Here is a 57671-nt window from a genome sequence, read left to right as displayed (position 1 = left end):
GCCGGTAGATATCCGCCAGCCACTTACCCTCGTTGGCGGAAGGCACGAAGGCCGCGATGGCCTCAGCCTGCTCGGCCACGAAGACGTCTCGCACCTCGCTCCCCACTTCGAATGCCTGTGGGCCTATGGCCGGGCCCAGCCAGGCGAGGATCTCGGCCGGTTCACAACCCATGGCTTGAATACTGACCTCCAGCACGCCGCCCTGCAGGCCGCGCCAACCGGCATGGGCGGCGGCCACCCGAGTCCCGGCGCGATCGCAAAACAGCACCGGCAGGCAGTCGGCCGTCATCACGATACAGGCCAGTCCTGCCTCGTGGGCACAAGCGGCATCGGCCTCCGGCGCCGCGTCATATTCGTTGCTGACGGGATGGACGGCGATGCCGTGCACCTGGTTGAGCCAGTTGAGCCGACCCGGAACTCCGGCGGCTTGTTGCAACAGAGCGCGGTTGGCCTCGACCCTGCTCACCTCATCGCCCACATGGGCGCCCAGGTTCAGGCCACGAAACACTCCCTCGCTGACGCCCCCGTCCCGGGTGGTCGACAGCGCCCGCACACGGGCCGGTGCGGGCCAGTCGGGTTCGATCCAGTTCATCTGCGACTCCTTCATATCCAAGAAAACGGGGCGCCTCATCAGAGGGCGCCCCGTTTGGCATGCTAGATGGGCGTTGCCAGAGCAGGCCTCATCAACCCCAGACCAGATCGTCCGGGTTGGCGAGGGTATCCGCGCGCAGCACTTCCATCAGATCCAGCATGTCTTGCGGGGTGGATGAGTGCCACTCCATGACTTCGCCGGTGATGGGGTGAGCCAGCTTCAACATGGTCGCGTGCAATGCCTGACGGTGGAAGTTGCGCAGCACCTCGGTCAGCTCCGGGGTCGCGTTGCGCAGCAGGCGCAGACGACCACCGTAGGCGGGATCCCCCACCAACGGGTGCTTGATGTGGGCCATGTGCACCCGGATCTGGTGGGTACGACCGGTCTCCAGACGCAGACGCAGACGGGTGTGGCCACGGAACTTCTCGTGCACCCGGTAGTGGGTCACGGAAGGACGGCCATTGGGTATGACAGCCATGTGGGTACGCTGGGTCGGATGACGGCCGATGGGGGCATCAACCGTACCGCCGGCGGTCATGTGACCGATGGCGATGGCCTCGTACTCACGGGTGATCTGGCGAGCCTGCAGCGCCTCCACCAGATGGGTCTGGGCCGGTACTGTCTTGGCGACCACCATCAGACCGGTGGTGTCTTTATCCAGACGGTGCACGATCCCGGCACGGGGCACCTCGGCGATGCCGGGGTAGCGGTGCAGCAGGGCGTTGAGGATGGTACCATCCGGCGTGCCGGCGCCCGGGTGAACCACCAGGCCGGCCGGCTTGTCGATCACCAGAATGTGTTCATCTTCATACACTATGTTGAGCGCGAGATCCTGAGCATCCCAACGGGTGTCATCCTCCAGCTCGACATCGATGTGTACCTGTTGTCCAGCCAGCACTTTTTCGCGCGGGGTATTGGCAACCTGACCGTCCAGGGTCACTCTGTCCTGTAAAATCCACTCCTTGATGCGGGTTCTGGAGTAGTCTGGAAACAATTCGGCCAGGGCCTGGTCGAGCCGTTGCCCGAATTGGTGATCCTGAAATTCGCCTGTCAGTTCAATATGCTGGCTCATGTATGGTCTCTTGAGCGGGGGTATCAATTCGAAATAATCCGGGTATTCTAGCTTTTCTTTTAGCCAAGCATAACGGATACTTTGCCAATTTCGTGGAAATGGACCGGATGTTGTTGATGGGAAAGAAGTCTCACCTGCTGATGTCGCTCGCCTTGATCGCTACCCTGATCACTGGTTGTTCCAGCACCAAACCCAAGGTTCCCGACGAACCGCCGGAAGTTCTGTACCAACAAGCCCGTCTCAAACTGGATACAGGTAACTACCTGAACGCCATCGAGTTGCTGGAAGCGCTGGACTCGCGTTACCCCTTCGGTGCCTACTCGAGTCAGGTGCAACTCGATCTGATCTACGCCTACTACAAACAGGATGATACCGCTCAGGCCATCGCCAATATCGACCGGTTCATTCGCCTCAATCCGGCCCACAAGAACATCGACTACGTGTTCTATATGCGTGGCCTGACCAACATGGCGGCAGATTACAACTTCTTCCAGGACTTCCTGGGGATCAACCGGGACGACAAGGACCCTTCCTACGCTCGTCAGGCGTTCCAGGACTTCAAGACCCTGTTGCAGAACTATCCCAACAGCGTCTATGCCGCCGACGCCCGTGCCCGCATGATAGGTCTGAAGACCCGTCTCGCCCGCTACGATCTGAGCGTGGCCGAGTACTACGTCAAGCGTGATGCACTGATCGCCGCCGCCAACCGCGCCAAGCTGGTGGTCGAGACCTATCCCGACACGCCCGAGACCGAGAAGGCACTGGAGATCATGGTCAACGCCTACGATACCCTGAAGATGCCGACCCTGGCCCGCCACGCCCGCGAAGTGCTGGCCAAGAACTACCCGGACAATCGCCTCGGCCGCAGCTGAGTGCAGGCATTCGTTGAATGAAAAACCGGAGCCAATGGCTCCGGTTTTTTTATGGGCGTGATCCCGTCAACTTCCTGCATGTTCGCCCCGTTTCACGGCGCGGTGCACCATCTTGGCTGGACTCCCGTATCCGCCGAGAGGGGGTATAGCCCGCAGCGTCGATAGCCACATCGCGGCGAGATCAGACCAGGCCGGGGCACGCCGGGTGCCCCGGCCAGCGAACTTATTTTGCCACGTTGCCCGCCACGTTCAGCACGTCCCAGGTGCGAGAGAAGGGCGGCGCATAGGCGAAGTCCAGCATGCCGAGCTGCTCGGTGGTCACTCCCATGGTGATGGCGACCGCCAGCGCGTCGATGCGGTGCACCGCTCCCTTGCGCCCCAGGATCTGGCCACCGAGCAGCCGCTTGCTGGCTGCCTCGTACACCAGCTTGACGTGAATGTCGGACTGGCCGGGGCAGTAATTGGTGTGGCACTTGTCCTTGATCACCACGGTGCGATAGTCGATGCCCATCGCCTTGGCTTCCTGCTCGGAGAGGCCGGTGCGACCCGCCTCCAGCCCCAGCACCTTGAGCGCCGCCGAGCCCAGGGTGCCCGGAAACGCCTGCTCGGCGCCGGCCAGGTTTTCTCCCACCATGCGGCCCAGCTTGTTGGCGATGGTGGCGAGCGGCACATAGACCTGCTGTTGCTTCACACTGTGCCAGACGCTGGCGCAATCCCCCGCCGACCAGACGTTAGGCAACGAAGTGCGACCCTGACGGTCCACCTCGATGGCGCCGTTGGCCAGCCGCGCTATGCCGGTGTCGGCCAGGAACTCGGTGTTGGGTTTGACCCCGGTGCAGACCACCACTATGTCGGCCTCGTACTCCCCCCGATCGGTGCGCACACCGGTTACCCGTCCCTCCCCCAGCAAGGCCTCGACCCGCTCGCCGAGGTGCAGGCTGACCCCCTGTTCGCGCAGCTCAGTCTCGATGTGCTGGGTGATCTCTGCGTCAAACGCATCGGGGATGACCCGCGAACCCAACTCGATGAGACGCACCTCCTTGCCCTGATGGACCAGCGCCTCCACCACCTCCAGCCCGATGAAGCCGGAGCCGATCACCACCGCCTTCTGCTTGCCGCCATCCTGCACCGCCGCCTTGAGCGCCAGTCCATCGGCCATGCGCCGCAGGCCGAACACCCCTTCCTGCTGCAGGCCGGCAATGGGGGGCATGGTTTCGCGGGCGCCGGTGGCGATCATCAGCCGATCGTAGTGATCGGTGAAACTGTCGCCGTCGTGCTCCACCCGCAAGGTCTGGGCCTTGGCATCCAGGCTCAGCACCCTATGGCCGGTCTTGACCTCAATCCCCTTGGCGGCGAACTGCTCGACGCTGAACTCGGCCATGAAGCCCGGCTCCTGGAAGTCGTCACCGACGAAATAGGGCAGACCGCAGGCACCGAAGGAGATCACCTCCGAGGCCTCATACACCACTATGTCGGCGTCTTTGGCCAGACGCCGGGCCTTGGCGGCCGCACTCATGCCGGCGGCTTCGCCACCGATGATCACAATACGCATTGCTTGACTCCTGTAACGACAGGGGAGGCAGCGCCTCCCCTTTACTATCTCAATGACCCGAGGATGAGGTTCCACGAGCGGGATCAGACCACGGCTTCCTCACCGTCCAGACTGACCTCGGCATCGCCGTTGAACACCGTCATGTCGGTCTGGCCCATCAACCGGCTGGTGACGGTGCCGGCGGTGATGGAGCCGGAGACGTTGAGGGCGGTACGGCCCATGTCGATGAGGGGCTCGATGGAGATCAGCAGCCCCGCCAGCGCCACCGGGAAGTCCAGTGCCGACAGCACGATCAGCGCCGCGAAGGTGGCACCGCCGCCCACACCGGCCACCCCGAAGGAGCTGACGGTGATGAGGGCAATCAGCGTCATGATGAAGCCGGGATCCATGGGATTGACCCCCACGGTCGGCGCTATCATCACCGCCAGCATGGCCGGGTAGATACCGGCACAGCCGTTCTGGCCGATGGTGGCACCGAAGGAGGCGGCGAAGTTGGCGATGCCATCGGGAATGCCGAGCGCCTTGGTCTGGGTCTGCACGTTCATCGGGATCGAGCCCGCGCTGGTGCGCGAGGTGAAGGCAAACGCCAGCACCGGCATGATCTTCTTCAGGAAACGCCAGGGGTTGAGGCCCACCAGGCTCACCAGCAGCAGGTGCACGCCGAACATGATGGCGATGGCCCCGTAAGACGCCATGACGAAGCTGAGCAGGTTGAGGATGTCGGCATAGTTGGAGCCGGATACCACCTTGGCCATCAACGCCAGCACGCCGTAGGGGGTGAGGCGCAGCACCAGGGTCACCATCCGCATCACGATGACGTGGGCGACGTCCATGAAGTGCCCGAAGCTGGCAAAGATTTCGGGCTTCTTGCGGGCGATGCCGGTGGCCGACAAACCGATGAAGATGGAGAAGATCACCACGGCGATGGTGGAGGTCTTGCGCGCGCCCGTCATGTCGAGGAAGGGGTTGGCCGGGATGAACTCCAGCACCATCTTGGCGAAGGACATGCTCTCGACACTGTGCAGGCTGTGATTCAGATCCGCACCACGGGCGATTTCGGCGGCGCCGACGGTGAGCCCCTCGGCGGTCAGGCCGAACAGGTTGGACATCAGAATGCCTGCCCCGGCCGCGATCATGGTGGTGAAGATCAGCACCCCTATGGTCATGGCGCTGATCTTGCCGAGCGCCGTGCCGCCATTGAGCTTGAGGATGGCCCCGATGATGGAGACCATGATCAGCGGAATGATGATCATCTGCAGCAGCTTCACATAGCCGCTGCCGACGATGTCCAGATAGTCGTTGGTCTTGACCAGCACCTCGGCGCCGGCGCCGTAGATCAGCTGCAGGGCGGCCCCGAACAGGATGCCCAGCCCCAGCCCCGAGAAGACCCGGCGGGTGAAGCTGACGTGTTTTTGCTGCAGCCGGTAGAGAAACAGCAACAACATGGCCAGGATGGCCAGATTACCGATAACGCTCAGTGTCATGACGATATTCCCCAAAAAAACCGGGACGGGCCCGCGATAATGGGACGAGTGCCGGGTATGCACACTCTTCCCTGAAAGGTGCCGCTCTGTGGCGGTCTGCCCCCCGGTTCAGCCGGGACGACAAAAAACAGGGGTGGCCGGTGCCACCCCTCATATCACTCGGCCTTGCCCTGTTGCTTGGCCCGCATGATGTTGATGATCTCGATGTCGGTGTCCAGCATCCCCCGTTTGGAGAGACGGCCCAGGTTGGCGATGGTCTGATCCACGTCGTCGGAGACGATGCCTTCGCTCTGGGGTACGTGCAGGTTGTTGATGGCCATCAGCGACGACTTGACCGCCGCCGAGGTGGAGGTGGACACCTTCATGGAGCAGGCGCTGCCTGCCCCGTCGCAAATGATACCGGACACGTCGCCAATCATGTTGTTGATGCAGTGACTGATCTGCTCGAACTGGCCCCCGAGCAGCCAGGTGATGGCGGCACCCGAGCCCATGGCGGCGGTGCTGGCGGCGCACAGGGCCGACAGCTTGTTCTGGTACATCTTGATGTAGATGGCCACCAGGTGGCTCATCACCAGCGCCCGCACCAGCTGCTCGTCGCTCGCCTTGAGGAAGCGTGCAGCAGCAACCACCGGCATGGTGGCGGCGATGCCCTGATTGCCGGAGCCGGAGTTGGACATGGCGGGCAGCATGGCACCGTCCATCCGCGCATCGGACGCGGCGGAGGAGAGGCGCATGGCGAGCGTCATCAGATCGTCGGACAGCAGCTTGCGCTCCACCTGCTCGGTCAGGATCTTGCCGATGCGCAGGCCATACCCCTGCAGCCCCTCATCCGCCAGCGCCTGGTTCATGCTGGCCGCCTCTTGAATGAAGGCGATCTCCGCGAGCGGCACCTCCAGCGCGAAGGCCACTATCTCCCGCAGGCTCATGGCGGGCTTGTCGGACTTGGCTGGCTGGATCTGCACGCCGGGGGCGCTGGCCTGCTCCATCAGCACCTCGCCATCCTTCTCCAGCAGCACGATGCGGGTATGGTCGGTGCAGATCACCACCCGGGCACTGTGGCCATCGGCCTCCGCCAGCACCTCGGCGTAGAGCACGTCCGGCACGTCCTTCACATCCACCTTGATGATCGGCAGCAGCGCCTTGGCGGCCTCCACCTGGGCCTGGCTGAGGTGCTTGAGCACCTCCAGCCCACCCTCGGGATTGCCCCCGGTGATGCCGACGGCGGCCGCCACCGGCAGGCCGATCATGCCGGTGCCGGGCACGCCCACGCCCATGCCGTTCTTGAACAGGTTGCCACTGACCCAGACGCTCAGGCGGGTCGGCTCCTGGCCCAGCAGCTTGCGGCAGTTGGCCGCCGCCAGCGCGACCGACATCGGCTCGGTGCAGCCAAGGGCCGGCACCACTTCACGCTTGAGCAGGGTTATGAAATCGGTCCATTGTGCTTTCATCTGTGGGTTCTCGTGTTCACTATGCCGCGGCAGACAGCTGCCAGTATCGGGTCGCATTTGACGGTGAGCCGGGACGCCCCTGCCACGCGTTTAACTTTAGTTGATCATAAGAGCTAATTAATCAAATAAAATTGAACGCGTTCACCTTTTGTCGTCATTATGCCTTCCAGCAGGGGCAACGTCACCGGATTGCGATCCCGATCACGGTCAGACGCCCGCCAGCGGCCTCGCTGACGGGGATCTATGCCTTTGCCATCAATGCGTTGGCTCGGATCCTGAAAAATGGGCAATAAAAAAGGAGGCCGCAGCCTCCTCTTGTCACATCCCCTGCCGCTTACAGCGCCTTGAGGATCGCCTCGACGCTGGCCTTGGCATCGCCAAACAGCATCTGGGTGTTCTCCTTGAAGAACAGCGGGTTCTGGACACCGGCATAGCCAGTGTTCATGGAGCGTTTGAAGCCGATGACGTTCTGCGCCTTCCACACTTCCAGCACCGGCATGCCGGCGATGGGGCTGCCCGGATCTTCCATGGCGGCCGGGTTGACGGTGTCGTTCGCACCGATCACCAGCACCACGTCGGTATCGCTGAAGTCCTCGTTGATCTCGTCCATTTCCAGAACTATGTCATAGGGAACCTTGGCTTCCGCCAGCAGCACGTTCATGTGACCGGGCAGACGACCCGCCACCGGGTGGATACCGAAGCGCACCTTGACGCCGCGCTCGCGCAGCTTGTGGGTGATCTCGGCGACCGGGTACTGCGCCTGCGCCACCGCCATGCCGTAGCCCGGGGTGATGATGACGGAGTGAGCATTTTTCAGCATGTCGGCCACGTCTTCGGCGTTGGTCTCGCGGTACTCACCCATCTCTTGATCGGCGGTCGAGGCCACGCCATCGGAGCCGAAGCCCCCGGCGATCACCGAGATGAAGGAGCGGTTCATCGCCTTGCACATGATGTAGGACAGGATGGCACCGGAGGAACCCACCAGGGCACCGACCACGATCAGCAGGTCGTTGGAGAGCATGAAGCCCGCCGCCGCCGCCGCCCAACCGGAGTAGGAGTTCAGCATGGAGACCACCACCGGCATGTCTGCGCCGCCGATGGAGGCGACCAGGTGCCAGCCGAACGCGAAGGCGATCAGGGTCATCAGCAGCAGTGCGAAGGTGGAACCACCGGCGTTGACGAAGTGGATCATCAGCGCAAGGGAGACCACCACCGCCAGCAGGTTCAGCTTGTGACGATGGGGCAGTTGCAGCGGCTTGGACGAGATCAGGCCACGCAGCTTGCCAAATGCCACTATGGAGCCGGTGAAGGTCACGGCACCGATGAAGACACCGAGGAACACCTCGACCAGGTGGATGTTCAGCATGGCACCGGAGAGGTGCTCAACCTGAACGACGCTGGCTGCCTGCTCGAACGCCGCCCGGGCCGCGGCCAGGGTCGCATCCAGGTTGGAGCCCACGGAGACCACCACTTCGGCCGGGGCGGACGGGTGCAAGTCGATGAAGCTGTTGAAGCCCACCAGCACCGCCGCCATGCCCACGAAGCTGTGCAGCACGGCCACCAGCTCGGGCATCTCGGTCATCTCGACCTTGAGTGCCAGCCGCACGCCGATGGCGCCGCCGATGACCATGGCCAGGATGATCCAGTGCACACCACTGGTTTCCGGATTGAACACGGTCGCGAGCAGGGCGATGGCCATCCCCGCGATACCGAACAGGTTGCCATGTTTGGCCGTTTCTTGCTTCGACAGTCCCGCGAGACTGAGGATGAAGAGCACGGCGGCAACGATATAGGATGCTGTTACCAGTCCTTGAGACACGTTAAACCCCCCTTAATCCTTACGGAACATCTTCAGCATGCGCTGAGTGACGGTGAAGCCACCGAAGATGTTGATACTGGCAATCAGCACGGCGATAAAGGCCAATACGGTGACCAGGGTCGACCCTTGCCCAATCTGCAGCAGGGCACCGACCACGATAATGCCGGAGATGGCATTGGTGACCGACATCAGCGGCGTGTGCAGGGAGTGGGAGACGTTCCACACCACGTAGTAACCGACCACACAAGACAGAATGAAGACGGTGAAGTGGGACAGGAACTCGGCAGGCGCTACCGCGGCCACCCAACCGAAGGCCGCGATGCCGAGGGCACCCCAGACGAACTTCTTGTTGGAGGGCTTGGCTTCTTCCTTCTTCGCTGCCGGTTTGGCGGCGGCCGGCTTCTGCGGCGCGGCGGAGACGGCGATAGGGGGCGGCGGGAAGGTCACGTCACCGGCCTGGATCACCGTCATGTTGCGCTGGACCACGTCCTCGAAGTCGATGGCGACCTGGCCGTCCTTCTCCTTGCACATCAGCTTCATCAGGTTGACCAGGTTGGTGCCGTAGAGCTGGGAGGATTGGGCGGGCAGGCGGCCAGGCAAGTCGGTGTAACCGATCACCTTGACGCCGTTGGGGGTCACGAACAGCTCGGTCGGCACCGTGTATTCACAGTTGCCGCCGGTCGCCGCCGCCAAGTCCACGATCACCGAACCCGGCTTCATGCTGTCCACCATCTCTTTGGTGATGAGCTTGGGAGCGGGACGGCCCGGGATCAGGGCGGTGGTGATGATGATGTCCACTTCCTTGGCCTGCTGGGCAAACAGCGCCATCTCGGCCGCGATGAACTCGTCGGACATGACCTTGGCATAACCATCGCTGGAGGCGCCATCTTCGCCGCCGAAGTCCAGCTTGAGGAATTCACCCCCCATGGACTCGATCTGCTCGGCCACTTCCAGACGGGTGTCGAAGGCACGCACTATGGCACCGAGGGAACCCGCGGTACCGATGGCGGCAAGCCCGGCCACACCGGCACCGATCACCAATACCTTGGCTGGCGGCACCTTGCCGGCGGCGGTGATCTGACCGGTGAAGAAGCGACCGAACTGGTGGGCGGCTTCGACCACGGCGCGATAGCCACCGATGTTCGCCATGGAGGAGAGGGCGTCGAGAGACTGGGCACGGGAGATCCGCGGCACCATGTCCATCGCCATCACATTGATGTTGCGCTCGGACAGTTTCTTGACCAGCTCGGGATTCTGGGCGGGCCAGATGAAGCTCACCAGAGTTGCACCATCCTTAATTTGTGCGATCTCGGCATCGGTCGGTGCGTTGACCTTGAAGATAAGGTCGGCTTGCCAGACGCTCGGCACCACGCTGGCACCGGCGGCCTCGAAGGCGGCGTCATCGAAGCTGGCCAGATGACCGGCACCGGCCTCGATGGCGACCTCGAAGCCGAGCTTTTTCAGCTGCTCGACGGTGGCCGGGGTCGCTGCGACCCGGGTCTCACCGGCGAGACTCTCTCTCGGTATTCCAATCTGCATGACTATTCCCTGATGGTTAATAAACAATCATTACCCAGTCTCTCATGTCTGACGAGACAAGGCATGACCAAAGTGCAGGTCACGGGCCCTTTGTTATGAAAATCAGCAGGCTTTACCTCAACCTCCTGTCATGGCCAGGCCCCCGCTTTTCAGGCGCGAAGGTGATTAGTATCAAATTTTGGAGTTTTATTACAACCACGCCCCCCGCACCACGAGTACAGAAATCAGCCCATCTTGGCCCATGGTCAAAAAAAACAAACTAAATTAGCGACTTATACCAGCAAAATACGCTGAAAAAAGTGATCCAACCAGTCAAAAAAAATGTTTTGCCGGCCCTCTATCTTAGCGTTTTTTGTTCTTACGAAATCTGCCGTTGGCACATCGGATGAGCTGAAGCGGGGAAAAGTAACTGTTTTGTAACGAATGGGGGGCCGCGTCCCCACCGTACGGCGGGTCGGGCCCCCTTATTCACGCCCGACTGGCGCCGGGCGTCGTGTCTCGCGCCTTACCAGGCCGCCTCATAAATATGCTTGCTCTGCACCAGGTCGATGTCGCCGTGCTCGCCGAGGGCGGTCATGCCGTGCTCCGCCAGCTTGGCCAGCAGGGTGTCGACCTGGGCATCGGCCATGCCGTAGTCCCGCAGCCGGGTCTTGATCCCCATCCGCTCGAAGAAGTCGCGGGTGGCGGCGATGGCGCCGTCGATGCGCTCTTCCTCAGTGCCGCTGCGCAGATCCCACACCCGCTCGGCGTATTGCAGCAGCTTGGCATGCTTCTGCTCGCGCTTGGCTTGCAGCAGGGCCGGCAACACCACCGCCAGGGTCTGGGCATGGTCGAGGCCGTGCAGGGCGGTGAGTTCATGACCCAGCATGTGGGTCGCCCAGTCCTGCGGCACGCCGGCCCCGATCAGACCGTTCAGCGCCAGGGTGGCACTCCACATGATGTTGGCGCGCACGTCGTAGTTCTCCGGCTCCACCAGCGCCTTGGGGCCCTCTTCGGCCAGGGTCAGCAACAGCCCCTCGGCGAAGCGATCCTGCACCTTGGCATTGACCGGGTAGGTGAGGTACTGCTCCAGGGTATGGATGAAGGCATCCACCACCCCGTTCGCCACCTGACGGGCCGGCAGGGTGTAGGTCAGCACCGGATCCAGCACGGCGAAGCGCGGCATCACGAAGGGGGAGAAGAAGTGCTGCTTGTCACCACTGCTCTTGCGGGTGATGACGGCGCCCATGTTCATCTCGGAGCCGGTGGCCGGCAGGGTCAGCACGGCGCCAAGCGGGATGGCGGAGGCCACCTCACCACCGACGGTCTCGAGGATGTGCCAAGGGTCTTTGGCCAGATCGTAGTGGGCGGCGGCGGCGATGAACTTGGTGCCATCCAGCACCGAGCCACCACCGACGGCGAGCAGGAAGTCGATCTGCTCGGCGCGGGCCAGCTCGACGGCTCCCATCAGGGTCTCGTAGGTGGGGTTCGGTTCGATGCCGCCGAATTCGAACAGGCTCATACCTGCCAGTTCGCTGCGGATCTGGGCCAACAGGCCGCTGCGTACCACGCTGCCACCGCCGTAGGTGATCAGGATGCGGGCGTCGTGGGGAAGCTGTTCACGCAGCTGGGCCACCTGGCCCTTGCCGAACAGCACCTTGGTCGGGGTGTGCAGAGTGAAATTGTGCATCGCTATTACCTTCATGATGACGGGGCGGCTTGGCCGCAAAATGTTGATTGCATTTTTCTACAGACAACCTCTACCATCAAGGCAACATTCTGCACATTGCTTGCCTATTTCTACAAAACGGTAAATTTCACCCGGAGCGCACATGACCAACCGCTACGCCGAACTCGCCGCCAGACTGACCCGCCACGTGCGCGAGCCCGGCATCACCGCCTCCCCGGTGGAGCAGGTGAGTCTGATCTACACCACCGAGTATCACGGCCGCACCCCGGTACTCTACCAGCCGCGGATGATAGTGATATTGCAGGGCCACAAGGTGGGCTATCTGGCGGATCAGGTGTTTCGCTACGATCCCAGCCACTACCTGCTGATGACGCTGCCGCTGCCGTGCGAGTGCGAGTGTTTCGCCTCCCCCGAGCAGCCGCTCATCGGTTTCACCCTCGAGATCAACGTCGCCACCCTGCAGGAGCTGCTGCTGGAGCTGGGGGACAGCCTGCCCGCCCCGCCGCCCCAGAAGAGCGGGGTGCACTCGGTGCCGCTCTCCGAGCAGATGTTCTGCGCCGCCGAACGGCTCATCGATCTGATGGACAAGCCCCAGCACGCCAGGGTGCTGGGGCCGCAGACGGTGCGGGAGATGCTGTTCTACGCCCTGCACGAGGGCGGTGGACCGGCGCTGCAGGCGCTGGCCAACCGCCACAACCACATGGGCCAGATTGCCCGGGTGCTGCGGCTCATCGAGCAGCGCTATGCCGACACCCTGACCATGGAGGAGCTGGCGCGGGAGGTGAACATGAGCGTCTCCGCCTTCCACCACCACTTCAAGGCGGTCACCGCCACCTCGCCGCTGCAATACATCAAGTCGTTCCGGCTGCACAAGGCACGGATGATGATGCTGCACGACGGCATCAAGGCCGGCACGGCGGCGGCGCGGGTCGGCTACGAGAGCGGCTCCCAGTTCAGCCGGGAGTACAAGCGCTTCTTCGGCAGCACCCCCACGGATCAGGCCTCCCGCTTTCGGGACGGTCAGCTCAGCATCATGGAAGGCTAGCCCTCATGCGTTCACTGCTCTGCCTGCTCACCGCCTGGCTGCTGACGGCCTGCACCGGCCTCGCCGACGGCATCCGCCCCGTCACCGGCTTCCAGCTCGACCGCTACCTTGGCACCTGGTACGAAATCGCGCGCCTCGACCACAGCTTCGAACGGGGGCTGGAGCAGGTGAGCGCCACCTACAGCCCCCGTGGCGATGGTGGTGTCAGGGTGCTCAACCGCGGCCTTCAGCGCGATGGCAGCTGGCGCGAGGCCGAAGGCAGGGCCTACTTCGTGGGCAACCCGGACGAGGCGCGGCTCAAAGTGAGCTTCTTCGGCCCCTTCTATGGCGGCTACAACGTCATTGACCTCGACCCCGACTACCAGCTCTCCCTGGTGACCAGCTACAACCGCGACTACCTCTGGATCCTCTCCCGCTCCCCCAATCCGCCCAAGGCCAAGGTGGATACCCTGGTGGCCAGGGCCAAGGTGCTGGGATTTGCCACCGACAAGCTCATCTGGGTCGATCAGGAACGGGGAGCGGATCTTCCGGGCGGCGCTCCCCTGCACGGGAGCACGCCATGACCCTCTTCCTGGACTGACCGTCGGTCGGTTCCCCTGTTCGTGCAATATCGGCCGTTTTATCGTCTGCCTGCCGAGCCCGAGGCGGCCGAGGCCTTCCTGCGCGCACGCGGCAGCAGTCGGCGCTGTTTAGTAGCCAAGAACGGACGCCACGGCTCTCGCCGGGATCTCGAGCTCGGCAGCGACAGCCAGCCGCGCTGAGGCCATTTCGTCCCGTCAGCGCGCCTGATGTCGGTCAATATTCATGCGATGCATGGATTTCCCATATCTATTCGCACCATTGATAAAGGCGGCCTGAGCCGCCTTTATCATCGTCGTGGCCCGCCGTCAGAGCCGGAAGCGGCCGATCTCCTGCTCCAGTCGCTCGGTCAGCATCTTGAGGGTGGCGGCCTGACTCGCCTCCTCCCTCGCCTGTTCCGCCAGCGCCTGGGAGACGTAGCGGATGTTCTCGGTGTTGCGGCTGATCTCGCCGGTGACCGAGGTCTGCTCCTCCGCCGCCGCCGCAATCTGGGTCGCCATGTCGCTGATGGCACCGATGGCCTCGTTGATCTGGCCGAGGCTCAGGTTCGCCGCCTGGGCATCCTCCACGCTGGTGCCCGCCAGCTGGCGGCTGCTCTCCATGCCGTTGACGGCGCGTCTGGTGGTCTGCTGCAGGGTCTCGATCATCTGCTGGATCTCGGCGGTGGAGTCGTGGGTGCGGCGCGACAGCACCCGCACCTCGTCCGCCACCACCGCGAAGCCACGGCCCTGCTCCCCGGCCCGGGCCGCCTCGATGGCGGCGTTGAGCGCCAGCAGGTTGGTCTGCTCGGCGATGCCGCTGATGGTCGCCAGGATGCCGCTGATCTTCTGGGCATGGGTGTCCAGCTCGTGGATGGTCTGGCTGGCATCGGCCACCTCCTCCGCAAGGCCGGTGATGCTGCGCTGGCTCTGGCCGACCTGGGACTGGCCGGCGACGGCGAGCTTGACCGCCTCCCCCGAGGTGGTGGCGGCGAACTCGGCGTTGCCGGCGATCTCCTGGGTGGCGGAGGCCATCTCGGTCACCGCGGTCGCCACCATGACGATCTCGTCCTGTTGCTGGCGCACCCGCTGACTGCGCGCCTCGGCGCCGCTCGCCTGCTCCCTGGACTGGGCCGCCAGCTCGGCGGTGACGTCCCGCAGGCGGCTGACGATGCCGTGCAGCCTGGCCACGAACTGGTTGAAACTCTGGGCCAGCTGGCCCACCTCGTCCCGGCTGCGGGTGGCGATCTGCACCGTGAGATCCCCCTCGCCGTGGGCGATATTGGCCAGCGCCTTCGACACTCGGCCGAGATCGGCGAACAGGTAGTTGAAGGTGGCGATGAGCAGGGCGCTGAACACCAGCATCAACACCAGGGTCAGCCCCACCAGCTGCCACAGCAGGGTGGCGAAGGGCGCTTCCAGCACGTCCTTGTACATCACCATGGCGAGCAGCCAGTCGGTGCCGGGCACTCCCTGCACCGACAGCAGCACGTCACGTCCACCGATGGTGGCGGCGTGCAGCTCCCCATCCCGGCTCCAGCCGTCCAGACTCGCGCCAGAGAGGCCGAGATCCAGCTCGGCCAGCTGCTTGAGGGCCAGCTCCTTCTGCGGGTGGCCGACGATGAGACCGGATCTGTCCAGCAGCATGGCGTAGCCCTCCCCCTGCACCTTCATGGCCAGCACCTCGTCGATGAGGGCATCCAGGGAGAGATCCGCACCGGCGGTGCCGATCACCTGGCTCTGGTGCAGCACCGGCTCGGCCAGGGTCACCACCAGCTGCTGCATGGTCACGCTGACGTAGGGGGCGGTGACGATGAGCCCGCCCGCCTTGAGAGCATCTTGATACCAGGGACGCTGGCGCGGATCGTAGTTGGCGGTGTTGAGGGAGGGATCGTGGCGGGTCATCTCCCCCTGCGCCGAGCCGAAGTAGGTGAGGCCGAAGCCGCCGGAGGTGCGGGTCTGCAGCAGATGGGGCACCAGGGTCGCCTCCGGGTTGTCGGCGATCACGGCGGCCAGGGCATCGACCGCGTGCTTGCGGTCCGCCATCCAGTTGCCGATGGCCAGCGCATGGGCATGGCCATAGTTGGCAGCCTCGCTCTGGATGGCCGCCAGGGTACGGGACTTGAGGGTGTGGAAGGCAACCACACCGAGCAGGGCCGCCATCAACAGCACCGCCCCCAGGCTGGTCGCCAGCAGCTTGCCGCGCAACGAGAGTGTCATGACTACAGATCCTTGTGGTGACTGGAGGCCAAGAGAGTCCCCATACTGAACAAGGCTATCGGCGCCATCGCCCCCTGACTTTAGTTAATCCGATTAATTTCGCGCGTCCTGACAACAGGACGTGCTGCCAGTCACGAAAACGACAGAAACCTCGACTGCCGCCGCCCTCGCATACCGCCTTGGCCGGCCACATTCGTGATAGGTTGGACGGCCATCGTCCTCAAGGAGACTCCCATGCCCCGAAATATCGAGATCAAGGCCAGGATCGCGCACCTCGATGCCCTGCTCCCCAAGGTGGCCGCCATCGCCGATGGGGATCCCGTCGAGATAGCGCAGGATGACACCTTCTTTCGCTGCGACGCCGGTCGCCTCAAGCTGCGCACTCTCTCCCCCAGTGCTGGCGAGCTTATCTTCTACCGCCGCGCCGATCAGCAGGGTCCCAAGGAGAGCTTCTACCACCTGACCCCGACGAGCGAGCCGGACCGATTGCGGGAGACCCTCAGCCTGGCCTGTGGCCAGACCGGCAGGGTGCAGAAGACGCGAACCCTGTTGCTGGTCGGCAGGACCCGGATCCACCTCGATAGAGTGGAGGGGCTGGGTCACTTCCTCGAACTGGAGGTGGTGCTGGAGGATGACGAGCCGCTCGAGGCGGGCATACGGGAGGCTCACGACATCATGGCGCGTCTCGGGGTGGACCCCTCCCGACTGATCGAAGGCGCCTACCTGGATCTGCTGCTCCGGCAGCGGGCCTGAATGCAAGGAGGCCGCCCAGAGGCGGCCTCAGTCTATGGCTGGCGGGCTCCTACTTCACCCGGGCCAGGGCGGTGTTGAGCCGCCGAAGTGGAACATGCCGAGCTGATCCCCCTTCTTCACCCTGTCCCCCGCCTTCACCGTGATGTCGCAGCTAGACACCTCCGCCATGGCACGGCGCAGCCCATGTGATCCAGCACAGGGCGGCGGATGGCTCGATTGCCAGAAACGACTGTGTGAAACGACCTGACAGCGACCAGCGCAGCGGGAGCACGACAACGCCTTGATGGGTAAGGGATAGCGAGCAAGGGTTGGCGGAGTTATTGGCCGGGGAGACCGTTCGGGAAGCAAAAACCGGAGAGCGGAAATGCGAAAGGCCAGCTCAATGAGCTGGCCTTTCTGAAAATGGCAGGGGCGGCAGGACTCGAACCCGCAACCATCGGTTTTGGAGACCGCTGTTCTACCAATTGGAACTACGCCCCTGCAACAAACGAGGCGAATTATACAAAGCCGGGATCAAAGGTAAAGGCTTTTTTCGCACTTTCGATGCGATTGCACAAATTACGAGCAGATCCTGCCAATTCATGCAGCCGCCCGGGGTAACTTGCTGTATTTACAGCCTTGCCCGGGTAGGAAAGTCTCAGGAATAGGGGTAGGGTGGATCCAGGCAAGAGGAGGCTGCTCATGCTCAATTATCGCTTACTTCAACAACTTGCACCGCTCAACTTCAGGGATGAGAGCAAAACTGAGTCCCTGCCAGACTATCTCGATCGGGTCGCTCCTCTGGTGCCCTCCATTCCCCCCAGCGTGCTTGCCCAGTGGATGTACCGCCATTGGCGCGGTTTTGAGTCCAACTGGAGCTTTATCGATCTCGCCAGCCACCGCTTCGAGGCCGAAAGCTGGAGCACCGAGCAGGTCGTGAGCCAGATTGGCTCCCGCCACATGGAGGTGATCGAACGCTGGGGCGAGATGCTGCGCCACAATCGCTACGTGCGCCGCTCCTGGCTCGGCGAGAAGATGCTGAGCCTGGGCACCTGGTCCGAGCCCATCATAGTGCTCGAACCCGGACCCGATGGTTGCTACCCGGACGGCCAACCCCTGCCCTGCCCCTTTTGCCTGCTGGAAGGACACCACCGACTCGGCTATCTGCGCAGCATGGCGCAAGACGGGCTACCGCTGCAGGATCGGCACCAGCTGTGGGTTTGCCGACCCATTCGCGACAGGCAAACGTTTTTTTGCCGAAAAAGTACCTCTGAAATAAATTTTTGACAATTCCAAAAGCGACTCTATAATCTGTCCGGTTTTGAAAAAGGTCGGGACAGGACGATGCAGTTTTTGATGGAAAAAACAGCCTTGCAGACGGGTGGAGCGCACCAGAGCGGCCCCGTTGTTTCCGGTTTCCGACCCACAGATCCCCAGTTATTTTTAAAAAGAGCCCCTGTTTCAGGGGCTTTTTTTTGTGCCCTAAAAACCCGTATCAACGCCAAAGGGAATGCAGACGATGACCAATCCACTCTATAACAAACACGTCATCTCCATCTCGGATCTGACCCGGTCCGACATGGAACTGGTGGTCGCCACCGCTCAGCGGCTGAAGGCCGAACCCGACACTCGCCTGCTGAAAGACAAGCTGGTTGCCAGCTGCTTCTTCGAGGCCTCCACCCGTACCCGCCTCTCGTTCGAGACCGCGGTGCAGCGCCTTGGCGGCAACATCATCGGCTTCGCCGACGGCGGCAACACCAGCGCCAAGAAGGGCGAGACCCTGGCCGACTCCATCAAGATCATCGGCTCCTACACCGACGCCGTGGTGATGCGCCACCCGAAGGAGGGCGCCGCCCGCCTCGCCTCCGAGTTCTCCCGGGTGCCGGTCATCAACGGTGGCGACGGATCCAACCAGCATCCGACCCAGACCCTGCTCGACCTCTTCTCCATCTATGAGACCCAAGGACACCTCGATGGCCTCAACGTCGCCTTCGTCGGCGACCTCAAGTACGGCCGCACCGTCCATTCCCTGGCCCAGGCCCTGAGCCTGTTCAACTGCCGCTTCTTCTTCATCTCCCCCGAGGCGCTGGCGATGCCGGACTACCTGTGCGAGGAGCTGGAGGAGAAAGGCATCCAGTTCAGCGTGCACGAGACCATGGAAGAGGTGATGCCGGAGCTCGACATCCTCTACATGACCCGGGTCCAGAAGGAGCGCTTCGACGAGACCGAATACAAACACATGGCCGCCAAGTTCGTGCTGGAGCTGAGCACCCTGGAAGGGGCCAAGCCGACCATGAAGATCCTGCACCCCCTGCCCCGCGTCGACGAGATCGAGGTGGCGGTCGACAAGACCCCGCACGCCTACTACTTCCAGCAGGCGGAGAACGGAGTCTATGCGCGCCAGGCACTGCTGGCACTGGTACTGAACGAAACCGTATAAGGGAAAGGGGAACATCATGTCCGACAAGAACCAACTGCAAGTCGAAGCCATCCGTCACGGCTCCGTCATCGACCACGTCCCCGCCGGCCAGGGCATCAAGATCCTCAAGCTGTTCCAGCTGATCGAGACCCAGGAACGCATCACCGTCGGCTTCAACCTGAAATCCGGCGCGCTGGGCAAGAAGGATCTCATCAAGATCGAGAACACCCGCCTCACCGAGCAGCAGGCGAACCAGCTCGCGCTGTTCGCCCCCAAGGCCACCGTCAACATCATCGAAGACTTCGTGGTGGTGAAGAAACATCAACTGGCACTGCCGGAGTTCATCGCCGGGGTATTCCACTGCCCGAACTCCAACTGCATCTCCCACAACGAGCCGGTGGACAGCTACTTCCGGGTGCGCGAGGTGAAGGGTACGGTACGCATGAAGTGCAAATATTGTGAGAAGTCCTTCACCCAGGACATCGTCAGCGAACGTTATTGATAGTCGATTGGGCCCTATCGGGCCCAATTTTGACCCCTGTCACATCACTTATTTCTCCTTTGGTTATAATTTGCCATCTCATAACGGCTATACATCGCTCATCACCTGCCTCACGCCTCACCATTAGAATTTTTTACTGCAAAACACCTGATTGGCAGAGTTAATAGCGATAGCCATTGGTTATCATCAAAGGATATTTCCGTGGTCAAGACCCTCAGTCGCCCCGTTGAACAAGAGTCCGACCTGGCCCAGCTCGATGCCTGCCGCCAGATCATCGGCCAGCACTGTTACAGCACCCAGGAAGAGATCCGCCGCGAGCTGGCGGTGCGGGGTTTTGCCGACATCAGCCAATCCACCATCTCCCGCCTGCTGCGCCGTCTCGGCGTGGCCAAGGCCCAGAATGCCAACGGCAAGAAGGTCTACACGTTAGTAGACGACCAGTTGGAACCCTCCGGCAGCACCCGCTCGGTGCACGACATGGTGCGCGGCGTGGTGCACAACCAGCAGATGGTGCTGGTGCACACCACCCCGGGCGCCGCCACCGTGGTGGCCCGTCTGCTGGATCGCAATGCCGATCCCGAGATCCTGGGGGCCGTGGCCGGCAACGACGTGGTGCTGATCGCCCCGCGCCACATCAGCCGTACCCGTCAGGCCCACGCCGCCGTGGTGCGCACCCTGGCGCAGGCGCGCTGAGCCTTCTCCCGCAATGAAAAAGGCGACCCCGGGGTCGCCTTTTTGTTGTCCTGCATTTCGTTGTCGCTCTTCACCCATCCTCCTCGTCTTTCGGCGGCTCAACGCTCTCAGGGTTATCCAATAAAAACGGGAGCCTGTGGCTCCCGTTTTATGACAAGGGTCGGTGCTTAGGACAGCAGGGCGCCCAGGCTCAGGCAGACCACGATCAGCACGGTCAGCAGACCCAGCAGCGGGGCGACCCACTTCAGCCAGCGTACATAGGGCACCTTGGCAATGGCCAGGCCCCCCATGACCACGGCGGAGGTCGGGGTCACCAGGTTCACCAGGCCGGAGGCGGACTGGTAGGCGGTGACCACCAGCTCGCGACCCACGTTGGCGAAGTCGGCGAGCGGCGCCATGATCGGCATGGTCAGCACCGCCAGACCGGAGGAGGACGGCACCAGGAAGGAGAGCACCACTTCCAGCACGAACATCACGTTGATGAACACCACGGTGGAGAGGCCGGTCACAATGCCTTCCGCGCTGTTCAAGATGGTGTGGGTGATCATGCCGTTGTCCATCACCACCACGATACCGCGGGCGATACCGATGATCAGGGCCACACCGAGCAGGTCACGGGCACCGTCGATGAAGTTGGAGGTCAGCTCCTCCTCACTCATGCGGGAGATGACGCCGACGATGATGGCGGCGGCCAGGAAGACACCGGAGATCTGCGCCATCCACCAGCCGAGTACGGCCACCCCGTAGATCATCACGGCGAAAGCGGCGACGAAGATACCCAGCACGATCTTGCGGGTCAGGGTGAACTCCAGCATCTCGTCACTCTTGTTGCCGAGGAAATGGGCACGGTTCTCATCCCACTTGTCGGCCACCAGGGACTTGCTGGGGTCGTTGCGCACCATCTTGGCGTAGCGCATCACATAGGCGACGCACAGCAGCCAGCCGGCCACCAGCATGGCGACCCGCAACCAGATACCGTCGGTGAAGGAGATGCCGGCGGCGTTGGCCGCAATAACGGTGGCAAACGGGTTGATGGTGGAGCCCAGGGTACCGATACCGGCGCCGAGCAGCACGGTGGCAGCAGCGACCACGGGGTCGAAGCGGGCGGCCATCATCACCGGCACCAGCAGGGTGTAGAACGGCAGCGACTCTTCCGCCATGCCGTAGATGGTGCCCCCTGCGGCGAACAGCGCCATCAGGATCGGGATCATCCACTCCTCGCGGCCACGCAGACGATCGGTGACACGCTCGATACCGGCATCGATGGCACCGGTCTTGGTCACTATGCCAAGGAAGCCGCCGATGATCAGGATGAAGAGGGAGACGTCGATGGCGCCCGCCTCATAGGTATCGTGGTTGTAGAGGCCATCGATGGGTGCCAGCAGCACGTCGACTATGCCCTGGGGATTGGCCTCTACCAGCTTGTAGGTGCCTGCCACCGGCACTTCCTTGCCGAGGGCTTCATTCATTACCATGTCGTATTTGCCGGCCGGCACTACCCAGCTCAGGGCAGCCACCAGGGCGATCAGCACAAACAATATCGTGTAGGCTGACGGGAATTTGAATTTGGTCATGGTCCAGCTTCCTTCTGCGGTATCCATGCAATCTGCGGGTCGTAGGGTTCGAGGTATTATGCCGCTGTCACATGGTCGAAAAGCCGGGGGTCACCCCCCGGCACCACTACTGCGACTTAGTCGCCCAGCGTAGCAACCATCACTGCCTTGATGGTGTGCATCCGGTTTTCGGCCTCGTCGAACACGATGCTGTGCTCGGATTCGAACACGTCCTCGGTCACTTCCAGACCCTTCATGCCATATTTCTCGGCCACTTCCTTGCCCATGGTGGTTTCATCGTTGTGGAACGCCGGCAGGCAGTGCATGAACTTCACATCCGGGTTCTTGGTGGCGTTGATGACGGCCATGTTGACCTGATAAGGGGTCATCAGTTTCACCCGTTGATCCCAGGCTTCTTTCGCTTCACCCATGGAGACCCAGACGTCGGTGTAGAGGAAGTCGGTCCCCAGCACACCCTCTTTCACATCTTCGGTCAGGGTGATGCGGGCGCCGGTCTCTTCGGCGATCTGGCGGCACTGGGCGACCAGTGCTTCTTCTGGCCAGAAGGCCTTGGGAGCGACCAGACGAATGTCCATGCCCATCTTGGCGGCACCGACCATCAGGGAGTTACCCATGTTGTTGCGGGCGTCACCCAGGTAGGCGAACTTGATTTGATCCAGACGCTTGCCCTTGCCGTGCTCCAGCATGGTCATGAAGTCGGCCAGGATCTGGGTCGGGTGGAATTCGTTGGTCAGGCCGTTCCAGACCGGGACACCGGCGTGGGCACCCAGCTCTTCGACGATCTCCTGGCCGTAGCCACGGTATTCGATGCCGTCATACATGCGGCCCAGCACACGGGCGGTGTCCTTCATGGACTCCTTGTGACCGATCTGGGAACCGCTTGGGCCGAGGTAGGAGACTTGCGCGCCCTGGTCGAAGGCCGCGACTTCAAAGGCACAACGGGTGCGGGTGGAGGTCTTCTCGAAGATCAGCGCGATGTTCTTGCCGCTCAGGTGCTTGCGCTCGTAACCACCGTATTTGGCCTTCTTCAGGTCGATGGCAAGGTCAATCATGAATTGGATTTCGCGCGGGGTGAAGTCCAGCAGTTTCAGGAAGTTACGGTTACGCAGATTAAAAGCCATGATGAGTTCTCTCTATATTTGTTCAGACCAATTTGGGCAGTGTTATTGACTACGCATACACATTACAAAGTTGTTCGGTTACTCAGACATTCACGGTATTAGTGGCGACGATATTGGTGCCAGCTTCGCCCTTGAGGATGGCCAGGCCATCTTCCAGGGAACCGATCCCGACCATGCCGCCGGTTGCCTTGACGAATTCACAGGACGCTTCGACTTTCGGTCCCATGGAGCCGGCATCGAACTTGACCCCTGCCAGCTCGTCCGGGCTGGTGACCCGCAGCGGGTGCTGGGTCGGCTTGCCCCAATCCAGGTAGACGGCATCGGCGTCGGTCAGGATCAGCAGGGCGTCAGCCTTGATCTGCTTGGCCAGGTAGGCGGCAGACATGTCCTTGTCGATGACGGCTTCGATGCCGGTCAGGCGCATGCCATCCCAGGTCACCGGAATGCCACCACCACCGGTACAGATGATGAGATGGCCCTGGGCGATCAGGGTCTCGATGGCGTCGCCTTCAACGATGCGCTGGGGCAGCGGGGACGGCACTACACGGCGGAAGAACTTGCCGTCGGCCTTGACCGACCACTGCTTCTCGGCAGCCAGAGCGCGGGCTTCGGCTTCTTCGTAGACGGGACCGATGAACTTGGTCGGGTTGGCGAAGGCGGGATCCTTGGGATCGACCTGTACCTGGGTCAGCAGCGCGGTGACGTTGCGGCTCGGCATCAGGTTTTTGAGCTCCTGGATCAGCATGTAGCCGATCATGCCCTGGGACTCGGCGCCCAGCACATCCAGCGGATAGGGAGCGACCTTGGTGTAGGCGCTGTTTTGCAGGGCCAGCAGGCCGACTTGCGGGCCGTTGCCGTGCACCAGCACCACGTTGTACTCCTGAGCGATCTGGGCGATGGTCGTGGCGGCGGTAGCGATGTTCTTGCGCTGGATGTCAGCCTCAAGCGGCTCGCCGCGACGGAGCAGGGCGTTGCCACCCAGGGCGACGACGACAGTTGGTTTTTTCATGAGTGTTACTCTCGAATCTTGGGGTAAGTGGCGCCAGCCTCTGCCGGCGCCACGCCGTCTGGTTAGATGCCGTCACGTTCCATCGGGCAGCTCATGCAGCGGGCGCCGCCGCGACCACGTCCCAGTTCTTCACCTGGGATGGGCAGCACAGTGATGCCGGCCTTGTCGTACTTCTCGTTGGTGTAGGTGTTGCGCTCGTAACCCACGACCACACCCGGACGCACGGTCAGCACGTTGTTGGCGTCGTTCCACTGCTCGCGCTCGGCCTCGAAGCTGTCACCGCCGGTGGTGATGAGCTTGAGCTGATCCACCCCCAGCGCCTTCTCGATGGCGGTCACGAAGTAACCCTCTTCCTTGATGTTCATGCCGGTGGCACCGCCCGGGGTCAGACTCCAGCAGTTCACGTCCTTGCGGATGACTTCCGGATAGACGGAGAAGGTGTCTATGTCCATGTGGGTCATGACGGTGTCGAGGTGCATGCAGCTGCGGTGTTTCGGCAGTTGCATGGCGATGACCTGCTTGGCCTGGCCGTGTTTGAACAGGCTGCGAGCCAGGTGCTCGACCCCTTGCGGCGTGGTGCGCTCGGACATGCCGATGAGCACGGAGCCACGGCCGATGACCAGCACGTCACCGCCTTCGATGGTGGAGTTGTCGTAGTCACGATCCTCGTCACCGAAGTACTTGATGAAGTCCTGACCGGCAAACTGCGGGTGCCAGCGGTAGATGGCCTTCACATGGTTGGTCTCGCGGCGACGGGCAGCCTTGGCCATGGGGTTGATGGAGACGCCACCATAGACCCAGCAGGAGGTGTCACGGGTGAAGAGGTGGTTGGGCAGCGGCTCGATGATGAAATCGGTCGGGGCGTGCATGCCGACGACCATGTTGACGCCGCTGAAGGGCATCTCGGAGTAGGTCAGGCCGCCGGAGAGGATACGGGCCAGCTCGCGGTGTGGCATGTCGGCCAGGAAGCAGCGCACGTCGTTGGCAAGAGAAGTGCCGAGGCGATAATCGGAGACCTGATGTTGCAGCAGCCAGGCTTTGGCTTCCGGCACATCCAGGGTTTCGGCCAGCAGATTGGTCAGCAAGAAGACTTCGACATTCTGATCGCGCAGCACTTGAGCGAATTTGTCATGCTCCTGGCCGGCACGTTCAACCGACAGGACATCATCAAACAGCAGATCCTGACAGTTGGAAGGCGTCAGACGCTTCAGACTGAGGTTGGGGCGGTGCAACATGACACGGCGCAATTGGCCAACTTCAGAACCTACATAAAATTTGCTCATGATTATATTCCGTCTTGCAGTGGTCCCTGCGAGTGATTGAATAGATTCCTTCTATTCATGCTCGTGGCGAAGGCGGGATATTCTTTATGTAGGGTACTCGGCTTGTGTTCTATCCTGCCCTTGCCTTTCGAGACAGAGGTTAGGCCTGCAAATCACCTAAAACTTAGACATTGATCACATTCAATCGGAACTGAATAAAACCAGGTGTTAATTTTTGATGGAGTTTACATAAATGACATTTCCTCATTAAACACCACAGCATGAACATTCATAAAATCACCTGTTTATTTCAATTAGAGACCGATTTCATTCATTTAGGATATCTACAAAGGGATAATCAAAATAATGAATTATCAATAAAATCATAAAGATATAAAAACAATCTGGTTGAATTGAATTTTATATGCAGATGTATGAATTTATCTCCGATAGAGTCTCCTGAACTCATCACATAAATAGTCATAATCATCACCCGAGCTGAATAATCTATCTTTTGTCCCAGATCATGGCATCCCGGCCAGGCCGCATCACAAGGCCCTCGGCCGACACAGCTCATCTCATGTCGCTTATATGGATATGCATTCTGAACGCATCCTGTCGGTGCTTTTTTCAGCAAGGCCACCCCATACGGTTTTTAAACTTTTTTCATTAGTTGAATTTATTTGGCCACCTTGCAGCGACCGACCGCTCGGCTTAACTCAAAAAGTGATCCATGTCACACCGAGTCCTGTCACCAAGGAGATAACCATGAAGCTCAAATCGCTGCTGCTGCTGCTCGCCGCCCTGGTCCTGCCCATGAGCCCGACGCTGGTGCGCGCTGATGGAGCCCCCGCCATGCCGCTGGTGGTGTGCCATGTTGGCCAGGCCCCCCAGATGCTGGTGCCCGAATACGTGTGCCAGTGGCAGGGCGGCAGTCAGCACTACTGATAATGAAGCTCAAGGGGAGGCTGCCTCCTCTTGGCTTGTATCCCTTTCTCGTTATCCAGCAATCTGCCCAGTATCAAGACGTTCAATCCGCTCCATCCGATGAGCAGGCAATAAATGGCAGGCTGCAATGACTCAGTGCTCACCACTCTCCCCGATGACTCAGCCAGTCGATACTCTCCCCGACGATGGCGGCATTTCGCTGAGCCCTTCCTACCGTACGGGATTGATCCTTCCTTATACGACATTGGCACTGATGATCGCTGACACGCTCCACCCGGCACCCTTGATGTAGCGAACGACACCGGCCCTGGTGACTTTTCTGAACCTCAGTTAAACGGAGCGTAAGACATTCGCCATTGCCGCTGTAAGCCAATCACCCTTAAATATCTCGCTATAGTCGGAAGTCAGGATCGAAAAACCTGCACACAAAAGTAATTAACATTTGATTTATAACAATAAAATGCCAATATCATTTCTCGAGAAACGAGTTGCATAAAAACGTTTTTCAAGGTGCCGTTGTCGTCCCCTCCGAAATCCTTATAGTTACTCCTGCACGGACGCAATGAAGTCGGTCAGGAAGACTGGCTGCCAGGGTTGGGCAAATGGACTCACCACAGGATGTGGTAAAGGACACCTCCCAGGACGGAGAAAGTGCGACGGGAATGGATGACTCGTCAGGCCAAGATGGCTAAAGGACACCCCAAAGGATTGGGAAGGGGAAACCTAAAGGAAGAGGTATAGTCAGGGATTGCAGGGAGCAACTTCGTTCAAGGACATGAGCGATAAGACTATCGGGGGCGACGCAAGTCGCCCCCATCTTTTTGGCCGCGTTTCATCGCAGCCACTACGCCAGACACGACACCAGCCGCCATTACTCCAGCCGGAAGTGCCCCACTATCTCCCTTAGCCGCTCATAGGTGCGCTGCATCGAGGTTGAGCTGTCCGCCGTCCGCTCCCCATTGCTCTTGAGCTGGGTGATCACCTCGGCGATGGCGCTCATATTGCGGTTGATCTCCTCGGCGACAGCGCTCTGTTCCTCGGCTGCCGTGGCGATATGGCTGATGAGATCGTTTATCTCCACCACCTCGCCCGCCATCAGATCCAGCGACGCATTCACCTTGTTGGTATTCTCCGCCGCGTCCTGACAGCTCTGCCGGGTATTGCCCATGGCCACCACCACGGTCTGGGTACCCCGCTGCAGCCTGGTCAACATGGTCTGGATCTCGGCGGTGCTCTGCTGGGTACGTCCCGCCAGGGAGCGCACCTCATCGGCCACCACGGCGAAGCCACGGCCCTGCTCACCGGCCCGGGCGGCCTCGATCGCCGCGTTCAGCGCCAGCAGATTGGTCTGCTCGGCGATGCTGCCGATGACCCCGAGGATGGAGCCTATCTGCTGCACGTCCTGCTGCATGGCCGCGATGGAGTTCGCCGTGGTCTCCACCTCCGCCACCAGCGCGGTCACGCTGGCCATGGCCTGATCGACCACCTGGCGCGACTGGTTGGCGAGCTGCTGGCTCTGACCGGCCAGCTCGGCCGTGCTGGCCGCGCTCTCCGACACCGAGACGGCGGTGCGGCTCATCTCGTTGATGGCGGTGACGACCTGCTCCGTCTCACGCACATGCTCGGCCAGCAGCCCCTGAGCGGAGCCCGTTTGCCTGGCCAGGCCCGAGATCCCCTCATTGAGCTGGCCGCTGGCCTCCCTCACCTCCCCCATCATCTCCTGCAGACGCTCGATGAAGCGGTTGATGCCGGCCGAAATCTGGCCGAGATCGTCCTTGCTGGTCACCGTCAGACGGCGGGTCAGATCACCGCTACCCTGTGACAGCTCCTGCACCAGATCCCGCAAGGAGAGAATGGGGCGATAGGCGAGGTTGAGCGCCACCATGGAGATCAGCAGCACCAGCGCCGCCACCCCGAGCAGGGCCAGGGTGATCTTGCCGTTGAGTGCCTGGGTCATGGCCTGGATATGGTCGAGATCCACGTAACCGGTCAGGGTCCACTGGTTGCCCCGGATATCCAGCTGGTTGGGGCGCGTCTCGCTCTCCCCCTGCGGCTTGCTGCTGTAGAGCAGATTGCCCTGGCTGTCGCTCAGGGAGAAATAGCGACCCTCGCCGCTGACTCTCTCAAGCAGTTGCTTGAATTCGCTCATGTCGAGGTAATAGAGATAGGCCGAATCGGCCCCTCGCGGCACCAGGATGGAGATGACGGGTTTGCCGTCCTGCTGCTCCAGCGAGCCGACGGTGATCTGGTTGTTGGCGGCCGGGATCAGCTTGCGCAGAGTCTCGACCCTGGCCGGATCGTCGATGACGCCGTTCACGTCGAACGCCATGTCGCCGATCAGCTTGACGATGTTGTGGAAGCCGGTTTCCTGCAGCGCCTTCTTGACGCTGGTCACCCCGAGGTTGAGGTTGGCCGCCAGCAGCACCTTCTGATTGATGTCCCCCGCCAGCTTCTCTTTGACCAGGGTGATCTGCTCGTTGATGTTCTGGGTAGCCTGGGTGCGGATGTAACCGCTGATGAAGTGATTCACGCTGAGCCAGGCGGTGCCGATGGTGACCAGGATGGCGAGCAGCAAGAGGACGTTGATCTTGACTTTGAATGGCATTGATTGGGTCCTTCCAAATAGAGAGGGCCGGAATGTTTCCGGCCCTCTCTGGTAACGCTTACTTCTTCTTGGCGTACTTCATGGAGTCCAGTGCGACCGCCAGTATGATGATGCCGCCCTTGATGATGAACTGCCAGTAGGGGCTGACCCCGATGTAGGTCAGGCCGTAGTTGATCAGGGTGAAGATCAGCACACCGGTGATGACACCGGCCACCGTGCCCACACCACCGGCGAAGGAGACGCCGCCGACCACGCAGGCCGCGATGGCATCGAGCTCATACATGAAGCCGAGGTTGTTGGTGGCGCTGCCGACCCGACCCGCTTCCAGCATGCCGCCGAAGGCGTAGAAGACACCGGCCAGGGCATAGATGATCACCAGATTGACGGCCACGTTGACGCCGGACACCTTGGCCGCCTCGGGGTTGCCACCGATGGCGAAGATGTTCTTGCCGAAGCGGGTCTTGTTCCACAGTACCCAGACGAACACGCTGGCGATGGCCGCATAGAAGGTCAGATACGATAGTTTAAATCCGCCTATCCGGATGAACCCCTGCGCGAAGCTGGAGAAACGAGGATCGAAACCGGCCACCGGAGAGGCACCCACGGAGTCGAAATAGAGCGAGTTGATGCCGTAGACGATGATCATGGTGCCCAGGGTCGTGATGAAGGGCGTCACGTTCAGGTAGGCCACGATCAGGCCGTTGACCAGGCCGATCAGGGCCCCCACGGCGCAGACCAGCAGGATCACCACCGGAATGGGCACTTCACCCAGGGTCGGGAACACCTTGTTGACGTTGGTCAGTGCCTGCAGCATGGTGGCGGCGATCAGCGCAGCCAGGCCGACCTGACGACCGGCCGACAGATCCGTCCCCTGGGTGATGATGATACCCGCCACCCCCAGCGCGATGATGACCCGTACCGAGGACTGGGTCAGGATGTTGCTGAAGTTGGTGAGGCTCAGGAAGGAAGGCTCCTTGATCACGATGATCATGAGCAACACCAGCAACACCACGTAGATGCCGTTCTCTTTGAGCGCCTGCATCAGATTGAAATTTTTAGCCGACTCCATAAATATCTTCCTGTCTTATAGGTACAGAGATGCCAGGCGCAGGATCTCGCTCTGGTCAGTTTCTTTGGTGTTGACGATCCCCGCGACCCGGCCATTGCTCATGACCATGATGCGATCCGTGATCCCGAGCAGCTCAGGCATCTCGGAGGAGATGATGATGATGCCCTTGTCCTTCTTGGCCAGCTCCAGAATGAGCTGATAGATCTCGAACTTGGCGCCCACGTCGATGCCGCGGGTCGGTTCGTCCAGCATCAGGATCTCCGGCTGGGTCAGCAGCCAGCGGCCGATGATGACCTTCTGCTGGTTGCCACCGGACAGGGATCCGATCTGGGTCTGCTGGGTCGGGGTCTTGACCCGCATGGAGTCGATGACCCACTGGGTATCGCTCTTCATCTTGTTGTTGCTGAGCAGCCCCATGGGGCTCTTGTAGCTGTCCATGTTGGCGATCAGGGAGTTGAAGGCGATGTCGAGACGGGAGTAGATGCCGGTGGAGCGGCGCTCCTCGGTCACCAGCGCGAAGCCGTTCTGGATCGCCTCATGGGCGTTGTGATTCGCCACCACCTTGCCGTGCAGCTTGATGACGCCCTCGTTGTGATCGCGGATGCCAAACAGGGTCTCGACGATATCGGTACGTTTGGCCCCCACCAGCCCGGCGATGCCGAGGATCTCCCCCTTGTGCAGGTCGAAGGTCACGTCCTTGATGGACGGCTGGTTCTTGGCCGTCAGGTGTTCAACCTCGAGGATGACCTCTTTCGGCTGGTTGGTTTTCTCCGGGAAGCGCTGGGTCAACTCACGGCCGACCATCATGCCGATGATCTGATCCATGGTCATGCCCTTGAGTGGCTGGGTCGCCACCCATTGCCCGTCCCGCAATATGGTGATCTCGTCGCACAGCTGGAAGATCTCTTCCATCTTGTGGGAGATGTAGACGATGCCGCAGCCCTTTTCCTTGAGCTTGTTGATGATCTTGAAGAGGTGATTGACCTCTTTCTCGGTCAGTGACGAGGTAGGCTCGTCCATGATGACGATCTTGGCGTCATAGGAGAATGCCTTGGCGATCTCGATCATCTGCATCTGGGAGACGGAGAGGGTCGCGACCTTGACTCTGGGATCGATGTCGATGTCCAGTTCGTCGAAAATGTGTTTGGTGTCGTGGTACATCTTGCCGTGGTCGACGAACAGCCCCTTGGTGGGGTAGCGGCCGAGCCACATGTTGTCCATCACGGTGCGCTGCAATACCAGGTTCAACTCCTGGTGCACCATGGAAACGCCATTCTCCAGGGCCTCTTTGGAGGAGGTGAAGTTGATCTCCTCGCCCTTGAAGAAGATCTTGCCCTCGTCCTTCTCATAGATGCCGAACAAGCATTTGAGCAGCGTGGATTTCCCCGCGCCATTCTCGCCCATCAACGCATGCACAGAATGAGGACGGACCCGTAAATTGACATTATCGAGTGCCTTGACGCCGGGAAAGCTCTTACTGACGTCAATCATCTCCAACAGCCATTCTGATTGTTGCCGTGTTGTCATATCAGCCATCACATCTGGTTGAAACAGAGGGCAAGGGGTCACCCTTGCCCAGGAGGAGGGAATTATTCGAATTGAGACAGGTTGTCTTTATCTACACCCACGTAGGCAACGCGGACGACCTTGTTATCGATCTTCCAGTTGGTGCCTTCACCGGCCGGCTTGCCTTCAGCCAGGTTCTTGGTCAGCTCGAAGGTGGCCTTGGCCTGGTTGGCCGCATCGTTCAGCACTGTACCCGCCATGGCACCGCTCTTGACCATGGCCAGCGCTTCCGGCAGGGCATCGACGCCGAACACCGGGATGGCACTCTTGCCCTGGGCTTTCAGGGATTCAACAGCGCCCATTGCCATGCCGTCGTTGTTGGCGATGACCACTTCGATCTTGTTGGCGTTCGGGCCGGAGATCCAGGCGTCCATCTTGTCCTTCGCCATGGCGGTATCCCACATACCGGTATCCATGTGCAGTTGCTGGGTCTTCAGGCCGCCGTCGTTCAGAGTCTTGATGACATAGGTGGTACGGGCTTCGGCATCCGGGTGGCCAGGCTCGCCCTTCAGCAGCACGAACTGGATGACGCCATCCTTGTTCAGATCCCACTCCGGGTGTGCTTTCCAGTGCTTGGCAATCAGCTGACCCTGGATAATGCCTGACTCTTTGGAGTCGGTACCCACGTAGTAAGCCTTGTCATAGCTGGCCAGATCGGCGGCGCTCGGTTCCTTGTTGTAGAACACCACCGGGATCTCGTCGGCGCGAGCCTTCTCGATCACGACAGGGGCCGCCGCCGGATCAACCAGGTTGATGGCCAGCGCCTTCACGCCCTTGGCCAGCAACACGTCGATCTGGTCGTTCTGCTTGGACTGGTCATTCTGGGAGTCATTCATCAGCAGCTCGACCCCGGGGTTGGCCACCGCTTCCTTCTCGATGGCCTTGCGCACTACGGCCATGAAGTTGTCGTCATATTTGTAGACGGTGACGCCAATACGGGTGTCGGCTTGGGCTTGGGCTCCCGCCATCAGTCCCATCAGCAGGGTGGCGACTGTCGTGAGTTTTTTCATTGTTATGCTCCGATCTCTGATATCTGTTTTTGTAGGGAATAATGCTGTACACCGTTTGAACTGGCGCCAGCCTAATGTAATCAGTTTGTTGTCCGATGATCTGTGATCCTGACGACAAAATGAAAACGTTTACACTCTGTTACATAGAGACAAAAACGTTATAAATTAAATAGTTAATCAATATTGGAGTCTAACGGGCCTTTTTCAGGTTCAGGGCCGAGTCAGGTTCAGCGTAGAACACAGTTCCAATGGTAGCTCCCCGGTCGCAACCAATATTCGGATCGCACGCTCTGGCTCCAGGAATCATCGCCCCCCACGCCCATGTGGAAGCCATCGAGGCAGAGGTGCAATCCCCCTGCCGCCACCAGATCGGTCTGATGACGCGCCAGGGCCAATTGCGGCTGGCTGTAGCGGCTGACGCTGAAGTGGAACCGGCCCTCGACGGCGATCTCGCCAAGCTGCAGCTGACGGGTGTCGCAGCGCAGCCCGTTGTCGGTCGGGAACACGTAGGCGGTGTGCAGCGCATCGAGCGGCAACTGCCAGCGATCGATGTCGGCGGCGAGCAGGCGATCCGGGTAGTTCTCGTGGGGACCGCGCCCCAGCCAGCTAACCTCATCCACCTCCTCCGTCAGCCAGAGTCTGGCGCCGATGCGGGGCAGGGAGGGCATGTCGGCGGCGACCTCCACCTGAATATCGAGCGACATGGCGCCATCGCTCCCGAAGCGGTGGTGCCAGCACGTCAGCAACTTCAGCTCTTCGCCGACGAAGTAGCCGTGACGAACCAGGATCACCCCTTGGTCAGGGCTCACTTCCAGTCCGAGGCAGCGGTGGCTCAGATCGTTCAGCCCGGCCTCCTGCCAGCGAGCGATCCAGGCGTTGGGATCGGCGTGATCCGCTTCGCTGGTGCCGATGTCGTTGTCGAGCGGCGCCCGATAGAAGTGATCGGCGAGGGCCTCTCTCAACTGCTCGCGGCCCTGCTTGCGCCAACGGCTGATCCGGCCGCTGGCCTTGTCCAACTGCCACTCACTGCCTGCGGCGGCAATCAGCCAATGATCCGACTGCTCACTCAAGGTGCCGCAGTCAAAGACCACAGGTAATGTCATAGGTGTTGGCAGAATAAACTGCTGGCGTGCCACCTCGTGACCCGCCTCGGCCCAGGGGGTGGCCGCCGGTTGCACCACGGCGAGATCCAGCCAGGCCTGGGAGCCCGCACTGAAGCTCGGCAGCCGCTCGAGCAGAGTCAGCGTCACACTGCCCTGGGGCGCCAGCGCGAGCGGGCACTCACCCTCCTGCAGGGTCACGCCGTCCTGGCACAGCCGCCAGTGCAACGACTCGTTGTCCGTGGCACGGAACAGATACTCGCTGCGGATATCGACCCGCAGCGGCGTCCCGCTCAGCAAGGCCAGCACGAAGGGTTGCTGGGCCCGCTTGGCCTCGAACAAAGAAGGGTGAGGCGTCCTGTCCGGGAAGACCAGGCCGTTGCAGCAGAACTGGCGATCGTTGGGGGTGTCGCCGAAGTCGCCGCCGTAGGCCCAATAATGGCGCCCGTCATCCGTCAACTTGTCGAGCCCCTGATCCACCCAATCCCAGACGAAGCCCCCCTGCAGCCGGGGATGATCGCGAAATGCCTGCCAGTAGTGGGCGTAGCCCCCCAGGCTGTTGCCCATGGCGTGGGCGTATTCGCACAGGATCAGTGGCCGGGTCTCGTCCGGCAGGCCTATCCACTTGGCCAACGCCCACTTGGGCACCGCCGGGAAGGGTTGATCCTGATGGGTGCGAGCGTACATGGGGCAGATGATGTCGGTGGCCGGGGTATCGGCGCCGCCACCCTCGTACTGGACCGGGCGGCTCGGATCGGCCCGCTTGACCCACTGGTACATGGCATCGTGCGCCGCGCCATAGCCGGACTCGTTGCCGAGAGACCAGATGATGATGCTGGGATGGTTGAAGTCTCGCGCCACCATGCGGGTGACCCGCTCCAGGAAGGCGCCACTCCAGGCGGGATCCCGTGCCAACCGCCCCATGGGGCTCATGCCGTGGGTCTCCAGATTCGCTTCGTCCACCACGTAGAGGCCGAGCCGGTCACAGAGGCGATAAAACTCGGGATGATTGGGGTAGTGAGAGCAGCGCACGGCATTGAAGTTGTGCCGTTTCATCAGCAGCAGATCCTGCTCCATGGCGGCGGGGGTCATCACGTGGCCAAGGGCGGGATCATGCTCATGGCGATTGGCGCCGCGGATCAGCAGGGGCTGGCCGTTGACCCGCAGCAGGCCGCCGCGGATCTCCACCGCCCGAAAGCCCACGTCATAGGCCTCGCTCTCGATGGGATCGCCCTGCTCGTCCAGCAAGGTCAGGGTCAGCCGGTAGAGATAGGGGGTCTCGGCGCTCCACTTGTGCGGTGCGGGCACCTCCAGCCACAGCTCTCCCCTGTCCCCGTAGGCGCCCTTCTCGTCGATGGCCGCCGTGCCGAGCGGCTGACGCAGGCTGGCGACCGGCTGCTCACCGAAATAGAGTCTCGCCTCCACCGCCAAGCCGGAGCCCTCGTTGACCTGCAGCTCCACCTTGAGGCGGGCATCCCGATAGCAGGCATCCAGCACCGGCGTCAGCCGGATATCCTGCAACTGGCGCGCCGGTTTATGGAGCAGGCTGACGGAGCGGAAGATGCCGCTCATGCGCCACATGTCCTGATCCTCCAGGTAGGAGCCATCGGACCAGCGCAGCACCAGCGCCGCCAGCCGGTTCGTACCGGCTTGCAGGAAGGGGGTCAGATCGAATTCGGCGGGTAGCCGGCTGTCCTGGGAGTAACCGACCCAGCGGCCGTTGCAGAACAGGTAGAAAGCGCTGTCCACCCCGTCGAAGACGATGCGGGTCTGGCCGCTGGCCAACCAGTCGGCGGGCAGCTCGATCTCGCGGGAGTAACAGCCGGTGGGATTGAGTGCCGGCACCCTGGGGGGATCCACAGGGAAGGGGTACTTGATGTTGGTGTAGATGGGGCGATCGACCCCCTGCAGCTGCCAGTTGCCCGGTACCCGGACGGCCCTGGCCCCTGCAAGATCCTGTTCGAGCCAGCCATCGGGCACCAGCTCGGGAGCCTCGAAGAAGGAGAACTGCCAATCGCCGTCGAGCAACATCCGTGACGGAGAGGCGAGCCCGGCCCGTGCAGCAGCTTCACTGCGCCAGCTGGACAGGGGGGTATGGGCGGCCAACCGATTGACGGACGTGATCGCCTGGGTCTGCCAGTCCTGACGGGCCAAGATCTCCCTGAGCATCCTCTTCTCTCCCTGCATGAATATTAAAAACCTATGCAGTGTAGGAGAGTTTCACACCGGAAACGGCGATCCCGCTCACACAGGTGTAAACGATTACACTCTAATTGTTAAGTAAAACGGGGTAAAAACAATTAAAGATGAGTAAAAATCGATAACCGTGACCATAAAAAGCCCGATGGTGACGATCAAGTGAAAATAGCGGCAACATTCGGGGGCAGATCGGTGCGATCCCGTGGCGACTCATCGAAACATGGGTAGGCAGCCGCACCTTGGCAGCATCTTCCGCTCGATCGTTATCACAGGGGGCAGCAGAGAGGTCGCGATCCGGGCTGGATCTGTACGGCCGAGTGGCGATTGAGCAGGAGCCCTGGCGGGCAGCCGCACCTTGGCAGCATCTTCCGCTCGATCGTTATCACAGGGGGCAGCAGAGAGGTCGCGATCCGGGCTGGATCTGTGCGGCCGAGCGGCGATTGAGCAGGAGCCTGGCGGGCAGCCGCACCTCAGCAGCATCTTCCGCTCAATCGCTATCGCAGGGGTAACAAAAAATCTGCGCTCAGGGTCTGACTGGCGCCACCGAGTGGCGATTGATCAGGGTCGGTGTATAGACGCGGCTTTGCACCGCCTCGCTCTCCCCTGCGGCGAGTTGCAGCGCCAGCTTGGCCGCCTGGGCCGCCATCAGCTCGATGGGATAGCGCATGGTGGACAGCTTGGGCCTGAGGTATCTGGCGTAGATGATGTCATCGAAGCCGACCACCGAGACCTCTTCCGGCACCTTGAGGCCGTTGTCCGCCAGCACCGAGATGGCGCCGGCCGCCATGGCATCGTTGTAGGCCACCACCGCCGTGATGGGCAACCCCTTGGCCAGCAGGTTGAGCATGGCGCGCTCTCCCCCCTCTTCATTGGGCATGCCGCTCTCGACCAGCTCGGGATCCGCGCTCAGGCCCGCCTCGAACAGCGCATCCTGATAGCCCTGGTGGCGCAGCAAGGCATCCTCGATGGCGTGATCCGAGCTGACGAAGGCGATGTGGCGATGGCCCAGCTCCAGCAGATGGCGGGTGGCGGTGGCCGCCCCCTGCCGGTTGTTGAGGGAGATGCAGCGCCCCTTCAGGGCTGGAATATCGCGGTTGATCAGCACCATGCCCGGGGCCCGCAGGGCGTAATCGATCAACTCCTCATCACTCAGCGCCTTGCTGTGCACCACCAGCGCCTCACAGCGCTTGCCGATCAGCAGGTCGATGGCTTCCCGCTCTTGTTGCGCCCTGTGAAAACCGTTACCCATCAACAGATGCAACCCCTGCTCCACCGCCACCGCGGACACCCCTTTGACCAGGGCACCGAAGAAGGGATCGGCCACGTCGCCGACCACCACCCCCATGGTGTCGCAGGTCTGGCTGACCAGTGCCCTGGCGTTCGCATTGGGGGTATAGCCCAGCTCGGCCATGGCTTTTTGCACGACCTCGCGGGAGGCGGCGCTGGCCTTGGGTGAGTTGTTCATCACCCGTGAAACCGTTGCCACCGATACATTGGCCAAACGGGCGACATCCTTGATGGTGCTCATGCTGTTTTCACTTCTTTCACGGTTCGAGACGGAGCCATTATACCGGGCAATGCCAGTGATGACAGGGGAAATGCCGCTACTGTCTAATCTTCATCCAGCCAAGAACAGTGTAATCGTTTACACGAATATGTTACGCTGCTCACAGTTTAAGGTGGAACGCCTCGGCTAGACTCCTGTTCAGGCTTTCCTTGTGTGGGGAACGAGTGTGGAGAAGAGGATGAAAGTACTGGTCACCGGCGGTTGCGGCTACATCGGCAGCCATACCTGCCTTGCCCTGCAGGCTGCAGGCATGGAACCCGTGGTAGTGGACAATCTGTGCAACAGCAAGCGCGGCGTGCTGGCCAGAATCGCGGCCATTAGCGGACAAGAACCCTTTTTCTATCAAGGGGATATTCGTGACGAAGTCCTGCTGGATCGCATCTTCACCGAGCAGGAGATCACTGCGGTGATCCACTTCGCCGCCCTCAAGGCGGTCGGTGAATCGACCCGCATCCCGCTCGACTACTACCAGAACAACCTCGGCGGTAGCCTCACTCTGTTGCAGGCAATGAAACGCGCCGGGGTCCACAACCTGGTGTTCAGCTCGTCGGCCACCGTCTACGGGGATCCGGCCAGCGTCCCCATCCGCGAAGATTTCCCCCGCAGCGCCACCAACCCTTACGGCCAGTCCAAGCTGATCATCGAGCAGATCCTCGAGGATCTGCAGGCCGCCGAGCCCCACTGGAGCATGACGCTGCTGCGCTACTTCAACCCGGTCGGCGCCCATGAATCCGGCACCCTGGGGGAGGATCCCCAAGGCATTCCGAACAATCTCATGCCATTTTTGACCCAGGTTGCCATCGGTCGCCGTGACTGCCTCTCCGTCTTTGGAAACGATTACAACACCCCGGATGGCACCGGCGTGCGCGACTACATCCATGTGATGGATCTCGCCGAGGGCCACGTCAAGGCGCTGCAACATTGCACCCACAAGGGCGGCGTGCATGCCTACAATCTGGGCACCGGCCAGGGCCAGAGCGTGCTGCAGATGGTGGCGGCATTCGAGGCGGCCAGCGGTCGTCCCCTGCCCTACCGCATCGAGCCCCGGCGCCCCGGCGACATCGCCGAATGCTGGGCCGATCCGGCCAAGGCGGAGCGCGAACTGGGCTGGCATGCCAGCCGGGATCTCGCCGCCATGTGCGCCGACAGCTGGCGCTGGCAGTCCACCAACCCCCAGGGGTACGAGGCCTGATGTGCCTTGGCCTGCTGGCACTGGCAGTCAGGATTCAATCCGCAGGGACCGAGGCCTGATGTGCCTCTGCCTGCTGGCGCTGGCAGCCAGGATTCAATACCGCAGAGACCGGGGCGCGATGCCCGCTTTGCTCCCTTCTCCCCTCGCGGAAGAAGGGCTGGGGATGAGGGACATAGCTCCCCGCATCCTGCCCGCAACCCATTTCATTCAGTTTGAGGAGTGACGATGTTCAACCCGGTTGATCACCCCCACCGCCGTTTCAATCCGCTGACCGGCCAATATGTGCTGGTCTCCCCCCACAGGGCCAAGCGCCCCTGGCAGGGGCAGGTCGAGAAGGTCAGTCAGGCGCCGAGCCAGTCCCATGATCCAGACTGCTTCCTCTGCGCGGGCAATCACCGGGTCACCGGTGATCAGAACCCCGACTATCAGCACACCTTCGTGTTCACCAACGACTTCGCCGCCCTGATGCAGGACACCCCGGCCGCCGGTGACGAGCAGGATCCCCTGCTCAAACTGGAAGCCGCCCGTGGCACCAGTCGGGTCATCTGCTTCTCGCCGGATCACGGCAAGACACTCCCTGAACTGGAACTGCCCGCCATCGAGGCGGTGATCACCACCTGGATGAGCCAGGTGGCCGAACTGTCCCAGCAGTGGGAATGGGTGCAAGTCTTTGAAAACAAGGGCGCCGTCATGGGTTGCTCCAACCCGCACCCCCACGGCCAGCTGTGGGGCAGCGACTTCCTGCCCAACGAGATCGCCCGTGAAGAGGAGCACCAGCGCAGTTGGCTGGCCGAACAGGGTCGCCCGCTGCTGCTCGACTACGTGGAGCGGGAGCTGAAGGACAGATCCCGCATCGTGGTGGAGACCGAGCACTGGCTGGCGGTGGTACCGTTCTGGGCCGCCTGGCCGTTCGAGACCCTGCTGCTGCCCAAGCGCCATGTGCCCTCCCTGCTTGGCCTCACCCCCGAGCTGCAACAGGATCTGGCGCGGGCGCTCAAGGAGCTCACCAGCCGCTACGACAACCTGTTTGAATGCAGCTTCCCCTACTCCATGGGCTGGCACTTCGCGCCGCCGAACTCCGATTGCCCCGAGGCCTGGCAGTTGCACGCCCACTTCTATCCGCCGCTGCTGCGCTCCGCCACCGTGCGCAAGTTCATGGTGGGCTTCGAGATGCTGGCCGAGACCCAGCGCGATCTGACGCCGGAGCAAGCCGCCGAACGGCTGCGTGTCCTCTCCCCCATTCACTACAACCAGGCAAACCAAGCCAATGAGGTAACCCCATGACCCCCAGCCAACGCGTCAGCGCCGTTTTTGCCGAGCAGTTTGAGCAGCAACCCGACCTGCTGGTGCGCGCCCCCGGCCGCGTCAACCTCATCGGCGAACACACCGACTACAACGACGGCTTCGTGCTGCCCTGCGCCATCGACTACGAGACCTGCGTCGCCATCGGCCTGCGCGGCGACAATCTGGTGCGCGTGGTGGCCGCCGACTACGACAACCAGCAGGATCAGTTCGACCTCGATCAGCCCATCACCCATCACCCGGACCAGCGCTGGAGCGACTACATCCGCGGCGTGGTGAAGCACCTGCAGGCGCGCGGCTATGCGCTGCGCGGCCTCAATCTGGTGGTCTCAGGCAACGTGCCCCAGGGCACCGGACTCTCCTCCTCCGCCTCCCTCGAGGTGGCCATCGGCCAGGCCTTCAAGGAGGCGCAGGGGCTCGACATCAGTCAATCCGAGATCGCCCTCAACGGTCAGCAGGCGGAAAACCAGTTCGTCGGCTGCAACTGCGGCATCATGGATCAGATGATCTCCGCCAGCGGCGAGCGCGATCACGCGTTGCTGCTGGACTGCCGCTCCCTGGAGACTCGCCTCATTCCCATGCCGAGCGATCTGGCGGTGCTGATCATCAACTCCAACGTGCGCCGTGGTCTGGTGGACAGCGAATACAACACCCGTCGCCAGCAGTGCGAGCACGCCGCCCGTCATTACGGGGTCAAGGCGCTGCGCGATCTGGATCTGGCCGCGCTGGAAGCGGGCAAAGCCGGTCTGGACGAGGTGAGCTATCGCCGCGCCCGCCACGTGGTCGGCGAGAATGCCCGCACCCTGGCCGCCGCCGATGCCCTGGCCAGCGGCGATCTGGTACGCCTCGGCGAGCTGATGGGTCAATCCCACGCCGCCATGCGCGATGACTTCGAGATCACCGTGCCCGCCATCGACGGCCTGGTGGAGATCATCAAGGCCAGGATCGGCACCGAGGGTGGCGTGCGGATGACCGGTGGCGGCTTCGGCGGCTGCGTGGTCGCCCTGCTGCGCCCGGAACAGGTGGACGAGGTGATCGCCCTGGTCGAGGCCGAATACCCGGCTCGCTTCGGCCTCAACGCCGACTGCTATGTCTGCCGCGCCAGCGCAGGAGCAGGCAGGCTATGAGCAACCAAGCCATGAAGTCGTTCGAGCTGGAAAACGAGGAGGGGCTGCGCCTGCGCGGCCTCGATTTCGGCGCCACCCTCACCTCCCTCAGCCTGTCGGTGGCGGGAGAGCGGCGAGAGGTGCTGCTCGGCTGCGCCGATGACGCCTACCCAACCCAGCAGGTGTGGCTTGGAGCCATCGCCGGGCGTTTCGCGAACCGGATCGGCGGTGCAATGCTTCGGCGGGACGGGCAATGCTGGCCGCTGGATGCCAACCAGGCTCCCCACTGTCTGCACGGCGGGCAAGATGGCTTCCATCGTCGCCAGTGGCAGATAAAGGAGCTGGAGTCGGATCGGGTCAGGTTGACCCTGCTGTCAGCGGCGGGGGATCAGGGCTTTCCCGGCAACCTGAGGGTAACGCTGGAGTATCGACTGGAACAGTACGATCTGGTGGTGGAATTCAAGGCCACCACGGATGCGCCGACGCCGGTCAGCCTCACCAGTCATGCCTACTTCAATCTGGATGCCAGCCATCTGGATGGTGACGTACGCAGCCACCGCATCCGGCTCAACGCCGATCGCTTCCTGACCACCGATGAGCGTGGCCTGCCGCTCGCCGTCGAGCCGGTGGCCGGCCCCTTCGATCTGCGTGCTGCGCGCCTCATCGGTCAGGAGTGGCTTAGCCACCCCCAGCAGCAACAGGTCAAGGGTTACGATCACGCCTTTTTGCTCAACGGCCCCGCACAGGAGTGCGCGGCACTGGTGGTCTCCGCCGACCAGCAGCTGGCGATGGAGGTCTATACCAACCAGCCCTCGCTGCAGTTCTACACCGGCAACTGGCTGGCCAATACGCCGGATCGGGCGGGTGGTCATCATCAGGACTATGCCGGCTTCTGTCTGGAGGCGCAGCAGCTGCCGGACAGCCCTAACCGCCCCGAGCTGGGAGATCCCTGGCTGCTGCCGGGCCAGCTGTATCACCACCAGACCCGTTATCGTCTTATCCCCGCAGGCTAAGGGCTGTTGCTCGCACCCTCACCCCGACTTCCCCCCACCCATGGGAGAAGGTCGGGGATGAGCGGAGACCTGACCCACACCAGACAAACCGCTTTCGAGCCGACCAGGAGTCTTGATGAACATGGACGATCACTATCTCGCCGCGACCGACCGTTACCAGCGCCAGCCTTATCGTCAGGCCGGCCGCCACGGCCTGCGCCTGCCCAGCATAGGACTGGGACTCTGGCACAACTTCGGTGAAGGCAGCGACCCCGCCAGGGTAAAGGCCATGGTGCACCAGGCGTTCGATCTGGGTATCACCCACTTCGATCTCGCCAATAACTACGGACCGCCTCCCGGCTCCGCCGAGAGCACCTTCGGTCGCGTGCTCAAGGGCAGCCTGGCGCCCTATAGAGACGAGCTGATCATCGCCAGCAAGGCGGGCTACGTGATGTGGGACGGTCCCTACGGCGACGGCGGCAGCGCCAAGTACCTGTTCGCCAGCCTGCACCAGAGCCTGCGCCGACTCGGCCTCGACTACGTGGACATCTTCTATCACCACAGGCCGGACGCCCGCACCCCGCTGGAGGAGACCTGCCAGGCGCTGGCGCTGATGGTGCGTCAGGGCAAGGCGCTCTATATCGGCCTCTCCAACTACCCGGCCCCGCTGGCCGCCCAGGCGGCGGCCCGGCTGGCCGAGCTCGGCACCCCCTGCCTGGTCAATCAGCTCAAGTATTCCCTGTTCCAACGGGAGATCGAAGCCGAAACCCTGCCGGTCTGCCGCGAGCAGGGGGTGGGCGTGGTCGCCTTCTCACCGCTGGCGGGGGGCTTGCTGAGCGATCGCTATCTAGCCGGGATCCCCGCCGACTCCCGCGCCGCCAGCAATAGCCCCTTCCTCCAGCCCGATCAGCTCACGCCGCAGAAGCTGGCCACCATCCGGGCGCTGCACGGCCTGGCCCAGGAGCGTGGACAGGCGCTGTCCCAGCTCGCGCTGCAATGGGTGCTGCGTGACCCCGTAGTGAGCTGCGCCCTGATCGGCGCCAGCAGCCCGCAACAGATAGTGAGTGCGGTCGAGGCGTTGAGCCTGCCGCCGCTGGACGAGGCGATGCAGCAACGTATCGAGGCGGCGCTGGCCTGACGAAGCCGGCCGCCCGGCACGGTCGCGATGCCGGTCCGATCGCCAGGGAACATGGGCAGCAGTAAGAAATGCTGCCTGCATCGAATCACGCAGGCGGCATTGTTTGCACTGACAGCATAAGCGATGAGTACATCTAAAAAATGAGTAAGAAAACGCCATAAATCCTGCCGTCACCCACCCCAAGGCGCCGCAATATTCTCTGGTTGCCCGCCCTCTTTTCCTCCATCATTGGCTACCCCGACTCCGCTCGGGGCTGCTTTTATCCGGACCCATCAACCAAGAGATCTGAATCATGACAGAGTCCTACGCCCTCTTTGTCGCCTTCGTGCTGGGCATAGTGGAAGGCCTGACCGAGTTTCTGCCCGTTTCCTCCACCGGCCACATGATCATCGTCGGCCATCTGCTCGGTTTCGAAGGCCCCAAGGCCGCCACCTTCGAGGTGGTCATTCAGATGGGTTCCATCCTGGCGGTGGTGGCCGTGTTCTGGCGCCGGCTGTTCGGCCTGATCGGCATCCATTTCGGCCAGAAACCGGCCCCCGGCCACGCCACCCTGTCGCTGGTGCACATCATCCTCGGCATGCTGCCCGCCGTGGTGATTGGCCTCGCCATCCACAGCTGGATCAAGGCCAACCTGTTTGGCCCCCAGACCGTGATGTATGCCCTGGTGGCCGGCGGCATCCTGCTGATCATCGCCGAGAAATTCCGCCCCGCCGTGCGCTCCGAAACCCTGGATGACATCAGCTACAAGCAGGCATTCGGCATAGGCCTGTTCCAGTGTCTCGCGCTCTGGCCCGGCTTCTCCCGCTCCGGTGCCACCATCAGCGGCGGCATGCTGATGGGGATCAGCCGTCAGGCGGCGGCCGAGTTCTCCTTCATCCTGGCGGTGCCCATGATGGTGGCGGCCAGCGGACTGGATCTCTACAAGAGCCGCGACTTCCTCTCCATGGCCGACTTCCCGATGTTCGCGGTGGGCTTCGTCACCGCCTTCGCGGTGGCCATGATCGCCATCAAGACCTTCCTGGCGCTGATCCGTCGTCTCGACTTCATCCCGTTCGCCATCTACCGCTTCGCGGTGGCCTTCGCCGTCTATCTGGTGTTTGTGGCCTGATCCAGGGCACAGGAATGAATGAAAAAAGGGACCGACAAGGTCCCTTTTTTATTGCGTCAGCGTCCTCAATAGAGGCGATGACTGATGCCATTGAGCAGCCGCGACAGCCCCCTGGTGAACTGCACAGGCGCATCCTGCACCGTATAGCAGAGACAGCCGTCCGGGGTGTGCGGGCTGTGGGCGTGGTTGGCATCACACCAGATGAAATCACCGGCCTGATAGCGGGTCTCGCCATCCTGAATGCTGCCCGCCAGCAACAGGGTCAGCTCATAACCGTGATGAGTGTGCTCCGGGATGCGGCCACCGGCCTCAATGTGCAGCAGGCTGGCGCGGGCCCCGAGATCGGTCAGCGGCAGACTATGGAGGCGAATGGCGCCAAGGCGACGCCAGTTGACCCTGTGGTAGCGAGCCAGTGCCCTCGGCAGCCGATAGCCGCGCTCGCCCACCTGCAACTCGGGAACGGGGTCGGCGGGGGCCGCCTGATGGAGGACGGGTTGCTGCAAGATGCCCGCCAGCAGCGCATCGAGCGCAGCCAGCCCGGCCTCTGCAGCCATGGGCTCGGGAAGATGATGGGCCGCCAGCTCCGCCTCGCAGTGGCGCAGCCTGGCGCCGCAATCGGCACAGAATTCACAGTGGGCGGAGACGCCGACCGTCAGCGGCAGTGGCAGTTCACCAGCGGCAAAGGCGTGCAACATGGCGGGGGTGGGGTGGGCTTTAATCATGTTCTTGCTCCACTTGTTCTTTGAGCTTCTGTAAGGCGAGGCGCAGGCGGGACTTGATGGTGCCGAGCGGTACACCGAGCCGCGTGGCCAGCTCCTGCTGGGAGAACTCCTGCAGATAGATGCCGCGCACCACCTGTTGCTGGGATTCCGGCAAGATGGCGAGGTAATGCGCCATCTGGCTCGTCAGCACGGCGCCTTCCCCCTCGCTCAGGTGATCTTCCTGAGCCCTGAACTCCAGCACCGGCCACAGCTCCTCGGCGCAGAGATCCTCCTTGCTGGCCCGGCGGCGGCGCAGCATGTCGAAGCACTGGTTTCGCATCACCGTGTAGATCCAGGTGGTCGGCGCCCCCTTCTCGGGGTGATAGAGCCGCGCCTTCTGCCACACCAGCAGCATGGTCTCCTGCACCAGCTCCAGGGCGTTGGCCTCGTTGCCGAGATGGCGCAGGCCATAGCCGCGGATGCGGGGTGCGAAGTGGTGAAACAGGGCGCAGAAGGCCGCCCTGTCGGCCTGTTCGGCCACCCGCAGCAGTTGCGACTTCAGATCCCCATCGGGACTGTCCATGGGCGGTGAGATCCTGTGCCGGATAGATGGTTGGCTAGTATACGTCATCGCACCCTACCTTGATGGGGACAGTCCCCTTCAGTACGCCAGCCCGCCGAAAAGGATCTGCGGTGGCACGCAAATTCAGTGGCTCGCCACCAGCAGGCCACTCAGCAGGGAGAGCGCGGGCTGATTGTCCCTTGCCGCCAGCAACCACTGCTTCTGCTCCACCGGAATGGGCAGTACCTCCAGCCAGCGCTGCGCCACCCAGCTGGCGTCATCCCAGTCCGGTTGGGCGTAGAGGGCCGCGTATTCCGGGTAATCGTTGAACACGTCCTGCAACGCCTTGGCGAGCGCATGCTGATCGGCCCTGAGCCGACCGGTTTGCCAGGGTGGCAGCAGCTCGACCTCCCCCACCCGCAAGCCGTCGGGCTCCTGCCACAAATCGCAGATCCTGACCCTGTCCAGCCCCAGCACTGTGATGCCGAGCAGGCCGTCGGGCAGCAGATCAAAGTCGATGATCCGACCCCGGGTGGCGATGGGGTACATGTTGCGCATCGCCTCCGGCTGGCGGGGATCCAGCATGCAGAGCGCAAATGCCCTCTCCTGCGCCTCGGCGACCATGCGCTGATAGCGAGGCTCGAAGATGCGCAGCGGCATGATGCCGCCGGGCAGCAGATGAGCGGAGAGTGGAAATAACGCCAGTTTCATCGAAAGAGTCCTCTGCCAATTGCTCCTGATGATACGACCGCCCCGAGGGGCGAGATCATTCAGATCGGGCGGGAATAAATAACCCCTTAACAATCAGGGGAAAATAGCCTGGACAAGCCGCTTCGATATGCAGTAGAAATGGATAACCACCACTTATCCGGCTCATTATTCTGGAATGTGGTGTGAAACGCAGTGAAATATCCGCCACACCAATACGGTCGGGCCATTCCTGTAGTTTTCTCGGCCCGATGCGGGTAAAATTCACGCCCTTATCTAGTCAGTCATTTTTCGACGCGCAACCTCGGTGGTCAGTTATGAAAGAGCATATTCATCATCTACTTGAACAAACGGTAGCCAATCTCAAGTCCGCCGGTATCCTGCCTGCCGACCTGGAAGCCCGGGTGCAAGTAGACCGATGCAAGGAGAAGGCTCACGGTGACCTGGCCACCAACCTGGCCATGCTGCTGGCCAAACCGGCCCGCAAGAACCCCCGCGAGCTGGCCACTGCCATCATCGAGCACTTGCCCGCCTCGGATCTCATCGCCAAAGTCGAGATCGCCGGGCCTGGCTTCATCAACTTCTTCTTCGACCAGCGCTGGCTGGCCGGTCAGGTCGAGGCCATGGTGCACAGCGCCAACGCCAACGTGAAGCTGCCGACGCCGCAGACCGTGGTGGTGGATTACTCCGCCCCCAACGTGGCCAAGGAGATGGCGGTACACCACATCCGCTCCACCGTGATCGGTGACGTGGCGGCCCGTGCCCTGGAATTCCTCGGCCATAACGTCGTGCGCGCCAACCACATCGGCGACTGGGGTACCCAGTTCGGCATGCTGATCGCCTATCTGGAGAAGATGGCCAACGAGCACGCCAGCGACATGGCGCTCAAGGATCTCGAAGCCTTCTACACCCAGGCCAAGCGCTACTACGACGAAGACGAAGCCTTCGCCGAGCGTGCCCGCAACTACGTGGTCAAGCTGCAGGGTGGCGATGAGTACTGCCGCACCATGTGGAAGAAGCTGGTCGACATGACCATGGAGCAGAACCAGATCAACTATGACCGCCTGAATGTCTCCCTGACCAACAAGGACATCATGGGCGAGTCCATGTACAACGACATGCTGCCGGAGATCGTGGCCGATCTGAAAGCCCGCGGCCTGGCGGTCGAGAGCGAAGGCGCCACCGTGGTGTTCCTCGACGAATTCAAGAACAAGGATGGCGAGCCCATGGGCGTCATCATCCAGAAGAGCGATGGCGGCTTCCTCTACACCACCACCGACATCGCCTGTGCCAAGTACCGTTACGAGACCCTCAAGGCAGACCGAGTGATGTACTTCATCGACTCCCGTCAGCACCAGCACCTGATGCAGGCCTGGACCATCACTCGCAAGGCGGGTTATGTGCCGGAATCCGTCCCCCTCGAGCACCACGCCTTCGGCATGATGCTGGGCAAGGATGGCCGTCCCTACAAGACCCGCTCCGGCGGTACCGTCAAGCTGGTCGACCTGCTGAACGAAGCCGAGGAGCGCGCCGCCGCCCTGCTGGAGAACCGCAACAGCGATCTGTCCGCCGAAGAGAAAGCCAAGGTGGTGCACGCCATCGCCATGGGCGCGGTCAAGTATGCGGACCTGTCCAAGAACCGCACCACCGACTACATCTTCGACTGGGATCTGATGCTGTCGTTTGAAGGCAACACCGCTCCTTACCTGCAGTACGCCTACACCCGTATCCAGTCCATCTTCCGCAAGGCCGGCGTCGATGCCGACACCCTCGGCGGTAATCTGGTGTTGAACGAGGAAGCAGAGGAAGTGCTGGCCCAGAAGCTGATCCAGTTCTCCGATGCCATCAACAGCGTCGCCGACAAGGGCATGCCGCACCTGCTCTGTACCTATCTGTACGAGCTGTCCGGCAACTTCATGACCTTCTACGAGGCCTGCCCGATCAACAAGGATGGGGTCGACGAGACCAGCCGCCAGAGCCGTCTGCTGCTGTGTGCCGCCACCGCCAAGGTGCTGAAACTCGGCCTGGGCGTGCTGGGCATCCACACCCTGGAGCGCATGTAATAGATGGCAACCCGGGATTACGTCGGCAACAGCCCGAGACGACGGGCCGGTGGTCGTAACACCAAGAAAGCGGCACCTCGCCGCTTTCCTGTTATCCCGGCACTGCTGGCCGGGGCCCTGGTCGTCGGCTTTGGCTCCTTCCTCTATCTGATCAACGGCAAGGGGGCGGATGCCCCCACCATCGAAGAACAGGTCAAGGCCAACAAGCCGAAAACCCAGAGCGATGGCCTGCCGCAGGAGAAGTGGAGCTACATCGAACGGCTGGAGAACAAGCAGGTGGACATCATAGAGCCACCGCCCCAACCGGGCGTGTTGCCACCGCCACCGGCCGACACCCTGACGCTGCTGCCGGAGAAACTGCCGCAGCCGATCCCGACCGATATCCCCCAGCCGGGCACCCCCATCGGCCAGATAAAACCCTTCCAGCCGCAACCGGTGCAACCGGCCAAGCCCGCCACCGGCGCCCCCGTGGCCAGCGCCCAGGAGCAGGTGATCGACCGCAAGGCCGAGCGTGAGCGAATAGAGCGCGAGATGCGGGCCGAGCTGGAGCGGGAGCAGGCTGCCAAGGCCAAGGCTGCAACCCAGACCGCGGCGGCAGACGGCGGCCGCTACATGATGCAGTGCGCGGCCCTGCGCTCGCAGGATTCCGCCGAGTCGCTCAAAGCCCGCATCGCCTTCACCGCCGGCCTCTCCTCCAGTCTGCAGGTAGTCAATGGCGCCAACGGTGCCGTCTACAAGGTGATGGTGGGCCCCTTCAGCGGCAAGGCCGCCGCCGATGGCGCCAACCGCAAGCTGCAAGGCGCCGGCATCAGCGGCTGCATCCCCAAGAAGGGCTGAGCCCCTTCACCGAAAACAAGAAGGCAGGGCCAGCGCCCTGCCTTCTTTTTATCCGGGATTTATCTGCTCACCCTGCCGGCAGTACAGCACAGCAGTGCCGCTCATCCCTCGGCACCTGGTTACAAGTAGGTGTGCAGATACTCGGACAGACAGAGGATCCCCATCGCCTGCCCGAAAGGCATGGAGGTGAGCGGGATCTGGCGGTAGTAATCGAGTTCCGATCCCATCGCCGTGCCGAAGGAGACGGAGGTCAGTTCCCCCTGCTCGTTGATGTAGTCGCGGATCAGGGTATCCACCGCCTTGGTCGCCAACGGCAGATAGCGGCGATCCAGATAGCGCTTGCGCACCCCCTTGAGAATGCCGTAGGCAAAGCCAGCGGTGGCTGACGCCTCCACATAGGAGGCTGGATCATCGAGCAGGGTATGCCAGAGGCCATTCTCATTCTGGTAATGGGCCAGCGCCTCCACCTGACGCTCGAACACATGCAGCAGATGGCGGCGATAGGCGTCGTGCGCCGGCAGATCCAGCAGTTCCAGGAATTCGGGGATGACAATGGTGATCCAGCTGTTGCCACGGGCCCAGCGGGCCTGGGCAAAGTTGTGGTGACCATCGAAGGTCCAGCCGTGGAACCAGACGCCGCTCTGGTTATCCATCAGGTACTGGATGTGCAACAGGAACTGGTACTTGGCTTCCTCCACATAGTCATCACGTCCCAGCAACTGGCCGATCTTGACCAGCGGCATCACGCTCATCATCAGGGTGTCATCCCACATCTGCTGATGATTCTCGCTGTTGTAGACGATGTGCTGGATACCGCCGTGGCGCGTGCGGGGCATCTCGTGCATCACATAGTCGGCCCAGCTCTCCAGATAGGGAAGCAGCGCCGGATCACCGCTCTCCTCATAGCGATAGGCCAGAGTCAGGAAGGGGCAGACGGTATTCACGTTGCGCGTCGCCTGCTCCTCACCGGCTCTGTCGGCAAACCACTGATCGATAATGGCCAGCACCTCCTGATTGCCGCTCTGCTGGTAGTAGCGATACATGCCGTAGAGACCGATGCCATGAGTCCACTCCCAGCCCTTCCAGCCCTTGGTATCTATGGTGCGGCCATCATCCAGATGCAGCAGGAACTCGCCCGTCTCATCCTTGATGTTGATCAGGTTGTCGATCAGCGCATGGATCTTGGTCACCACCACAGAGCGGGGGTGAGCCCGCTCTGATCGACACAACAACTCGCTATGCTTGACGGGAAAAACGGTCATTCACTCTCTCCAAATCACATGAGACCAGGGGGTCCTGGCAGGAACCTTATCAGGCAGGTTAGATAGATCGGCGGCAGCCAGCGTCTGGCTGGCACGCGGTACTGACGAGTCTGACCCGTGGCATCGCGAGCCGTCGCGTACACAAGCCCCAGAGAGAGAATGCAGAATGGTGAACAGGCCCTGCTCTCTCCCGGATCCGCTGCAGACACACCGTCTGAATATCGGCAACCTTAAGGCCATATCGCGGAGAGTACCTTTATCCCTCAGCCATCCACCCCTGAGAAATGGCAGAAATGAGGCCCCGCACCTGACTTGTTTTTCGTTTTATGATTTTAATCACAAAAATATCAAACCGCGATTTCATTTATATGAGGGATTGAAATTGTTCGGTGCCATCCCCATTTCTCTTTTCATACGAGAATTGGTCCCGCATGCGGGGTTATTGCCCAAGTGAGGTAAGTAAAGTGACTACCATAGTTTCTGTCCGCCGCAACGGCCAAGTCGTGATCGGTGGTGATGGCCAGGTATCCCTCGGCAACACCGTCATGAAGGGCAACGCCCGCAAGGTTCATCGTCTCTATAACGGCAAGGTGCTGGCGGGCTTCGCCGGCGGTACCGCCGATGCCTTCACCCTGCTCGAGCGCTTCGAAGCCAAGTTGCAGGCCCACCAGGGCAATCTGGAGCGTGCCGCCGTGGCGCTGGCCAAAGACTGGCGCACCGATCGCGCCCTGCGGCGCCTCGAGGCCCTGCTGGCGGTCGCCGACGAGCACAAGTCCTTCATCATCACCGGCAACGGTGACGTGGTGCAGCCGGAGCACGACCTCATCGCCATCGGCTCGGGCGGCAACTTCGCCCAGTCCGCGGCCACCGCCCTGCTGGAGAACACCGATCTCGACGCCAAGAGCATCGTCGAGAAGGCCCTCAAGATCGCCGGCGACATCTGCGTCTTCACCAACCAGCATCACACGGTCGAAGTGCTGAATTACGATCCGAAAGAAGCCGAGCCGAAATAAGGCCCCCATTTGCAAGGGGTGGGCCCTGCCCGCCCCGGATACAGGAACGCCATCATGTCCGAGATGACCCCGAGAGAAATCGTCCACGAGCTGGACCGCCACATCATCGGTCAGGCCGACGCCAAGCGCGCCGTGGCCGTGGCCCTGCGCAACCGCTGGCGCCGCATGCAGCTCAGCGAAGAGATGCGCCACGAGGTGACCCCGAAGAACATCCTGATGATAGGCCCGACCGGTGTCGGCAAGACCGAGATCGCCCGTCGTCTCGCCAAGCTCGCCAACGCCCCCTTCATCAAGGTGGAAGCGACCAAGTTCACCGAAGTCGGCTATGTCGGCAAGGAAGTGGACAGCATCATCCGTGACCTGACCGATGTCGCCATCAAGCTGGTGCGCGAGACCGAGATGGAAAAGATGAAGTATCGCGCCGAAGAGGCCGCCGAGGAGCGCATCCTCGACGCTCTGTTGCCCAATCCGCGCAACAGCTGGGGCGAGGAGGAGAAGGCCGACAACTCCAACACCCGCCAGATCTTCCGCAAGAAGTTGCGCGAAGGTCAGCTGGATGACAAGGAGATCGAGCTGGAGCTTTCCGCCAGCCCCATGGGCGTCGACATCATGACCCCACCGGGCATGGAAGAGATGGCGAACCAGCTGCAGGGCCTGTTCCAGAACCTGGGCCAGCAGCAGAAGAAGAAGCGCAAGGTCAAGGTCAAGGAGGCCATGAAGGCGCTGATCGAGGAGGAAGCCGCCCGTCTGCTCAACCCGGAAGAGCTGAAGCAGAAGGCCATCCACGCGGTGGAGAACAACGGCATCGTCTTCCTCGACGAGATCGACAAGATCTGCAAGCGCGGCGAGTCCTCGGGCCCCGACGTCTCCCGCGAAGGGGTACAGCGCGATCTGCTGCCGCTGGTGGAAGGCTGCACCGTCACCACCAAGCACGGCATGGTGAAGACGGATCATATCCTGTTCGTCGCCTCCGGCGCCTTCCAGGTAGCGCGTCCGTCCGATCTCATCCCCGAGCTGCAGGGTCGCCTGCCGATCCGGGTCGAGCTGACCGCCCTCACCACCGAAGACTTCGAGCGCATCCTGACCGAGCCTAACGCCTCCCTGACCGATCAGTATCAGGCGCTGATGGCCACCGAAGGGGTCACCATCGAGTTCACCAAGGACGGTATTCGCCGTCTGGCCGAGGCCGCCTGGCAAGTCAACGAGCGCACCGAGAATATCGGTGCCCGCCGCCTGCACACCGTGATGGAGCGACTGATGGAAGATATCTCCTACGATGCCTCCGAGCAGTCCGGCGCGACCTTCACCATCGATGCCGACTACGTCAACGCCCACCTCGGCAAGCTGATCGAGGACGAAGATCTGAGCCGCTTTATCCTGTAAGCCGACCAGATGCAAAAACGCCTCCCTTGTGGAGGCGTTTGCTTTTAGGGCTTACCGGCCGCAGTCAGCCCCTGTGTGTACCAACCCCCGGCCAGCCAGAGCGCCAACCCGATCGGCAATGTCGCCAAGGCGAAAGTCCCCTCCATGGCCCGGGTCAAAACAGCTCCATCGCCACCACCCGCCAGCCAGGCGAACAGACCACCGAGCCCGGCCACCCCGGTCAGCTGCCCAAGGTTGCGCGACAGGGTCAGCAAACCTGCTATGGCGCCACGGCTCTGTTCGCTCGATGCCCCGATCACGGCACTGTTGTTGGCGGTCTGGAACAGGGCGTAACCGGCCGTCATCAGCAGGATGGGCAGCAGATAACCAAGCGGCCCCATCCCCGCAGCCAGAGTCGCGAGCGTGAAGGCGGCGATCGCCATGGCCCCCAAGCCGAGCCGGACCACAGGCTCGGCTCCCAGCCTGTCCACCAGCCAGCCGGCGGGCATTCCGGCCAGCGCCGCCAGCAGCGGCCCACCCGAGATCCAGAGCCCGACCGTCACCGTATCGAACCCGAATACCCCCTGCAGATAGAAGGGGCCGACCAGCAGGGTCACCACCATCACGCTAGCCACCAGGCCGCTGCCGAGCAGCCCCCCCCGCAGCACAGGTGCACGCAACAGCGCCAGTGGCAGCAGCGGGGTACGGGCGCGGAGCTCGCTGCGCACGAAGAACACGGCGGCGAGCACGCCAACCGGGAGCAACCACAGTAGGCGCCCGCCTCCCGCACTCAGCAGTAGGCCGTAGCAGAGCAGCGTGATCGTCAGCGCCAGCAGGCCGCCAGGGTTGATGCCTTCTCCCCTGGTGCAAGGCTCATCTGCCGGCAAGCCGACAACACCGCAGCCCAACGCCAACAAGCTGAGCGGCACCAGCAGCAGAAAGGGTGCCTGCCAGCCCAGAGGCGCGATCAGCAGGCCACCGAGCGCGGGGCCAAGCGCGGTGCCGCAGGCCGACAGGGTGCCGAGCAGCCCCATGCCCCAACCGCACCGCGCCGAGGGTAACTGCCGCCCCACCATGGCCAGCGCCAGGGAGAGCATGCAGGCCGCACCGATCCCCTGCAGCACCCGTGCGCCAATCAGCCAGCCAATACCGGGCACCAGGGCGCACAGCAGGGAAGCCAGCGCGAACAGGGCCAGCCCCAGCAGCAACAGGCGGCGGCGACCAAAGCGATCGCCGAGCCGCCCGCTCACCACCGTCAGGCAGCTGAGTCCCAGCAAATAGGCCACCAGCACCCATTGCAGGCTGGAGAGGGGGACGACGAACGCCAGCCCCAGCGCCGGCAGCGCCAGGTTGGTCATGCTCGCCGCCAGCATGGGCAGCAGGGTGGATAGCCCCAGCGCCAGCAGGCCGGCGCGGCGAACGGCGGCAGATGAGAGAGGGGTGGCAGTGTGGGACATGGCAAGGATCTCGGCAGAGGAGGATGCCGACAAGGCTAGCCAGGGCGCTGGCTGGGCGGAAGACGCACGGCTTGCAGCTTATAACTGCATGGCACGCCATATGACGATGAACGTTCTCGGGTATGATGAATCTATGAGCCTCCCCGAACTCAAGCTGTTGCACAGGCCGGATAGCCGGCGCGGGATGGGAGCCAGGACCCAAGGCATGACCATGAACACACCCGATCTCAATTTGCTGTTTACCCTCGATGCCCTGCTCGATGAGGGCAGCGTGGCCGGCGCCGCCAGGCGGCTTGGCTTGAGCCCCTCCGCCATGAGCCGGGCGCTGGCCCGGCTGCGCACGACGACCGGTGATCCCCTGCTGGTGCGGGCAGGCCGGGGGCTGGTGCCCACCCCGCGTGCACTGGCGCTGCGCGAGCACGTCAGTCAGCTGGTGCAAGCGGCCGAGGCCGTGCTGCGCCCCGAGCGGGAGATAGATCCGGCCCACCTGGTGCGCACCTTTCGCCTGCGCGCCAGCGATGGCTTCGTGGAGGGGGTCGGCGCGGCCCTGCTGGCCCGACTCGCCGCCGAGGCCCCCGGGGTGCGGCTGCACTTCGTGGCCAAGCCAGACAAGGAGAGCGGCCCCTTGCGCGGCGGCGAGCTGGATTTCGAGACCGGAGTCATAGGGGTCAATATGGCGCCCGAGCTCCATACCCAGGCTTTGTTTCACGACCATTTTGTTGCCGTGGTACGGCCGGGTCACCCGTTGTGCGAGAAGCCCCTGACCGCCGCCCGCTACGCCGCCGCCCGCCACGTGCTGGTGTCGCGGCGCGGCCAGGAGCACGGCCCCGTCGACCAGGCGCTCGCCGCCCTGAAGCTGGAGCGCACCGTCACCACCCTGGTGCCCGGCTTTGCCACGGCGCTGGCGCTGGTGCGCGGCAGCGATCTGGTGGCGACCGTGCCCGAGCTGCACTGCGCCAGCCTGCACGACACCCTGGTCAGGCTGCCCCTGCCCTTCCCCCTGCCCGGCATCACCCTTGCCCTGCTCTGGCACCCGCGGCTGGATGCCGATCCGGCCCATCGCTGGCTGCGCCACCTGATCCGCGACACCTGCGCCAGACCTCCCTATGCCGTGGAGCTGTCTGGTGACAAGAGTGGTGAAAGTTAACAACTCAACGCTCCTCTCCCGGGTCACCCCCAGATAGCCGGATCCCCGCACGGTGTTGGCGGGCACAACGGCGGCCGGGCTCCCCCACGATTGGCCCCGATTATTCCTCTCCCCCCCACAGAAGTGGCCAATTTGGCTACTGGTATACCTATTTATAAATAGCTTTTAATTTCACCAAACCACCCCTTTAGGGATATATAAATAGACACTTGATTTGCATCAATTGCCCGCCCCCTCCAACTGGGTAGCCTAACCCCAGAATGACGTTTTATTACTCCAATCCAGAGGCAATCATGAGCAAAGTCAGACTGGCCGTCATAGGTAACGGCATGGTGGGGCACCGCTTCATCGAAGAGTTGATCGAACGGTCCGATCCCGGCCAGTTCGAGATCACCGTCTTCGGTGCAGAACCCCGCCCCGCCTACGATCGTGTCCATCTCTCCTCCTATTTTTCCCACCACACCAGCGAAGATCTCTCCCTCGTCAAACCCGGTTTTTACGAGAAGCACGGCATCCGCCTACTGCTCGGCGAGGCGGTCAAGCTGATCGATCGCGCCAAGCGCGAGGTGCACTCCAACAAGGGCACTGTGGTCGGTTATGACAAGCTGGTGCTGGCCACCGGTTCCTACCCCTGGGTGCCGCCCATCCAGGGCAGCCAGCACCACGAGTGCTTCGTCTACCGCACCATCGAGGATCTGAAAGCCATCCGCAGCGCCGCCAAAACGGGCAAGAACGGGGTGGTGATCGGGGGCGGTCTGCTCGGTCTGGAGGCCGCAGGGGCCCTCAAGGCGCTCGGCCTGGAGACCCATGTGGTGGAATTTGCTCCCGTCTTGATGGCGGAGCAGCTCGACGGTCAGGGTGGCCAGCTGCTGCGCCGCAAGATCGAATCCATGGGCGTGCAGGTGCACACCAGCAAGAGCACCAGCGAGATCCTGATGCACGGCGGCAAGGAGGCCAAACACCGCCTCGCCTTCGCCGACGGCAGCCAGCTTGACGTGGACGTGGTGGTCTTCTCCACCGGCATCCGCCCGCAGGACACCCTCGGCCGTTATTGTGAGCTGGCCATCGCCGACCGTGGCGGTGTGCTGATCGACGATCACTGCCTCACCTCGGATCCGGACATCTATGCCATCGGCGAGTGCGCCGCCTGGCAGGGCCGCTTCTTCGGCCTGGTGGCGCCGGGCTACAAGATGACCCAGGTCACCGTCGATCACCTGCTCGGCGGCGACAACCGCTTCGAGGGGGCGGACATGAGCGCCAAGCTGAAGCTGCTCGGCGTCTCCGTCGGTTCCATCGGCGATGCCCATGGCCGCACCCCTGGCAGCCACAGCTATGTGTTCCAGGACGACCAGGCCGGCGTCTACAAGAAGATCGTGGTGAGTGAAGACAACAGCCGCCTGCTCGGTGCCGTGCTGGTCGGTGACGTCGACGACTACGGCAACCTGCTGCAGCTGATGCTCAACGCCATGCCGCTGCCGGCCCACCCGGACACCCTGATCCTGCCCGCCTACGCCGGTGCCAAGCCGACCCTGGGGGTGGACGCCCTGCCCGCCAGCGCCCAGATCTGCTCCTGCTTCGACGTCTCCAAGGGCGACATCGCTCAGGCGGTCGCCGAGGGTCACACCACCCTGGCCGCCATCAAGCAGCACACCAAGGCCGGTACCGGTTGCGGCGGCTGCGTGCCCCTCATCAGCCAGGTGCTCAACGCCGAGCTGGTGAAGCAGGGCATCGAGGTCAACAACCACCTCTGCGGCCACTTCTCCTACTCCCGTCAGGAGCTGTTCCACCTGGTCAAGGTGGAAGGGATCAAGAGCTTCGACGAGCTGCTGGCCAAGCACGGTCAGGGCCGTGGCTGCGAGGTGTGCAAACCCACGGTCGGCTCCATCCTCGCCTCCTGCTGGAACGACTATGTGCTGACCCCGCGGAACACCCAGCTGCAGGACACCAACGACATCTTCCTCGGCAACATGCAAAAGGACGGTACCTACTCCGTCATCCCGCGCATGGCCGGTGGTGAGGTGACCCCGGAAGGCCTGCTGGCGGTGGCCGAAGTCGCCCGCGACTACCAGCTCTACACCAAGATCACCGGTGCCCAGCGCATCGGCCTGTTCGGTGCCCAGAAAGACGATCTGCCCGCCATCTGGCGCAAGTTGCTGGCCGCCGGCTTCGAGACCGGTCAGGCCTACGCCAAGGCGCTGCGCATGGCCAAGACCTGCGTCGGCAGCACCTGGTGCCGCTTCGGCGTGCAGGACAGCGTCGGTCTCGGGGTCTTCCTCGAGAATCGCTACAAGGGCATCCGTACCCCGCACAAGATGAAATTCGGTGTCTCCGGCTGTACCCGCGAATGTGCGGAAGCCCAGGGCAAGGACGTCGGCATCATCGCCACCGACGCGGGCTGGAACCTCTATGTGGGCGGCAACGGCGGCATGAAGCCGCGCCACGCCGACCTGCTCGCCTCGGATCTGGACCGTGAGAG

The 57671-nt window shown here is 62.2% G+C and carries 46 protein-coding genes, 1 tRNA gene and 1 pseudogene (2 of these 48 cut by a window edge); 22 read left to right on the top strand and 26 right to left on the bottom strand.

Annotation, left to right across the window (positions count from 1 at the left end; translation table 11 throughout):
• Together pgeF and rluD are read right to left on the bottom strand one after the other, a co-directional pair.
• A protein-coding gene (gene pgeF, locus ACZ9IL_RS19175) for a peptidoglycan editing factor PgeF (RefSeq protein ID WP_476004893.1) crosses the window boundary here: on the bottom strand, nucleotides 1-592 show its 5' portion. It extends 146 nt beyond the left edge of the window; only the first 592 of its 738 coding nucleotides appear in the window; the start codon lies at nucleotides 590-592; its stop codon lies off the left edge, out of view.
• 91 nt (nucleotides 593-683) lie between these two features.
• Nucleotides 684-1664: a 23S rRNA pseudouridine(1911/1915/1917) synthase RluD gene (gene rluD, locus ACZ9IL_RS19170; RefSeq protein ID WP_476004892.1), complete on the bottom strand. Its 981-nt coding sequence runs from the start codon at nucleotides 1662-1664 to the stop codon at nucleotides 684-686.
• Between the two features lie 116 nt (nucleotides 1665-1780).
• Between rluD and ACZ9IL_RS19165 the strand changes: the two genes are divergently transcribed.
• Nucleotides 1781-2536, top strand: coding sequence for an outer membrane protein assembly factor BamD (locus tag ACZ9IL_RS19165; protein ID WP_476004891.1), 756 nt, complete (start codon nucleotides 1781-1783; stop codon nucleotides 2534-2536).
• A 223-nt stretch (nucleotides 2537-2759) separates the two neighbouring features.
• On the opposite strand, the gene ACZ9IL_RS19160 is transcribed toward ACZ9IL_RS19165, so the two are convergent.
• The 6 genes from ACZ9IL_RS19160 to yqhD all read right to left on the bottom strand — a co-directional run bounded on the left by ACZ9IL_RS19160 (nucleotide 2760) and on the right by yqhD (nucleotide 12047).
• Nucleotides 2760-4088 carry a CoA-disulfide reductase gene (locus tag ACZ9IL_RS19160; RefSeq protein ID WP_476004890.1) on the bottom strand — a complete coding sequence of 443 codons (1329 nt, stop codon included), beginning with the start codon at nucleotides 4086-4088 and terminating at the stop codon, nucleotides 2760-2762.
• Between the two features lie 83 nt (nucleotides 4089-4171).
• Nucleotides 4172-5572 carry an L-cystine transporter gene (locus ACZ9IL_RS19155; RefSeq protein WP_476004889.1) on the bottom strand — a complete coding sequence of 467 codons (1401 nt, stop codon included), beginning with the start codon at nucleotides 5570-5572 and terminating at the stop codon, nucleotides 4172-4174.
• 155 nt (nucleotides 5573-5727) lie between these two features.
• Nucleotides 5728-7020: an L-cysteine desulfidase family protein gene (locus ACZ9IL_RS19150; protein WP_476004888.1), complete on the bottom strand. Its 1293-nt coding sequence runs from the start codon at nucleotides 7018-7020 to the stop codon at nucleotides 5728-5730.
• A gap of 334 nt (nucleotides 7021-7354) precedes the next feature.
• Nucleotides 7355-8839, bottom strand: coding sequence for a Re/Si-specific NAD(P)(+) transhydrogenase subunit beta (gene pntB / locus ACZ9IL_RS19145; protein ID WP_476004887.1), 1485 nt, complete (start codon nucleotides 8837-8839; stop codon nucleotides 7355-7357).
• A gap of 12 nt (nucleotides 8840-8851) precedes the next feature.
• Nucleotides 8852-10378: a Re/Si-specific NAD(P)(+) transhydrogenase subunit alpha gene (locus tag ACZ9IL_RS19140; RefSeq protein WP_476004886.1), complete on the bottom strand. Its 1527-nt coding sequence runs from the start codon at nucleotides 10376-10378 to the stop codon at nucleotides 8852-8854.
• A 505-nt stretch (nucleotides 10379-10883) separates the two neighbouring features.
• Nucleotides 10884-12047: an alcohol dehydrogenase gene (gene yqhD / locus ACZ9IL_RS19135; RefSeq protein ID WP_476004885.1), complete on the bottom strand. Its 1164-nt coding sequence runs from the start codon at nucleotides 12045-12047 to the stop codon at nucleotides 10884-10886.
• Between the two features lie 142 nt (nucleotides 12048-12189).
• On the opposite strand from yqhD, the gene ACZ9IL_RS19130 reads away from it, so the two are divergent.
• From ACZ9IL_RS19130 to ACZ9IL_RS19120, 3 genes are read left to right on the top strand one after another with little or no spacing between them, the layout of a single operon-like run.
• Nucleotides 12190-13092: an AraC family transcriptional regulator gene (locus ACZ9IL_RS19130; RefSeq protein WP_476004884.1), complete on the top strand. Its 903-nt coding sequence runs from the start codon at nucleotides 12190-12192 to the stop codon at nucleotides 13090-13092.
• Nucleotides 13093-13097: 5 nt separating this feature from the next.
• Nucleotides 13098-13655, top strand: coding sequence for a lipocalin family protein (locus ACZ9IL_RS19125; RefSeq protein WP_476004883.1), 558 nt, complete (start codon nucleotides 13098-13100; stop codon nucleotides 13653-13655).
• Nucleotides 13656-13694: 39 nt separating this feature from the next.
• Nucleotides 13695-13853: a hypothetical protein gene (locus tag ACZ9IL_RS19120; RefSeq protein WP_476004882.1), complete on the top strand. Its 159-nt coding sequence runs from the start codon at nucleotides 13695-13697 to the stop codon at nucleotides 13851-13853.
• 126 nt (nucleotides 13854-13979) lie between these two features.
• Here the strand turns inward: ACZ9IL_RS19120 and ACZ9IL_RS19115 are convergent, their stop codons facing one another.
• The gene (locus ACZ9IL_RS19115; RefSeq protein WP_476004881.1) at nucleotides 13980-15869 is read right to left on the bottom strand and encodes a methyl-accepting chemotaxis protein; all 1890 of its coding nucleotides are present in this window, start codon (nucleotides 15867-15869) and stop codon (nucleotides 13980-13982) included.
• 234 nt (nucleotides 15870-16103) lie between these two features.
• On the opposite strand from ACZ9IL_RS19115, the gene ACZ9IL_RS19110 reads away from it, so the two are divergent.
• Nucleotides 16104-16622 carry a class IV adenylate cyclase gene (locus ACZ9IL_RS19110; RefSeq protein ID WP_476004880.1) on the top strand — a complete coding sequence of 173 codons (519 nt, stop codon included), beginning with the start codon at nucleotides 16104-16106 and terminating at the stop codon, nucleotides 16620-16622.
• 72 nt (nucleotides 16623-16694) lie between these two features.
• On the opposite strand, the pseudogene ACZ9IL_RS19105 reads toward ACZ9IL_RS19110, so the two are convergent.
• Together ACZ9IL_RS19105 and ACZ9IL_RS19100 are read right to left on the bottom strand one after the other, a co-directional pair.
• Nucleotides 16695-16790 (bottom strand): annotated as a pseudogene (locus ACZ9IL_RS19105) (phosphatidylserine decarboxylase); the annotation flags it as partial.
• A gap of 235 nt (nucleotides 16791-17025) precedes the next feature.
• A tRNA-Trp gene (locus ACZ9IL_RS19100) sits at nucleotides 17026-17102 on the bottom strand.
• Between the two features lie 201 nt (nucleotides 17103-17303).
• Here ACZ9IL_RS19100 and ACZ9IL_RS19095 point away from each other — a divergent pair.
• From ACZ9IL_RS19095 to ACZ9IL_RS19080, 4 genes are all read left to right on the top strand, one after another.
• Nucleotides 17304-17888 (top strand): hypothetical protein, encoded by a 585-nt coding sequence (locus tag ACZ9IL_RS19095; RefSeq protein WP_476004878.1) that lies wholly within the window; start codon nucleotides 17304-17306, stop codon nucleotides 17886-17888.
• A 232-nt stretch (nucleotides 17889-18120) separates the two neighbouring features.
• The gene (pyrB, locus tag ACZ9IL_RS19090) at nucleotides 18121-19041 is read left to right on the top strand and encodes an aspartate carbamoyltransferase (protein WP_476004877.1); all 921 of its coding nucleotides are present in this window, start codon (nucleotides 18121-18123) and stop codon (nucleotides 19039-19041) included.
• 16 nt (nucleotides 19042-19057) lie between these two features.
• Nucleotides 19058-19522 carry an aspartate carbamoyltransferase regulatory subunit gene (gene pyrI / locus ACZ9IL_RS19085; protein ID WP_476004876.1) on the top strand — a complete coding sequence of 155 codons (465 nt, stop codon included), beginning with the start codon at nucleotides 19058-19060 and terminating at the stop codon, nucleotides 19520-19522.
• A 201-nt stretch (nucleotides 19523-19723) separates the two neighbouring features.
• Complete coding sequence (locus ACZ9IL_RS19080; RefSeq protein WP_476004875.1) at nucleotides 19724-20215, top strand: arginine repressor; 492 nt, start codon at nucleotides 19724-19726, stop codon at nucleotides 20213-20215.
• Between the two features lie 167 nt (nucleotides 20216-20382).
• On the opposite strand, the gene ACZ9IL_RS19075 is transcribed toward ACZ9IL_RS19080, so the two are convergent.
• The 4 genes from ACZ9IL_RS19075 to arcA all read right to left on the bottom strand — a co-directional run bounded on the left by ACZ9IL_RS19075 (nucleotide 20383) and on the right by arcA (nucleotide 25202).
• A complete protein-coding gene (locus ACZ9IL_RS19075) occupies nucleotides 20383-21789 on the bottom strand; it encodes a YfcC family protein (protein ID WP_476004874.1) in 1407 nt (468 codons plus the stop codon).
• A gap of 116 nt (nucleotides 21790-21905) precedes the next feature.
• Complete coding sequence (gene argF, locus ACZ9IL_RS19070) at nucleotides 21906-22910, bottom strand: ornithine carbamoyltransferase (RefSeq protein WP_476004873.1); 1005 nt, start codon at nucleotides 22908-22910, stop codon at nucleotides 21906-21908.
• An 82-nt stretch (nucleotides 22911-22992) separates the two neighbouring features.
• Nucleotides 22993-23919, bottom strand: a complete 927-nt coding sequence (gene arcC, locus ACZ9IL_RS19065; RefSeq protein ID WP_476004872.1) for a carbamate kinase — start codon at nucleotides 23917-23919, stop codon at nucleotides 22993-22995.
• A gap of 62 nt (nucleotides 23920-23981) precedes the next feature.
• A complete protein-coding gene (gene arcA, locus ACZ9IL_RS19060; RefSeq protein ID WP_476004871.1) occupies nucleotides 23982-25202 on the bottom strand; it encodes an arginine deiminase in 1221 nt (406 codons plus the stop codon).
• A gap of 747 nt (nucleotides 25203-25949) precedes the next feature.
• On the opposite strand from arcA, the gene ACZ9IL_RS19055 reads away from it, so the two are divergent.
• On the top strand, nucleotides 25950-26129 hold the full coding sequence (locus ACZ9IL_RS19055; protein WP_476004870.1) for a hypothetical protein: 180 nt from the start codon (nucleotides 25950-25952) through the stop codon (nucleotides 26127-26129).
• 871 nt (nucleotides 26130-27000) lie between these two features.
• On the opposite strand, the gene ACZ9IL_RS19050 is transcribed toward ACZ9IL_RS19055, so the two are convergent.
• The 6 genes from ACZ9IL_RS19050 to ACZ9IL_RS19025 all read right to left on the bottom strand — a co-directional run bounded on the left by ACZ9IL_RS19050 (nucleotide 27001) and on the right by ACZ9IL_RS19025 (nucleotide 37206).
• Nucleotides 27001-28734: a methyl-accepting chemotaxis protein gene (locus ACZ9IL_RS19050; protein WP_476004869.1), complete on the bottom strand. Its 1734-nt coding sequence runs from the start codon at nucleotides 28732-28734 to the stop codon at nucleotides 27001-27003.
• A 58-nt stretch (nucleotides 28735-28792) separates the two neighbouring features.
• Nucleotides 28793-29803, bottom strand: a complete 1011-nt coding sequence (gene mglC / locus ACZ9IL_RS19045) for a galactose/methyl galactoside ABC transporter permease MglC (protein ID WP_042644527.1) — start codon at nucleotides 29801-29803, stop codon at nucleotides 28793-28795.
• Between the two features lie 15 nt (nucleotides 29804-29818).
• On the bottom strand, nucleotides 29819-31339 hold the full coding sequence (gene mglA, locus ACZ9IL_RS19040) for a galactose/methyl galactoside ABC transporter ATP-binding protein MglA (protein WP_476004868.1): 1521 nt from the start codon (nucleotides 31337-31339) through the stop codon (nucleotides 29819-29821).
• A 53-nt stretch (nucleotides 31340-31392) separates the two neighbouring features.
• Complete coding sequence (mglB, locus tag ACZ9IL_RS19035; RefSeq protein ID WP_476004867.1) at nucleotides 31393-32379, bottom strand: galactose/glucose ABC transporter substrate-binding protein MglB; 987 nt, start codon at nucleotides 32377-32379, stop codon at nucleotides 31393-31395.
• Nucleotides 32380-32606: 227 nt separating this feature from the next.
• Nucleotides 32607-35648 carry a beta-galactosidase gene (locus ACZ9IL_RS19030; RefSeq protein ID WP_476004866.1) on the bottom strand — a complete coding sequence of 1014 codons (3042 nt, stop codon included), beginning with the start codon at nucleotides 35646-35648 and terminating at the stop codon, nucleotides 32607-32609.
• A 553-nt stretch (nucleotides 35649-36201) separates the two neighbouring features.
• Nucleotides 36202-37206, bottom strand: coding sequence for a substrate-binding domain-containing protein (locus ACZ9IL_RS19025; protein WP_042644533.1), 1005 nt, complete (start codon nucleotides 37204-37206; stop codon nucleotides 36202-36204).
• Between the two features lie 217 nt (nucleotides 37207-37423).
• Here ACZ9IL_RS19025 and galE point away from each other — a divergent pair, with 217 nt between their 5' ends.
• The 6 genes from galE (at nucleotide 37424) to bacA (ending at nucleotide 44083) form a co-directional block, all read left to right on the top strand.
• The gene (gene galE / locus ACZ9IL_RS19020) at nucleotides 37424-38437 is read left to right on the top strand and encodes a UDP-glucose 4-epimerase GalE (protein WP_476004865.1); all 1014 of its coding nucleotides are present in this window, start codon (nucleotides 37424-37426) and stop codon (nucleotides 38435-38437) included.
• A gap of 225 nt (nucleotides 38438-38662) precedes the next feature.
• Complete coding sequence (locus ACZ9IL_RS19015; protein WP_476004864.1) at nucleotides 38663-39721, top strand: UDP-glucose--hexose-1-phosphate uridylyltransferase; 1059 nt, start codon at nucleotides 38663-38665, stop codon at nucleotides 39719-39721.
• A complete protein-coding gene (gene galK / locus ACZ9IL_RS19010; RefSeq protein WP_476004863.1) occupies nucleotides 39718-40866 on the top strand; it encodes a galactokinase in 1149 nt (382 codons plus the stop codon). The genes ACZ9IL_RS19015 and galK overlap by 4 nt, the downstream gene beginning before the upstream one ends.
• 11 nt (nucleotides 40867-40877) lie before the next feature.
• On the top strand, nucleotides 40878-41858 hold the full coding sequence (galM, locus tag ACZ9IL_RS19005; RefSeq protein WP_476005382.1) for a galactose-1-epimerase: 981 nt from the start codon (nucleotides 40878-40880) through the stop codon (nucleotides 41856-41858).
• 121 nt (nucleotides 41859-41979) lie between these two features.
• Entirely contained in the window at nucleotides 41980-42975 is a 996-nt protein-coding gene (locus ACZ9IL_RS19000) for an aldo/keto reductase (protein WP_476005381.1), read from the top strand.
• Between the two features lie 292 nt (nucleotides 42976-43267).
• Nucleotides 43268-44083 (top strand): undecaprenyl-diphosphate phosphatase, encoded by an 816-nt coding sequence (gene bacA / locus ACZ9IL_RS18995; protein ID WP_476004862.1) that lies wholly within the window; start codon nucleotides 43268-43270, stop codon nucleotides 44081-44083.
• Nucleotides 44084-44148: 65 nt separating this feature from the next.
• Here bacA and ACZ9IL_RS18990 read toward each other — a convergent pair whose 3' ends face one another.
• The 3 genes from ACZ9IL_RS18990 to ACZ9IL_RS18980 all read right to left on the bottom strand — a co-directional run bounded on the left by ACZ9IL_RS18990 (nucleotide 44149) and on the right by ACZ9IL_RS18980 (nucleotide 46057).
• Nucleotides 44149-44805: a ChrR family anti-sigma-E factor gene (locus ACZ9IL_RS18990; protein WP_476004861.1), complete on the bottom strand. Its 657-nt coding sequence runs from the start codon at nucleotides 44803-44805 to the stop codon at nucleotides 44149-44151.
• The gene (locus ACZ9IL_RS18985) at nucleotides 44798-45367 is read right to left on the bottom strand and encodes a sigma-70 family RNA polymerase sigma factor (protein WP_476004860.1); all 570 of its coding nucleotides are present in this window, start codon (nucleotides 45365-45367) and stop codon (nucleotides 44798-44800) included. Before ACZ9IL_RS18985 ends, ACZ9IL_RS18990 begins: the two co-directional genes overlap by 8 nt.
• A gap of 123 nt (nucleotides 45368-45490) precedes the next feature.
• Nucleotides 45491-46057 (bottom strand): LON peptidase substrate-binding domain-containing protein, encoded by a 567-nt coding sequence (locus ACZ9IL_RS18980; protein WP_033128983.1) that lies wholly within the window; start codon nucleotides 46055-46057, stop codon nucleotides 45491-45493.
• A 314-nt stretch (nucleotides 46058-46371) separates the two neighbouring features.
• Here ACZ9IL_RS18980 and argS point away from each other — a divergent pair, with 314 nt between their 5' ends.
• Complete coding sequence (gene argS, locus ACZ9IL_RS18975) at nucleotides 46372-48117, top strand: arginine--tRNA ligase (RefSeq protein WP_476004859.1); 1746 nt, start codon at nucleotides 46372-46374, stop codon at nucleotides 48115-48117.
• A gap of 3 nt (nucleotides 48118-48120) precedes the next feature.
• On the top strand, nucleotides 48121-48954 hold the full coding sequence (locus tag ACZ9IL_RS18970; protein ID WP_476004858.1) for an SPOR domain-containing protein: 834 nt from the start codon (nucleotides 48121-48123) through the stop codon (nucleotides 48952-48954).
• Nucleotides 48955-49073: 119 nt separating this feature from the next.
• Here the strand turns inward: ACZ9IL_RS18970 and bglB are convergent, their stop codons facing one another.
• Nucleotides 49074-50216, bottom strand: a complete 1143-nt coding sequence (gene bglB, locus ACZ9IL_RS18965; RefSeq protein ID WP_476004857.1) for a beta-galactosidase BglB — start codon at nucleotides 50214-50216, stop codon at nucleotides 49074-49076.
• A gap of 464 nt (nucleotides 50217-50680) precedes the next feature.
• On the opposite strand from bglB, the gene hslV reads away from it, so the two are divergent.
• Both hslV and hslU read left to right on the top strand, forming a co-directional pair.
• The gene (gene hslV, locus ACZ9IL_RS18960) at nucleotides 50681-51229 is read left to right on the top strand and encodes an ATP-dependent protease subunit HslV (protein WP_332502947.1); all 549 of its coding nucleotides are present in this window, start codon (nucleotides 50681-50683) and stop codon (nucleotides 51227-51229) included.
• A gap of 54 nt (nucleotides 51230-51283) precedes the next feature.
• A complete protein-coding gene (hslU, locus tag ACZ9IL_RS18955) occupies nucleotides 51284-52612 on the top strand; it encodes an HslU--HslV peptidase ATPase subunit (protein ID WP_476004856.1) in 1329 nt (442 codons plus the stop codon).
• 44 nt (nucleotides 52613-52656) lie between these two features.
• Here the strand turns inward: hslU and ACZ9IL_RS18950 are convergent, their stop codons facing one another.
• Nucleotides 52657-54048, bottom strand: coding sequence for an MFS transporter (locus ACZ9IL_RS18950; protein ID WP_476004855.1), 1392 nt, complete (start codon nucleotides 54046-54048; stop codon nucleotides 52657-52659).
• A 211-nt stretch (nucleotides 54049-54259) separates the two neighbouring features.
• Between ACZ9IL_RS18950 and ACZ9IL_RS18945 the strand changes: the two genes are divergently transcribed.
• Nucleotides 54260-55195 (top strand): LysR family transcriptional regulator, encoded by a 936-nt coding sequence (locus ACZ9IL_RS18945; RefSeq protein WP_476004854.1) that lies wholly within the window; start codon nucleotides 54260-54262, stop codon nucleotides 55193-55195.
• Between the two features lie 293 nt (nucleotides 55196-55488).
• Nucleotides 55489-57671, top strand: the 5' portion of a protein-coding gene (gene nirB, locus ACZ9IL_RS18940) for a nitrite reductase large subunit NirB (protein WP_476004853.1). 364 nt of this gene lie beyond the right edge of the window; the window shows 2183 of its 2547 coding nt (coding positions 1-2183); the start codon lies at nucleotides 55489-55491; its stop codon lies beyond the right edge, outside the window.

This window comes from Aeromonas sp. TECH754, assembly GCF_056279295.1.
The sequence above is the reverse complement of the archived record's forward strand: the minus strand, read 5'-3'. Positions and strand labels throughout refer to the sequence as shown.

Coding starts and splice junctions, on each gene's coding strand:
- ACZ9IL_RS19030 (WP_476004866.1), bottom strand. CDS start 35,648: ATGCTCAGGGAGATCTTGGCCCGTCAGGACTGGCAGACCCAGGCGATC.
- bacA (WP_476004862.1), top strand. CDS start 43,268: ATGACAGAGTCCTACGCCCTCTTTGTCGCCTTCGTGCTGGGCATAGTG.
- ACZ9IL_RS18985 (WP_476004860.1), bottom strand. CDS start 45,367: ATGGACAGTCCCGATGGGGATCTGAAGTCGCAACTGCTGCGGGTGGCC.
- ACZ9IL_RS19050 (WP_476004869.1), bottom strand. CDS start 28,734: ATGCCATTCAAAGTCAAGATCAACGTCCTCTTGCTGCTCGCCATCCTG.
- ACZ9IL_RS19055 (WP_476004870.1), top strand. CDS start 25,950: ATGAAGCTCAAATCGCTGCTGCTGCTGCTCGCCGCCCTGGTCCTGCCC.
- ACZ9IL_RS19115 (WP_476004881.1), bottom strand. CDS start 15,869: ATGACACTCTCGTTGCGCGGCAAGCTGCTGGCGACCAGCCTGGGGGCG.
- hslU (WP_476004856.1), top strand. CDS start 51,284: ATGTCCGAGATGACCCCGAGAGAAATCGTCCACGAGCTGGACCGCCAC.
- ACZ9IL_RS19015 (WP_476004864.1), top strand. CDS start 38,663: ATGTTCAACCCGGTTGATCACCCCCACCGCCGTTTCAATCCGCTGACC.
- mglB (WP_476004867.1), bottom strand. CDS start 32,379: ATGAAAAAACTCACGACAGTCGCCACCCTGCTGATGGGACTGATGGCG.
- pyrI (WP_476004876.1), top strand. CDS start 19,058: ATGTCCGACAAGAACCAACTGCAAGTCGAAGCCATCCGTCACGGCTCC.
- galM (WP_476005382.1), top strand. CDS start 40,878: ATGAAGTCGTTCGAGCTGGAAAACGAGGAGGGGCTGCGCCTGCGCGGC.
- ACZ9IL_RS19025 (WP_042644533.1), bottom strand. CDS start 37,206: ATGAGCACCATCAAGGATGTCGCCCGTTTGGCCAATGTATCGGTGGCA.
- arcC (WP_476004872.1), bottom strand. CDS start 23,919: ATGAAAAAACCAACTGTCGTCGTCGCCCTGGGTGGCAACGCCCTGCTC.
- ACZ9IL_RS18990 (WP_476004861.1), bottom strand. CDS start 44,805: ATGATTAAAGCCCACCCCACCCCCGCCATGTTGCACGCCTTTGCCGCT.
- ACZ9IL_RS19165 (WP_476004891.1), top strand. CDS start 1,781: ATGGGAAAGAAGTCTCACCTGCTGATGTCGCTCGCCTTGATCGCTACC.
- yqhD (WP_476004885.1), bottom strand. CDS start 12,047: ATGCACAATTTCACTCTGCACACCCCGACCAAGGTGCTGTTCGGCAAG.
- ACZ9IL_RS19000 (WP_476005381.1), top strand. CDS start 41,980: ATGGACGATCACTATCTCGCCGCGACCGACCGTTACCAGCGCCAGCCT.
- ACZ9IL_RS18970 (WP_476004858.1), top strand. CDS start 48,121: ATGGCAACCCGGGATTACGTCGGCAACAGCCCGAGACGACGGGCCGGT.
- galE (WP_476004865.1), top strand. CDS start 37,424: ATGAAAGTACTGGTCACCGGCGGTTGCGGCTACATCGGCAGCCATACC.
- ACZ9IL_RS19095 (WP_476004878.1), top strand. CDS start 17,304: ATGCTCAATTATCGCTTACTTCAACAACTTGCACCGCTCAACTTCAGG.
- ACZ9IL_RS19075 (WP_476004874.1), bottom strand. CDS start 21,789: ATGACCAAATTCAAATTCCCGTCAGCCTACACGATATTGTTTGTGCTG.
- ACZ9IL_RS18945 (WP_476004854.1), top strand. CDS start 54,260: ATGAACACACCCGATCTCAATTTGCTGTTTACCCTCGATGCCCTGCTC.
- ACZ9IL_RS18950 (WP_476004855.1), bottom strand. CDS start 54,048: ATGTCCCACACTGCCACCCCTCTCTCATCTGCCGCCGTTCGCCGCGCC.
- galK (WP_476004863.1), top strand. CDS start 39,718: ATGACCCCCAGCCAACGCGTCAGCGCCGTTTTTGCCGAGCAGTTTGAG.
- argF (WP_476004873.1), bottom strand. CDS start 22,910: ATGGCTTTTAATCTGCGTAACCGTAACTTCCTGAAACTGCTGGACTTC.
- ACZ9IL_RS19125 (WP_476004883.1), top strand. CDS start 13,098: ATGCGTTCACTGCTCTGCCTGCTCACCGCCTGGCTGCTGACGGCCTGC.
- pyrB (WP_476004877.1), top strand. CDS start 18,121: ATGACCAATCCACTCTATAACAAACACGTCATCTCCATCTCGGATCTG.
- ACZ9IL_RS19110 (WP_476004880.1), top strand. CDS start 16,104: ATGCCCCGAAATATCGAGATCAAGGCCAGGATCGCGCACCTCGATGCC.
- rluD (WP_476004892.1), bottom strand. CDS start 1,664: ATGAGCCAGCATATTGAACTGACAGGCGAATTTCAGGATCACCAATTC.
- ACZ9IL_RS19155 (WP_476004889.1), bottom strand. CDS start 5,572: ATGACACTGAGCGTTATCGGTAATCTGGCCATCCTGGCCATGTTGTTG.
- mglC (WP_042644527.1), bottom strand. CDS start 29,803: ATGGAGTCGGCTAAAAATTTCAATCTGATGCAGGCGCTCAAAGAGAAC.
- ACZ9IL_RS18980 (WP_033128983.1), bottom strand. CDS start 46,057: ATGAAACTGGCGTTATTTCCACTCTCCGCTCATCTGCTGCCCGGCGGC.
- ACZ9IL_RS19160 (WP_476004890.1), bottom strand. CDS start 4,088: ATGCGTATTGTGATCATCGGTGGCGAAGCCGCCGGCATGAGTGCGGCC.
- bglB (WP_476004857.1), bottom strand. CDS start 50,216: ATGACCGTTTTTCCCGTCAAGCATAGCGAGTTGTTGTGTCGATCAGAG.
- ACZ9IL_RS19150 (WP_476004888.1), bottom strand. CDS start 7,020: ATGAAAGCACAATGGACCGATTTCATAACCCTGCTCAAGCGTGAAGTG.
- argS (WP_476004859.1), top strand. CDS start 46,372: ATGAAAGAGCATATTCATCATCTACTTGAACAAACGGTAGCCAATCTC.
- arcA (WP_476004871.1), bottom strand. CDS start 25,202: ATGAGCAAATTTTATGTAGGTTCTGAAGTTGGCCAATTGCGCCGTGTC.
- ACZ9IL_RS19140 (WP_476004886.1), bottom strand. CDS start 10,378: ATGCAGATTGGAATACCGAGAGAGAGTCTCGCCGGTGAGACCCGGGTC.
- mglA (WP_476004868.1), bottom strand. CDS start 31,339: ATGGCTGATATGACAACACGGCAACAATCAGAATGGCTGTTGGAGATG.
- ACZ9IL_RS19130 (WP_476004884.1), top strand. CDS start 12,190: ATGACCAACCGCTACGCCGAACTCGCCGCCAGACTGACCCGCCACGTG.